The 57,671-nt window shown below is 45.1% G+C and carries 51 protein-coding genes and 2 pseudogenes (1 of these 53 running past the window's edge); 37 read left to right on the top strand and 16 right to left on the bottom strand.

Annotated features, from left to right (window positions below; all coding sequences use genetic code 11):
* From nrfC to OU793_RS15590, 14 genes are all read left to right on the top strand, one after another.
* Window positions 1-365: the 3' portion of a cytochrome c nitrite reductase Fe-S protein gene (gene nrfC, locus OU793_RS15655; RefSeq protein WP_029864348.1), read on the top strand. The gene continues 322 nt to the left of window position 1, outside the view; 365 of the gene's 687 nt are visible here — the last part of the coding sequence; its start codon lies beyond the left edge, outside the window; it ends in the stop codon at window positions 363-365.
* Window positions 362-1,333 carry a cytochrome c nitrite reductase subunit NrfD gene (gene nrfD, locus OU793_RS15650; RefSeq protein WP_017448430.1) on the top strand — a complete coding sequence of 324 codons (972 nt, stop codon included), beginning with the start codon at window positions 362-364 and terminating at the stop codon, window positions 1,331-1,333. The genes nrfC and nrfD overlap by 4 nt, the downstream gene beginning before the upstream one ends.
* Window positions 1,334-1,342: 9 nt before the next feature.
* Window positions 1,343-3,250, top strand: a complete 1,908-nt coding sequence (locus OU793_RS15645; protein WP_140104092.1) for a heme lyase CcmF/NrfE family subunit — start codon at window positions 1,343-1,345, stop codon at window positions 3,248-3,250.
* Entirely contained in the window at window positions 3,228-3,761 is a 534-nt protein-coding gene (locus OU793_RS15640) for a DsbE family thiol:disulfide interchange protein (protein WP_140104093.1), read from the top strand. Before OU793_RS15645 ends, OU793_RS15640 begins: the two co-directional genes overlap by 23 nt.
* Window positions 3,748-4,158, top strand: coding sequence for a heme lyase NrfEFG subunit NrfF (nrfF, locus tag OU793_RS15635; protein ID WP_005494740.1), 411 nt, complete (start codon window positions 3,748-3,750; stop codon window positions 4,156-4,158). The genes OU793_RS15640 and nrfF overlap by 14 nt, the downstream gene beginning before the upstream one ends.
* 148 nt (window positions 4,159-4,306) lie before the next feature.
* Entirely contained in the window at window positions 4,307-4,483 is a 177-nt protein-coding gene (locus OU793_RS15630; RefSeq protein ID WP_005483239.1) for a hypothetical protein, read from the top strand.
* A 221-nt stretch (window positions 4,484-4,704) separates the two neighbouring features.
* Complete coding sequence (gene ribA, locus OU793_RS15625; protein ID WP_236578032.1) at window positions 4,705-5,361, top strand: GTP cyclohydrolase II; 657 nt, start codon at window positions 4,705-4,707, stop codon at window positions 5,359-5,361.
* A 176-nt stretch (window positions 5,362-5,537) separates the two neighbouring features.
* Window positions 5,538-6,800 (top strand): imelysin family protein, encoded by a 1,263-nt coding sequence (locus OU793_RS15620; protein ID WP_193237425.1) that lies wholly within the window; start codon window positions 5,538-5,540, stop codon window positions 6,798-6,800.
* A gap of 84 nt (window positions 6,801-6,884) precedes the next feature.
* Window positions 6,885-8,267, top strand: coding sequence for a di-heme oxidoredictase family protein (locus OU793_RS15615; protein WP_180793940.1), 1,383 nt, complete (start codon window positions 6,885-6,887; stop codon window positions 8,265-8,267).
* 10 nt (window positions 8,268-8,277) lie between these two features.
* Window positions 8,278-9,315 (top strand): imelysin family protein, encoded by a 1,038-nt coding sequence (locus tag OU793_RS15610; RefSeq protein ID WP_140103997.1) that lies wholly within the window; start codon window positions 8,278-8,280, stop codon window positions 9,313-9,315.
* Complete coding sequence (locus tag OU793_RS15605) at window positions 9,296-10,378, top strand: DUF1513 domain-containing protein (protein WP_031820295.1); 1,083 nt, start codon at window positions 9,296-9,298, stop codon at window positions 10,376-10,378. Before OU793_RS15610 ends, OU793_RS15605 begins: the two co-directional genes overlap by 20 nt.
* Before the next feature lie 152 nt (window positions 10,379-10,530).
* On the top strand, window positions 10,531-12,072 hold the full coding sequence (locus OU793_RS15600; RefSeq protein ID WP_024702487.1) for a murein L,D-transpeptidase: 1,542 nt from the start codon (window positions 10,531-10,533) through the stop codon (window positions 12,070-12,072).
* Window positions 12,073-12,254: 182 nt separating this feature from the next.
* Complete coding sequence (locus OU793_RS15595; protein ID WP_005457820.1) at window positions 12,255-12,803, top strand: DUF882 domain-containing protein; 549 nt, start codon at window positions 12,255-12,257, stop codon at window positions 12,801-12,803.
* Window positions 12,804-12,899: 96 nt separating this feature from the next.
* Window positions 12,900-13,556, top strand: coding sequence for an MBL fold metallo-hydrolase (locus tag OU793_RS15590; protein WP_020840953.1), 657 nt, complete (start codon window positions 12,900-12,902; stop codon window positions 13,554-13,556).
* Window positions 13,557-13,576: 20 nt separating this feature from the next.
* Here OU793_RS15590 and OU793_RS15585 read toward each other — a convergent pair whose 3' ends face one another.
* Window positions 13,577-14,242, bottom strand: coding sequence for a DUF2982 domain-containing protein (locus OU793_RS15585; protein ID WP_005457834.1), 666 nt, complete (start codon window positions 14,240-14,242; stop codon window positions 13,577-13,579).
* Window positions 14,243-14,512: 270 nt separating this feature from the next.
* Between OU793_RS15585 and OU793_RS15580 the strand changes: the two genes are divergently transcribed.
* The 6 genes from OU793_RS15580 to OU793_RS15555 all read left to right on the top strand — a co-directional run bounded on the left by OU793_RS15580 (window position 14,513) and on the right by OU793_RS15555 (window position 20,601).
* Window positions 14,513-14,902: a hypothetical protein gene (locus OU793_RS15580; RefSeq protein ID WP_005490722.1), complete on the top strand. Its 390-nt coding sequence runs from the start codon at window positions 14,513-14,515 to the stop codon at window positions 14,900-14,902.
* A gap of 487 nt (window positions 14,903-15,389) precedes the next feature.
* A complete protein-coding gene (locus tag OU793_RS15575; RefSeq protein ID WP_005483136.1) occupies window positions 15,390-16,478 on the top strand; it encodes a TRAP transporter substrate-binding protein in 1,089 nt (362 codons plus the stop codon).
* 183 nt (window positions 16,479-16,661) lie between these two features.
* Window positions 16,662-17,201 (top strand): TRAP transporter small permease subunit, encoded by a 540-nt coding sequence (locus OU793_RS15570; protein WP_020838784.1) that lies wholly within the window; start codon window positions 16,662-16,664, stop codon window positions 17,199-17,201.
* A gap of 12 nt (window positions 17,202-17,213) precedes the next feature.
* On the top strand, window positions 17,214-18,500 hold the full coding sequence (locus OU793_RS15565) for a TRAP transporter large permease subunit (RefSeq protein ID WP_005483284.1): 1,287 nt from the start codon (window positions 17,214-17,216) through the stop codon (window positions 18,498-18,500).
* Between the two features lie 114 nt (window positions 18,501-18,614).
* Window positions 18,615-19,979, top strand: coding sequence for a cache domain-containing protein (locus OU793_RS15560; RefSeq protein ID WP_025555770.1), 1,365 nt, complete (start codon window positions 18,615-18,617; stop codon window positions 19,977-19,979).
* Complete coding sequence (locus OU793_RS15555; RefSeq protein WP_005458063.1) at window positions 19,963-20,601, top strand: response regulator transcription factor; 639 nt, start codon at window positions 19,963-19,965, stop codon at window positions 20,599-20,601. Before OU793_RS15560 ends, OU793_RS15555 begins: the two co-directional genes overlap by 17 nt.
* A 37-nt stretch (window positions 20,602-20,638) precedes the next feature.
* On the opposite strand, the gene cosR is transcribed toward OU793_RS15555, so the two are convergent.
* Entirely contained in the window at window positions 20,639-21,115 is a 477-nt protein-coding gene (gene cosR / locus OU793_RS15550) for a MarR family transcriptional regulator CosR (RefSeq protein WP_005494763.1), read from the bottom strand.
* A 394-nt stretch (window positions 21,116-21,509) separates the two neighbouring features.
* Here cosR and OU793_RS15545 point away from each other — a divergent pair, with 394 nt between their 5' ends.
* The gene (locus OU793_RS15545) at window positions 21,510-23,081 is read left to right on the top strand and encodes a BCCT family transporter (protein WP_005458059.1); all 1,572 of its coding nucleotides are present in this window, start codon (window positions 21,510-21,512) and stop codon (window positions 23,079-23,081) included.
* 226 nt (window positions 23,082-23,307) lie between these two features.
* A complete protein-coding gene (locus OU793_RS15540; protein WP_159404067.1) occupies window positions 23,308-25,179 on the top strand; it encodes a methyl-accepting chemotaxis protein in 1,872 nt (623 codons plus the stop codon).
* A 101-nt stretch (window positions 25,180-25,280) separates the two neighbouring features.
* Here OU793_RS15540 and OU793_RS15535 read toward each other — a convergent pair whose 3' ends face one another.
* Together OU793_RS15535 and OU793_RS15530 are read right to left on the bottom strand one after the other, a co-directional pair.
* Window positions 25,281-26,000, bottom strand: a complete 720-nt coding sequence (locus tag OU793_RS15535) for a 3'-5' exonuclease (RefSeq protein ID WP_021822203.1) — start codon at window positions 25,998-26,000, stop codon at window positions 25,281-25,283.
* Between the two features lie 8 nt (window positions 26,001-26,008).
* Window positions 26,009-27,898, bottom strand: coding sequence for a putative nucleotidyltransferase substrate binding domain-containing protein (locus OU793_RS15530; protein ID WP_017448443.1), 1,890 nt, complete (start codon window positions 27,896-27,898; stop codon window positions 26,009-26,011).
* Between the two features lie 194 nt (window positions 27,899-28,092).
* Here OU793_RS15530 and OU793_RS15525 point away from each other — a divergent pair, with 194 nt between their 5' ends.
* Window positions 28,093-28,734, top strand: coding sequence for an outer membrane beta-barrel protein (locus tag OU793_RS15525; protein ID WP_053812651.1), 642 nt, complete (start codon window positions 28,093-28,095; stop codon window positions 28,732-28,734).
* Window positions 28,735-28,833: 99 nt separating this feature from the next.
* On the opposite strand, the gene OU793_RS15520 is transcribed toward OU793_RS15525, so the two are convergent.
* From OU793_RS15520 to OU793_RS15510, 3 genes are all read right to left on the bottom strand, one after another.
* Complete coding sequence (locus tag OU793_RS15520) at window positions 28,834-30,024, bottom strand: amino acid aminotransferase (RefSeq protein ID WP_140103646.1); 1,191 nt, start codon at window positions 30,022-30,024, stop codon at window positions 28,834-28,836.
* Window positions 30,025-30,397: 373 nt separating this feature from the next.
* Entirely contained in the window at window positions 30,398-30,697 is a 300-nt protein-coding gene (locus tag OU793_RS15515; protein ID WP_005458048.1) for a hypothetical protein, read from the bottom strand.
* A gap of 198 nt (window positions 30,698-30,895) precedes the next feature.
* The gene (locus OU793_RS15510; protein WP_005483298.1) at window positions 30,896-31,126 is read right to left on the bottom strand and encodes a hypothetical protein; all 231 of its coding nucleotides are present in this window, start codon (window positions 31,124-31,126) and stop codon (window positions 30,896-30,898) included.
* Window positions 31,127-31,304: 178 nt separating this feature from the next.
* Between OU793_RS15510 and OU793_RS15505 the strand changes: the two are divergent.
* Both OU793_RS15505 and OU793_RS15500 read left to right on the top strand, forming a co-directional pair.
* Window positions 31,305-32,757: pseudogene (locus OU793_RS15505) on the top strand (PLP-dependent aminotransferase family protein).
* A 99-nt stretch (window positions 32,758-32,856) separates the two neighbouring features.
* The gene (locus OU793_RS15500) at window positions 32,857-33,081 is read left to right on the top strand and encodes a hypothetical protein (RefSeq protein ID WP_005485465.1); all 225 of its coding nucleotides are present in this window, start codon (window positions 32,857-32,859) and stop codon (window positions 33,079-33,081) included.
* A 91-nt stretch (window positions 33,082-33,172) separates the two neighbouring features.
* On the opposite strand, the gene asnS is transcribed toward OU793_RS15500, so the two are convergent.
* Both asnS and OU793_RS15490 read right to left on the bottom strand, forming a co-directional pair.
* Window positions 33,173-34,573, bottom strand: a complete 1,401-nt coding sequence (gene asnS, locus OU793_RS15495; protein WP_140103648.1) for an asparagine--tRNA ligase — start codon at window positions 34,571-34,573, stop codon at window positions 33,173-33,175.
* A gap of 188 nt (window positions 34,574-34,761) precedes the next feature.
* Window positions 34,762-36,387: a methyl-accepting chemotaxis protein gene (locus tag OU793_RS15490; protein ID WP_140103649.1), complete on the bottom strand. Its 1,626-nt coding sequence runs from the start codon at window positions 36,385-36,387 to the stop codon at window positions 34,762-34,764.
* A 294-nt stretch (window positions 36,388-36,681) separates the two neighbouring features.
* Between OU793_RS15490 and queD the strand changes: the two genes are divergently transcribed.
* Window positions 36,682-37,044, top strand: coding sequence for a 6-carboxytetrahydropterin synthase QueD (gene queD, locus OU793_RS15485; protein ID WP_140103650.1), 363 nt, complete (start codon window positions 36,682-36,684; stop codon window positions 37,042-37,044).
* Window positions 37,045-37,126: 82 nt separating this feature from the next.
* On the opposite strand, the gene OU793_RS15480 is transcribed toward queD, so the two are convergent.
* The 5 genes from OU793_RS15480 to OU793_RS15460 all read right to left on the bottom strand — a co-directional run bounded on the left by OU793_RS15480 (window position 37,127) and on the right by OU793_RS15460 (window position 43,463).
* Window positions 37,127-37,594: an N-acetyltransferase gene (locus OU793_RS15480; RefSeq protein WP_021448879.1), complete on the bottom strand. Its 468-nt coding sequence runs from the start codon at window positions 37,592-37,594 to the stop codon at window positions 37,127-37,129.
* Between the two features lie 182 nt (window positions 37,595-37,776).
* Entirely contained in the window at window positions 37,777-39,492 is a 1,716-nt protein-coding gene (locus tag OU793_RS15475) for an EAL domain-containing protein (protein WP_025570664.1), read from the bottom strand.
* A 303-nt stretch (window positions 39,493-39,795) separates the two neighbouring features.
* A complete protein-coding gene (locus OU793_RS15470) occupies window positions 39,796-41,157 on the bottom strand; it encodes an L-serine ammonia-lyase (RefSeq protein ID WP_021823429.1) in 1,362 nt (453 codons plus the stop codon).
* 98 nt (window positions 41,158-41,255) lie between these two features.
* The gene (locus tag OU793_RS15465) at window positions 41,256-42,509 is read right to left on the bottom strand and encodes a serine transporter (RefSeq protein ID WP_005458812.1); all 1,254 of its coding nucleotides are present in this window, start codon (window positions 42,507-42,509) and stop codon (window positions 41,256-41,258) included.
* A gap of 354 nt (window positions 42,510-42,863) precedes the next feature.
* Window positions 42,864-43,463, bottom strand: coding sequence for a CoA pyrophosphatase (locus tag OU793_RS15460; RefSeq protein ID WP_005458814.1), 600 nt, complete (start codon window positions 43,461-43,463; stop codon window positions 42,864-42,866).
* A gap of 284 nt (window positions 43,464-43,747) precedes the next feature.
* Between OU793_RS15460 and OU793_RS15455 the strand changes: the two genes are divergently transcribed.
* Both OU793_RS15455 and OU793_RS15450 read left to right on the top strand, forming a co-directional pair.
* On the top strand, window positions 43,748-44,287 hold the full coding sequence (locus tag OU793_RS15455) for a heme NO-binding domain-containing protein (protein ID WP_140103651.1): 540 nt from the start codon (window positions 43,748-43,750) through the stop codon (window positions 44,285-44,287).
* A gap of 7 nt (window positions 44,288-44,294) precedes the next feature.
* Window positions 44,295-45,995 carry an ATP-binding protein gene (locus OU793_RS15450; protein ID WP_140103652.1) on the top strand — a complete coding sequence of 567 codons (1,701 nt, stop codon included), beginning with the start codon at window positions 44,295-44,297 and terminating at the stop codon, window positions 45,993-45,995.
* Window positions 45,996-46,151: 156 nt separating this feature from the next.
* Here the strand turns inward: OU793_RS15450 and pabB are convergent, their stop codons facing one another.
* Window positions 46,152-47,516 carry an aminodeoxychorismate synthase component I gene (gene pabB / locus OU793_RS15445; RefSeq protein ID WP_025629965.1) on the bottom strand — a complete coding sequence of 455 codons (1,365 nt, stop codon included), beginning with the start codon at window positions 47,514-47,516 and terminating at the stop codon, window positions 46,152-46,154.
* Between the two features lie 271 nt (window positions 47,517-47,787).
* Between pabB and OU793_RS15440 the strand changes: the two genes are divergently transcribed.
* The 8 genes and pseudogenes from OU793_RS15440 (at window position 47,788) to OU793_RS15405 (ending at window position 55,630) form a co-directional block, all read left to right on the top strand.
* Complete coding sequence (locus OU793_RS15440) at window positions 47,788-49,305, top strand: fumarate hydratase (RefSeq protein WP_005376905.1); 1,518 nt, start codon at window positions 47,788-47,790, stop codon at window positions 49,303-49,305.
* Between the two features lie 173 nt (window positions 49,306-49,478).
* Window positions 49,479-49,663: pseudogene (locus tag OU793_RS15435) on the top strand (hypothetical protein).
* Between the two features lie 211 nt (window positions 49,664-49,874).
* Window positions 49,875-51,251 (top strand): YcjX family protein, encoded by a 1,377-nt coding sequence (locus tag OU793_RS15430; protein WP_274647799.1) that lies wholly within the window; start codon window positions 49,875-49,877, stop codon window positions 51,249-51,251.
* Window positions 51,248-52,288 (top strand): YcjF family protein, encoded by a 1,041-nt coding sequence (locus tag OU793_RS15425; RefSeq protein ID WP_024702476.1) that lies wholly within the window; start codon window positions 51,248-51,250, stop codon window positions 52,286-52,288. The genes OU793_RS15430 and OU793_RS15425 overlap by 4 nt, the downstream gene beginning before the upstream one ends.
* 100 nt (window positions 52,289-52,388) lie before the next feature.
* Window positions 52,389-53,933, top strand: a complete 1,545-nt coding sequence (tyrR, locus tag OU793_RS15420; RefSeq protein ID WP_025572249.1) for a transcriptional regulator TyrR — start codon at window positions 52,389-52,391, stop codon at window positions 53,931-53,933.
* Between the two features lie 36 nt (window positions 53,934-53,969).
* Entirely contained in the window at window positions 53,970-54,554 is a 585-nt protein-coding gene (gene rimJ / locus OU793_RS15415) for a ribosomal protein S5-alanine N-acetyltransferase (protein ID WP_005458831.1), read from the top strand.
* 1 nt (window position 54,555) lies between these two features.
* Complete coding sequence (locus OU793_RS15410; RefSeq protein WP_020838800.1) at window positions 54,556-55,143, top strand: HD domain-containing protein; 588 nt, start codon at window positions 54,556-54,558, stop codon at window positions 55,141-55,143.
* Between the two features lie 13 nt (window positions 55,144-55,156).
* Complete coding sequence (locus OU793_RS15405; protein WP_005458833.1) at window positions 55,157-55,630, top strand: DUF2947 domain-containing protein; 474 nt, start codon at window positions 55,157-55,159, stop codon at window positions 55,628-55,630.
* A gap of 50 nt (window positions 55,631-55,680) precedes the next feature.
* Here OU793_RS15405 and OU793_RS15400 read toward each other — a convergent pair whose 3' ends face one another.
* The gene (locus OU793_RS15400; RefSeq protein ID WP_021453811.1) at window positions 55,681-56,643 is read right to left on the bottom strand and encodes an integron integrase; all 963 of its coding nucleotides are present in this window, start codon (window positions 56,641-56,643) and stop codon (window positions 55,681-55,683) included.
* A 237-nt stretch (window positions 56,644-56,880) separates the two neighbouring features.
* Between OU793_RS15400 and OU793_RS15395 the strand changes: the two genes are divergently transcribed.
* Complete coding sequence (locus tag OU793_RS15395) at window positions 56,881-57,114, top strand: hypothetical protein (protein WP_005377029.1); 234 nt, start codon at window positions 56,881-56,883, stop codon at window positions 57,112-57,114.
* The last annotated feature ends 557 nt before the right edge of the window (window positions 57,115-57,671 follow it).

Here is a 57,671-nt window from a genome sequence, read left to right as displayed (position 1 = left end):
TTTGCCCTACGGGTGCTGCGTACAAGGATGAAGCTACGGGGATAGTTGATGTGCACAAAGAGCGATGCGTCGGCTGTGGCTATTGTTTGGCGGCTTGTCCTTATCAAGTGCGCTTTTTCAACCCTGTTGACCATTCTGCAGACAAATGTAATTTCTGCCGTGATACCAACCTAGCACAAGGTAAGCAGCCAGCTTGCGTGGAATCTTGCCCAACAAAAGCACTCATCTTTGGTGATCTGAATGACCCAACTAGCGAGGTAAGCAAAGTCATTGATAACCATCTTGTGTATCGCGATAAGTCACATTTAGGAACGCAACCTAAGCTGTTTAAAATTCCGCATAACAAAGGGGAGGTGTCATCATGAACGGTTTTGAAAGTGCTTTCCACTTTGATTCATTAGTGTGGGATTGGATCATCGCGATTTACCTATTCTTAGCTGGGATGTCTGCTGGTGCAGTGATGATTTCTATCTACCTTAAACGCAAAGTCATTGAGGGTGATCCGGCGAACAATGGCATTATGAAAGCGATGGCTTGGCTCGCGCCATTTGGCATCATTTCCGGTTTGGTGATTTTGATTTTCCATTTAACTAAGCCACTCCAGTTTTGGAAAATCATGATTTACTACAACCCGACGTCGGTGATGTCGATGGGCGTTGTCTTGTTTCAAGTCTACATGGTTGTGTTGTTTGTTTGGATTGGCGTGATCTTTCGCCATCAAATCATCAGCTTTTGTGAAGGCAAATTACCGAGCGGATTACTCGACTTTGTGGATGGCTTTTTGATCAAGGCTGGAAAGGTGAGTAATGCCATCGAGTTGTTCTTGGGTTTCTTGGCGATAGTACTGGCGGCATATACTGGTTTCCTACTATCGGCACTTAAAACCTACCCGATGCTCAACAATCCGGTGTTGCCGATTTTGTTCCTATTCTCAAGCCTTTCTTCGGGCGCAGCGGCATGTTTGATGTTCGGAATCTTAGTGTTTAAAGAGCCGACATCCAGTCCTAGTGTTTCATGGGTGCATGGCTTTGAACGTCCGGTTGTATTATTCGAGTTGTTCGTTTTAGTCACGTTCTTTACTGGCCTGATTTTCAGCGGGGGACAAAACGAAGTCGCAGCTTGGAATGCAATATCCAACGGCTTTTGGGCGCAGTGGTTCTGGGTTGGTGTTGTGTTGATTGGTATGTTGATGCCGCTAACATTGAACTGGTTAATGCCTTCTGAAGTTCGCCATAAAGGTAGTTACGTCTTTGTCGTGACGACATTGAGTTTGGTCGGCGTGCTGATGCTGCGTACATTCATACTCTATGCTGGTCAAATGACCGTTGTCTAAGGAGGAACAATGGAGGCTGAACTAGGGTTCTTCTTACTGATTTTCGTCGCAATGGGGGCGAGTTGTTCCGCTGTACTGCATTGGTATCGCCGTGCAGCGGCTAAGCCCATTATGTTAGAACACCAACTTGCGACCTCACATCTCATCAGTTTGGCCTCTGTAGTTTGTCTATTACTGCTGATTGTCTGTTTTATCCAAGACAATTTTGCTCTTGAATATGTGGTCACTCATTCCAACAGCCAGTTGCCAACCGCTTACAAGGTTGCAGCGGCATGGGGTGGGCACCAAGGCTCCATGCTGTTTTGGGTCGTGACGCTCAGTTTATGGGCATCATACATTGCTCTTAGTTCTCCGATTAACCAATGCTACACCGCAGATTGCCTTGGCATTATGAATGTCCTGATTGCCGTTTTTGCTTGGTTCATGTTAACAACGTCTAACCCTTTTGAGTTCGCAAAAACATTCGCAATAGAAGGACGTGATTTGAATCCAATGCTGCAGGACATTGGATTGATCATTCATCCGCCACTTTTATATTTAGGTTACGTTGGCTATTCCGCCATTTTGGCGTTTGCACTTGCGGCGTTATTAAGCAAACGGCCTGTCAATGAATGGTACCGTTGTACGCGAAAGGCCGCATATTTTGCCTGGGGAACCCTGACTGTTGGTATCCTCGTCGGCTCTTGGTGGGCATACAATGAACTTGGCTGGGGAGGTTGGTGGTTTTGGGACCCAGTAGAAAATGCCTCTCTATTGCCGTGGTTAACCGGCACTGCACTCTTGCACAGCGGGGTATTAGCAAAGAAAAATCAGGGAGCGTTGTGGAGCACATACGCGTTGGCGTTTGCAACCTTTAGTTTAAGCATTCTCGGGACATTTATCGTACGTTCTGGCGTATTAACATCGGTGCATGCTTTTGCTGTGGATCCTACCAAAGGTTTAGCCCTGCTTACTGTGCTTAGTGCGTTAGTATTGATGACGTTTGGCGTACTGATTGTGCGTGGAGATGCCATCAAACCATTTAGATTACGTTCCTTGATTAGTCGTTCTTATATGGTGTATGTGGCCATTGGACTTTTGGTCATATCCACGGCGATCGTCTTTTTAGGTACGTTCTACCCGATGATTTATCAATTGCTTGGGTTGGGAAACATCTCTGTTGGTGCGCCGTATTTTAATAGCTTAATATTTCCTCTTAGTATTTTCGCTTTGTTGGCGTTAGCCATGACGCCAATTTTGCGGTGGACAAAAGGAGTGCGCGCGAACTGGAAAGGGCAATTCGTCTTTGCAAGTACAATCGCATTAGGTCTCGTAGCCGTCTTTATCTTATCGGTTGATACCGTACGTATTGGGACAATTACAAGTGTATTTTTAGCGGCTTGGGTTATTGCTACGCACACTATGCTATGGCTTAATGCCGAAAACAAAGGGCCACTAATCATGATGGTATTAGCACACGTCGGTTTTGCTGTGGCCGTTGTAGGAGCTGTCTTCAACAGTGAATACTCGTATCAATACAACTTGCGAGTAGAGCCTGGCGTTTCACATCAAAGAGCAAACATTGGTATCGATTATCAAGGTATGGATTGGATAATAGGACCAAATTACACCGCAGAACAAGCAAGGATCATTTTGCGCCTTGATGATCAGACCCGCTATGTATTACAACCTGAAAAACGCCATTATCCCGTGCGAGTAATGAACATGACTGAGCCCGCGATTCTGAGTTTATGGCACGGAGACTATTATTTGACGTTAGGGGATAAAGTTGGCACAAACGCTTATGCGATAAAAGTTCAGTACCGGGCGGGGATTTGGTGGATATGGTCAGGCGGTTTGATAGCGGTGTTTGGCGCACTGACGACTGTGTATCGCAAAAGAAAGAGGGCCGTGAATGTCACCGAAAACTATGCCTAAACTATTCGGGTTATTTATTGTTGTTGCCGTCTTTTCAGTCGTGGTCGTTGCGGCGTTATCTGACCGTCCCAACGTTGAGCAAGCAAAGGAAAGCACGCTAATGGTTCCAAATTTCAGCGCTGTATCGGTTATCTCTGGAAAAGAGGTCACTCAGGTGTTGTTTCAAGACAATGGCTATAAGTTGCTGAATGTGTGGGCGTCATGGTGTGGGATCTGTAAGAAAGAACATGAAACACTTTTGCAGATAGCGGATGCGGGAGTGCCGATCATTGGTTTGAATTATCGAGATAATAACTCTGCCGCTCAAAACTACTTGAGCTCTAAAAACAATCCTTATCAAGAAGTGATTAGTGACCCAAATGGCGAATTAGCGGTTGAGCTGGGAGTGATAGGTACACCAGAAACTTATCTTATTGATCAAAATGGCAAGGTTTTGATCAAATATCGGGGAGCAATCACGATCGACAAATGGAACTCAATATTTTCTAGGTATTTTAATGGCGCTATTTAAATATATATTTATTACCGTTTTTGCACTTGCATTATATTCTCCTGTGAGCAATGGGAGTGAAATTAAGCAGAACGTTGATCTTTTTGAATTTCAATCTGTAGAAGTGCAACAACGAGCAACCTCGCTCGCTAAGACATTGCGCTGCCCACAATGCCAAAACCAGAACTTGATTGAGTCCAATGCGCCAGCGGCTAAAGATCTTCGGTTAAAGGTCTATACCATGGTCAATGAAGGTAGCTCCGATCAGCAGGTAAAAGATTATTTGGTTGAACGATATGGAAATATTGTTCTGTATCAACCTCCATTTAATTATTCAACTGCGCTATTGTGGATCTTTCCTATTATATTTTTGATCTTTTTTGCTCTATTTTCGATCCGACTAATCAAGCGAAATTAATGTGACCATTATTCCAGTATGGAAAATAAATTGTGCATATAACAAGCAGAGTGTTATCATTTTTTGGAATTTATGAAGCCTCCAGTATAAAGCTGACGATAAAATTTGAGCTGGAGAAGTAATAAAAGAACAACAGTAGGTGTACGCAGTGGATTCAGTTATATTGCAGTTAAAGAAGGACTTTTATTCGCAGATTCGTGCGTTTCAAACACCGAAGCTGCCACAAGTGACTTCAACTCTCGCCGTCTTAACAGACGAAGAAATTCAAGAACTCGAAGCGGTATGGATAGAATTAGCGGTTTGGAAACGTAGCCAAACTCATTAAGATTCCTTTTCATGCTCTAACCTTTACCAACCCCAGGCAAAAATTTGTCTGGGGTTTTTTATTGTAGTTTTATAAAATTGTTATACTATAACAATTCATCAGCGCAGCAAGATAAGTGATCGTCTTTGTTCGCGGAAGGGGATAAGATCAACCCAATTGTGATCTCAACATTGAAAAATGCGGTATCAATCCCCATAGTTGAAGAGCAATAAGTGAATCCCATGAATGCAATAACAAAAACGCATCAAGCGCATCAAGCAATAAATCGAGTGAGTATAGATATGGCGGAAGTACGTGCCAGAGTAGATTTTAAAGTCGGGGCTAAAAGTAATATCGATGCTGAGATCCTGTCTTTCCGTGGCCTTAAGACAGATAAAGAGCATGTGGCAGTTATTTTTAAACAAGTGGATCAAACGCAAGACACGCCGCTAGTGCGTATGCATTCCGAGTGTCTGACTGGCGATGTTTTCCACTCATCTCGCTGTGACTGCGGTGAGCAGTTAGAAGAAACGATCCAACGTATGGGCGAATCTGGCGGCGTGATCCTTTACCTTCGCCAAGAGGGCCGTGGTATCGGTTTGTACAACAAGATTGATGCGTATCGTCTGCAAAGTCAGGGGATGAACACTTACGAAGCAAACAACCATTTAGGCTTTGATGATGATTTAAGAGACTTCACCGAAGCGGCACAAATGTTAGAAGCGTTAGGTATCAAGAAAATTCGTCTTGTGACCAATAACCCTAAGAAAATCCGTGAATTAGCGGAATACGGAATTGAGATTGTCGAAGTTGTCAATACTTCGGCGCACATTAAAGATGGTAATGAAAACTATCTTAGAGCGAAAGTTTCTCACGGCAAACATAACCTAAAGGTTTAATCCTAAAGAGAAAACTGTCAATTATGAATGTTAAAAGCCTCACAGTGATGAGGCTTTTTTTGTATCTGTAGTTGCAAATAAATTGTAAATTTGTATTATCTCGTGACTAAAAGTGCAAATAAGAATAATTAGCACTACGAATATAACAAATGAATTGCTCAACAAGGATGCTTCAGATGAATGCAAAAACAGTATTAGTCCAATCTATTGCTGCTTCACTCCTCATTGCCAGTGGTACTACCGTTGCTGCTCAAGTAACAAAACAACAAGTTGTTGAACATTATGCAGATGTGGCTCACGCCGTATTTGCTGACTCACTGACGACGGCAAAAACGTTGGAAGTGAAAATCGATGAATTTTTAAAAGCACCATCTGAGGCAAAGCTTGAAGACGTTAAGCAAGCTTGGCTAGAGTCCCGCGTGCCATACCAACAGTCTGAAGTTTTCCGTTTTGGCAACGCAGTAGTCGACGATTGGGAAGGTCAACTTAATGCCTGGCCACTTGACGAAGGTCTTATCGATTATGTAGCTGCTGACTACCAATATGAGCTTGGTAACGAAGGTGCAGCGGCAAATATCATTGCCAACACAAGCCTAACTATCGGCCCGTCTAAGCTTGACGTGGCAAAAATTACTCCAGAATTACTTGCTAGCTTGAACGAAGTGGGTGGCTCAGAAGCAAACGTAGCCACGGGCTATCACGCGATTGAATTCCTTCTATGGGGACAAGATCTGAACGGCACAAATGCAGGTGCAGGTCAGCGTGCGTACACGGACTTTGTTGTTGGTTCTGGTTGTACAAATGGTCACTGCGATCGTCGCGGTGAGTACTTAAAAGCCGCGGTCGATCTACTGGTTCAAGATCTTGAATGGATGGAAAAACAGTGGTCTGCTGATGAAAAAGGCAACTACCGTCAAGAGCTACTAAAAGGTTCTGCAGAGAATGGTCTACGTAAAATGCTGTTTGGTATGGGCTCTTTGTCTTTGGGTGAGTTAGCTGGTGAGCGTATGAAAGTTGCGCTAGAAGCGAACTCTACGGAAGACGAGCACGATTGCTTCTCGGATAACACGCACAACTCGCATTACTACAACGAGCAAGGTATCTACAACGTTTATACGGGTACATACAGCCGCCAAGATGGCACGGTTCTTACTGGTCCAAGTATCGCAAACCTAGTTGCTCAGGAAGATAAGAAAGCCGCTGAAGAAATCCAGAAGCAATTTGACGTAACACGCAGTCAAGTTGGCGAGTTGGTGACTTCTGCTGAAAAACACAATCAGCATTTCGACCAACTTATTGCCGCGGGTAATGCTCAAGGCAATGCTCTGGTTAACGACACCATCATGGCGTTGGTTGCACAAACAGGTGCTATTGAGCGCGCAGCGGGTATTGTCGGCATCGATAGCCTAAGCCCAGACACCGCAGACCACGAGTTTTAAGAACACATAATAATAAACAAGGGCTCATCGTGAGCCCTTTTGCCGTTAGAGCTCGTTGTTATCCATTCATATAAGAGCAGTGATATGAAGCCATACCTACTTTCCGCCTTTGCCGCGATCCTTTCGACTTCTGCCATGGCTTACGATGTTAAGTCTGGTGGCAACACCAGTGTCAAAAAAGACGGTGCTAATGCCTATTCATTACCCGCGACGAACTTGCCAATGAGTAAGCGACTTGATTTTAGTGTGGGTAATAGTTTTTTCCGTAACCCATGGGTGCAAGCGCCAGCGACTACAGATGCTAGAGACGGTCTTGGCCCGCTTTTCAACACCAATGGTTGTCAGAATTGCCACATAAAAGATGGTCGTGGGCATCCTCCTGAAAAAGACGACATTCATGCTGTGTCTATGTTGGTGCGTTTGAGTATCCCGGCGATGACGCCAAAGCAGAAGAAAGCTTACATCATGGATGGCGGTATTCCGGAGCCTACGTATGGTGGGCAACTGCAAGATTTTGCTCTGCAAGACCAAACGCCGGAGGGCAAAATTGCTATTACTTATACGGACGTTCCCGTTGAGTTTAAAGATGGCAAAAAAGTGACGTTGAGAAAGCCTACGCTGAAAATTACCGATTTAGGTTATGGGGACATGCACCCTGATACGCAGTTTTCCGCTCGTGTCGCGCCACCTATGATTGGTTTAGGTTTGCTAGAAAGTATTCCTGATGAAACGTTGCTTAAGTGGGCAGACGAAAATGACCGTGATAACGATGGCATCTCAGGCAAGGTGAATAAAGTTTGGGACATCGAAAAAGGCGACTTTTCGCTTGGCCGTTTTGGATGGAAAGCAGGACAACCAACATTGATGCAGCAAAATGCGGCCGCGTTTAATGGTGATGTTGGTCTAACAAGTCACTTGTTCCCGAATGAAAATTGCACGGCGAAGCAACCCCTTTGTGAGGAGTTGCCAAATGGCGGCAAGCCAGAAGTAAGCCAAAACATACTCGACTTCGTAGAGTTTTACAGCCAACACTTAGCCGTGCCGATTCGTCGAAATGTGAATGATCCTGTTGTCCAGCTTGGCCAAAAGATCTTTGCTGCTTCGGGGTGCGAAAGCTGTCATAAAACCAGTGTAAAAACGACAAAACGAGCAGACCGGACTGCGCTTTCAGAGCAACTTATCCACCCGTATACCGATCTGCTGTTGCATGACATGGGAGAGGGCCTTGCTGATCATCGACCTGAATATCTTGCCAATGGCCGTGAATGGCGTACGCCACCACTTTGGGGGATTGGTTACACAGAAGAAGTGAACGGTCACACGTATTTCTTACATGATGGTCGAGCACGTAACTTGATGGAAGCGGTGCTTTGGCATGGTGGTGAAGCGGAACAAGCGAAACAAAACGTGTTATCGCTGAACCAAAAAGAACGTGACGCATTGATCGCGTTTCTGAACTCTCTGTAAGGATGCAACCATGAAGAAAACAACATTAGTGAGCGCTGTTGTTGCGACGCTAAGCTTAGTTGGTTGCCAATCGACAACGAGCTCGTCGGATGCAAAACCTGAGCAAACTAGCCATATTTCTCAAGCTGTTTACGAAGTGGAGTTTCATGCCGCACAGTCATTTTTAAGCCAAGCTTCGCAGTTAGAGCAGAGCTTTGCTGATTTTTGTTCGGCGCCGAAAAATGACGTGGAATCAGTACAACAACAATGGCACAGCACCATGTTGGCTTGGATGGCGCTTCAAGGACAGGAACGTGGCCCCGCGACCGCGCTGGAGCAAAGCTGGAACGTACAATTCTGGCCCGATAAAAAAAATACCACCGGGCGTAAAATGTCGGCGCTGACTAAAGCCGATAAAGTTTGGACAGTGGAAGAGATCTCGACACAAAGCGTGACTGTGCAAGGTCTGGGGGCGTTGGAATGGTTACTTTATGATGATGCATCCACGCTTAACACCAATAGCAATGTGTGTGAATCAGGTGTTGCGATTGCCGAAAACTTGCACGATAAAGCACAGATCATCGCTAACTCTTGGGCTGAAAACCCGTGGAAGTCTTTGCAAAAGACAGAGTGGGAATCGGAGTACATTTCGCTGCTTTCTAACCAGCTAGAATACAGCATGAAAAAGCTCAGCCGTCCGCTAGCCAAGATAGGGCATCCTCGTCCTTACTTCTCGGAGTCTTGGCGCTCAGAAACCTCGCTCTCTAACTTAAAAGCTAACCTAGAAAGCTTGCATCAGTTGTATTTTGCGAACGGTAAAGGTTTAGATGCGCTGTTAAGGGCGCAAGGTAAAACGCAATTGGCGGATCGCGTCGCGTATCAGTTTGACATGGCTTTAGAGACTTGGCCTGAAGATAAAAGCCTGTTCTCTGCACTACAAAGTGTGGACGGATATCGTTTGGTTCTCGCGCAATACAACAAGCTAGAACAACTTAAATACCTCATCCATGAAGAGGTGGCTATCGAGCTTGGTGTCGTTATAGGGTTTAATGCAACCGATGGTGACTGATCAAACCCGCCGAACGCTTCTAAAAGCGGCATTGTTAGGAGCGGCAACTCCCGTGTTGCCGTTTGGTTGTGCGGCGACAACAAAGCGAGAGCCCGCATTGATTGGTTGTTCCATTGTCGGGCGAGATAAGTTTGCTGCCGTGGTGGCTGATGAACATGGAATGCCTATTTCGACGTTACCTATCCCTGAACGTGGACATGGCGTGGCGACCAATCAGCATGGCCACGCGGTTGTTTTTGGTCGACGTCCTGGCACTTTCTTTATGGTGTTCGACTATCGAACAGAACAAATGCTCAAGTTGGAACTGGCAAAACCGGAGCGCCATTTTTACGGCCACGGCGTTTATTCTCACGATGGTCTTTATCTCTTCGCTACGGAAGGCGAAAGAGGCACTAGCCGAGGTATCATCGGTGTTTACGATGTTAAAAACCAATACCGAAAAATCGCTGAGTTATCGGGATTCGGCATTGGGCCTCATGAAGTGATCATGATGCCCGATGGCACGTTAGCGATTGGTGTGGGTGGGGTGCATACTAATGGTCGTGAGCCTTTGAATTTGGACAGCATGACGCCAAGCTTGAGCTACCTTTCGCAAAACGGCGAGTTGCTTGATCAAGTTGCGTTGCCGGATCATAAGCTGAGCATTCGTCATCTTGCGCATGATGGTTCAGAAACGGTGTTGTGCGGCCAGCAATATCGCGGAGAACCTGACGAATATCCTGCTTTGCTCGCCATGCATACGCGTGGAGGAGAGATGCAAACACTGCAAGCAGAACCTGAAGAATGGGCACGCTTTAATCACTATATAGCCAGTATTGCTGCAACCAATGATTGGATTTTAGCAACATCACCTCCGGGCAGTTGTTATGGCATTTGGTCTAAAGAAACGGGCAAGCTGGTGGAGCTGAATGCACTGCCAGATGCGTCTGGTGTGGTGATTTACGGCGATGAGTTTCGCGTCAGTTCTGGAGCGGGAAAAGTCGTTGAACAGAAACCTTCGCAATTCAAAAACGCATACTCAAGCGGCGTTCAATGGGACAATCATTGGTCACGAATTATTTAAAAAGTTCAATAAATAATCTCTTATTGAGAGATTTGTTGTCGATTTCGTCACCAGATTCTTAATTTTAAACCTGCAAGCTGTGAGATATTTGCCATACTTTTTTTATGGCAAGTAGCGCAAGGATCGTTTCAGTGTTTGCTAGGGTTTTAATAATGACGGCACTTATGGTGCCGTTTTGCAGCTTTTCTACCGTGGTTTCTCTCGATGCTTCTGCCCAAACGGAGCAAGAAGGGGCCGTAGAGCAGTTGTCTGTCGAAAAAATGATCCATTATCCAACGGTGATTGATCAACTTTATCAAAGTACGAATTACCGTTTGAATTGGGAAAATGAGAGCGATGTTGAACAGTTCATTTTTCAGATGAAGCTGGTTGCGCTTGCTGACGTTTCTAAAGAGTTTGACAACCAACTGCATCGTATTAACCAAGTAAGATGGAAAGGAGACAACCTTGACTTCGATTTGGTGATGACCGATTCCCTCCTTATGTACCTCAGCTATCTTGAGCAGGTTCCTCAAGAAGGCGTTAACTGGTTGTTTGCAAATAAAGCCCATGTGAGCTTTCCTGCGCCTAGTGTGGATACGCTATCGGTACTGAGCAATGAGATCACGGTAGGGAAGCTGGATCAGTTTTTAGCCAGCTTGCGCTCGCCTTTGCAAATGGATGCCTCATTTAATACGGTATTTGCTTCGCTTTCTGAATTCTCGCAATATCAATATCCTTTCTATGAGCAAAAAGGTCTGTTGCGCGTCGGTGATCCGATAGAAAACAAATCAACCCTTGTTGAACGCATGGCGATCGTCGGAGTGGATGTCAGTTACATCGATTCAGAAATACCGCAATACGATGAAAATTTGGAGCTGGCGGTGAAAGAGTTCCAGCGTATTCATGGCTTGAACCAAGATGGCGTAATTGGTCCGAACACCATTCGTTGGATCAACTTCTCTCCTCAACAACGTTTGCACTTGCTGGCATTGAATGCTGAGCGTTCTCGTATTTGGGCGAAAGAACGAGACAATGTCGTGTTTGTGAACGTGCCGGGTTATGAAGTTACGTACTGGCATGATGGTCAGCCACTGTTTGAATCAAAAGTTGTGGTTGGTCGAGCTTCAAGAAAAACCCCAATCATGACTGGAACGCTAGATTCGGTGATTTTAAATCCTACTTGGAATGTGCCTTGGAAAATCATGGTGAAAGACATTATTCCAAAAGTGAAACGCAATCCGATGTATTTAATGGAACATAACATTCAAATCATCCGTTCTTGGACCTCGCGCGAAATCATCGATCCAACCACGATCAACTGGGCAACAGTTAATCCAAGAACCTTCCCGTACCGCATGCGTCAGGCTTCTGGTTCGCACAATGCGTTGGGTTTGTACAAGTTCAACATGCCGAACCCACAAGCCATATATCTACACGACACTCCAAGTAAAAACTTGTTCCAACAAGATAGAAGGGCGTTTAGCTCGGGTTGTGTTCGAGTAGAAAACGCCGATCAACTTGCAGAGCTTCTGTTCAAAACTCAAGGTTTGGAAGAGCGTTTAGAGAAAAAGCGGGAAAGCGCTCGTTCATCAACGACTTCGGTGCCACTAGGGGAGCGTATTCCGGTACACATCATCTACCAAACAGCTTGGTTGGAAGAAGGTACGCTGTATTACCGAGATGACATCTACAAATACGACCATCAAGGCTAAGCCTGCCATGGCTCGTAAATTTAAGAAAATTTACAATTCTAAAAAATCGTTTTCTGTTCAATAAGTAAACAAAAAATTCAGCGCGACTTCGATATTCCGGACCAATTTATGCATTTGACGAGATAAATTGGTTTCGGTATCGTCCGCTTTCTTTGTTTAGTAATTGAGCAGTGTTTTTGTTTATGGTAAGTCGTAATTTTTCTCGCCGTGATTTCCTTAAAATGACCGCTGGTGGTGTCGTACTGGCGTCTGCAATGCCTACACTTTCATGGGCTTCACTTCCGGATGAACCACGCGTGTTAGCCATGAATAACTTGAATACGGGTGAGCTTCTCGAGACGTGCTACTTCGATGGCAATCGCTACGTCGGCAAAGAATTGCAGCGTTTGAATGAGTTCTGCCGTGATCATCGCCGTAATGAAGTGCATCCAATGGATAAACGTCTGTTCGATCAAATCAGCCAAATTCAAAAGCTCATCGGTACTGAATCCGAAGTTATCGTGATTTCTGGCTACCGTTCTCCTGTGACCAATGCGTCCCTGCGCAGCGGTTCTACTGGTGTTGCTAAGAAGAGTCTACACATGGAAGGGAAGGCGATTGATTTTCGTCTCGATGGTGTAAAGCTGTCTACGGTGCGTGATGCGGCAATCAGTTTGAAGGCTGGTGGTGTTGGATACTATCCGGGCAGCAACTTTGTCCACATTGATACGGGTGCAGTACGCAGTTGGTAAGCCTATTTTAGGGCTGGCGTAAGTCTTGAAGTCGCCTAGGGTTAGTGTCATAGTTGCGGCAGTTTTAACGCAAATTTATTCGGTAATAGGTTATCTATGGCTCTGAAATACCAAGTTGTCCCAGTGACTTCTTTTTCTCAAAACTGTTCTATCGTGTGGTGTGACGAAACGATGAAAGGCATCGTTGTTGACCCAGGCGGTGACGAAAAACAGCTTGCAATGCTCATCAAAGAGCTGGGTGTTGATGTGGTGAAATTGGTATTGACCCATGGTCACTTAGATCACGTTGGCGGTACTGAGCCATTATCAGCGCTGTTAGGCGGAACTGAAATCGTTGGTCCGCACAAAGCGGATAACTTCTGGCTACAAGGTTTGGAAGGGCAAAGCAAAATGTTCGGTTTCCCTCTAACTGAGGCATTTGAGCCGAATCAATGGTTGAATGATGGTGACGTTGTCACTTTTGGTAATCAAAAGCTGGATGTTATCCATACCCCTGGCCATACGCCAGGTCACGTAGTGCTTTATAGTGAAGAAGCGCGTTTAGCGTTTGTTGGTGATGTCCTGTTTAACGGTAGCATTGGTCGTACTGACTTCCCTCAAGGTGACTTCAATACGTTGATTAGTTCAATTAAAGAGAAACTTTGGCCTCTAGGTAACGATGTTACATTTGTACCGGGTCATGGTCCTCAATCTACCTTCGGTCACGAGCGCAAAACCAACCCGTTTGTTGCTGACGAGATGCCACTATACTAGCGCCTTATCTGTACTCGTTATTATTCTGGCTCGGCGGCCGCTAAGTATCGCCGAGTCAGCCCTACAAATTCGTCGGCTTCCCTGTCTAAATCACTGGCAGAAATAAACACATCATAGCCGTAAAATTCTCTCTGATACTTCATTCTATTCGCCAGCATGGCTTGCAAACCGTCGTATTGTTTTCCCGCTTTGCTAGTGTACGGTTGTGGGTCGAGCACCATATCTTCAAATTTCTCTTCACAATGGTTCTGCCTTGCGCCCAAATACAACAAAGCGCGTTGGCTAAGTAAAATCTCCGTCGCGATACGCGGGCAAATTGCATCAAGGTAAGGGGAATAGTGCTTCAAGCGGATGCCTATCCACGGGAGCGGTTGATGCCAACCGTCTTGTTGATAACTGCATATACCAATGGACTCAATATTTCGCCAACGGACAACCCAACCGCCTTTAAACAGGTGTTGTTGAAAGTGCGAGGCGGTCAGTGTGAAAGTGACTTGGCTTTTCTTAATCATCAAGACGGCGAAACCGACGATGATTGCCATCAAAATGACGGAAAGCATTGCTTGTTTCCAACCCGGAGAAATCACGACAAGAAATAGTGTAATGAGCGCTACCAGCAACAAAATCAATCTGTTGATTGGCGAATCAGACTTGAAGTGTGAATTTGTTAGATGCAGCGTTTCCATGCTCATACCTCAATGAATACTCTAAATAAAATCGAGATTTCTTGATATGCAGCTTGATGCTTTTAATCAAAACGAAACCTCTGTTTTTATACCCAGTATTCAATAAATCCGTTCACAAATGATCTGTTTAAATAGTAGACGTTCTAAGCTTTGAGCGCATTTTTCGTAGCGTTTCGCCGCTAAAACCTACAAATCGATTGTAAATTTTGGTATAAAACGCGCTTCAAATTTTCATCCCTGCTGAGATGCAGTGAACTGGAGAAATATTCAATGAGACTTGCTCATAAGCGTAAAGTGCAGATGAAACTGCAAAAACGCATTAAAGCGACAGTAGCAAACCTAGCTGCAGCACCAAAAACAGCAAAGCCTGTTGCGGAAAAAGCAGCAGTAAAACCTGTTGTGGAGAAAGCAGTAGCTGAGAAGAAAGTAGCTGCAGCGAAAACTGTTGATGTTGCACTTACTCCTAAGCAACAACAAGTACTAGACATCGTTGTAGCGAATGCTGAAGGTATCAACCCTAAAGGCATCGGTTTAGCAGCGGGTCAAGAAGACGCTAAAGCAGCATCATGGGCTACTGGCGCACTGAAGAAGCTTCTTGAAGAAAACCTAGTTCAAAAAGAGCAGTTGGCAGGTAACAAAGTTATCTACAAAGCAGTTTAATTACCGCTATTGTTCTGTTTTTATACAATGCCTCGGTGATCGCCGAGGTATTTTTTTGCCCTAATTTCTTAACTTTCCCTTCTAAACAAGCGTGTATTTTAGCGATACAAAAATGGCGTTTGTCACATTTTTTTAAATACTGTGTAAATTTTTTGGCAAGTTAATACGTAAGTAGCTTTCCAAATAATGCCTTTCATGCCTGATTCATAACTTAATGATTTAAGGCGTTATAACATTACCACCATCTAATCTCCTACGTATAAATACGTAATACTAAGGGCTAATCAGGTTATTGATACTAAGATAACTTGCGTGTTCACGCCCATTTCGAATTAGACAACATTGTTACATCTTTATACCCAAGTTACTTCAAGCGTCGCTACTCGGCTCGTGTTTTGACATGAGAATGGTGCTGGTCAGCTTGCCGTACTTCAAATCCGTATGAAATGGATGACAACAATAACCTTGGTGACAAAGGACGTGAACGATGAGTCTTATCCAAAAATCTTTGAAACGAGTGCTCAAAATGACTGCCGTAGTGGCAGCGATGACATTCGTGGCAACTTCTGCAAGTGCTGCTGAAAAAGTATATCGCCTAAAGCTGGCTGAAACGTGGGGGCCTAACTTCCCAATCTTTGGCGACACGACGAAAAATATGGCGAAAATGGCAGAGGAAATGTCAAATGGTCGTCTACAAATTCGTATCGACTCTGCGAACAAACACAAAGCACCATTTGGCGTATTTGACATGGTGAAATCCGGCCAATACGACATGGGACACTCTGCGTCTTATTACTGGAAAGGCAAAGTGCCAAACACGCTTTACTTCACTTCTATGCCTTTCGGAATGTTGCCGACAGAACAATACGCATGGTTCTACTACGGTGGCGGGATGGAGTTGATGGAGAAGGTTTACTCTCCGCACAATTTGATGTCTTTCCCTGGTGGTAACACCGATGTTCAGATGGGTGGCTGGTTCCAAAAAGAAATTAAGTCGGTCGATGACCTGCAAGGGTTGAAGATGCGTATTCCGGGTTTTGCGGGTGAAATCTTGGCAGAATTAGGCGCGAAGCCAACCAACATTGCACCGGGTGAGCTTTATACCTCACTTGAGCGTCGCACTATCGATGCGTTGGAGTGGGTAGGTCCGTCTTTGGATTTACGTATGGGCTTTCACAAAATTGCGCCTTACTACTACACAGGTTGGCATGAGCCTGCGACTGAGCTTCAGTTCCTCGTCAATAAGCGAACTTGGGAGCGTCTACCGGATGATCTGAAAGCAATTCTCCAAGTCGCGATGAAAACCGCTGCGTACGACATGTACACGCAATCGAAGCATGAAAGCGGCAAAAACTGGGCATCTATTCAGTCTGAGTACCCAAATGTGGAAGTAAAAGATTTCCCACCTGAGGTGATGGATGCGCTGCGTGCTGCCAATGACAAGCTGCTTAAACAGCATGCTGAAGAAGATGCGTTGGCAAAAGAGATTCAAGAATCTCAAGCGAACTACATTAAGCAAGTTCGTCCATGGTCGAACATCTCGCACCGAGCGTACTTGAATAGCCAAGCGCAATAAAAACTCGGTCTGGCCAAATCGTATGATTTGGCCGACGAGGAAGCCCAAGAAAAATTTCAAATAAAAATCATAAAAACGCTCCGTAGATACTGCGGAGCCAACCCACACGTTCCATGGAGTTCGGAATGAGAAGACGCTCCGTAGATACTGCGGAGCCAACCCACACGTTCCATGGAGTTCGGAATGAGAAGCCTTATCTATATTGAGCGAATCTTCAATCGCTTTGGTGATTTTCTGGGGTGGTTATCCAGCATCCTCTTCATTTTGTTGTTGTTGAACGTGGTGTATGACGTTGTGATGCGTTACGTGTTTAACGACGTGTCTATCGCGTTTCAAGAAATGGAGTGGCACTTATTCTCTGCTGTCTTTTTGCTTGGCGTGCCTTATGCCATCAAATCCGGCGGTCACGTCCGAGTCGACATTTTTTATGAGCGACTGTCATATAAAGCGCAATCCATCATCGACATCATCGGCACCCTGTTTTTCCTCTTTCCTTTTTGTTTGCTTGTCGCATGGTTTGGTATTGATTTCGCGAAAGAGAGTTATGCCTTGGGCGAGACGTCTGGTGACCCAGGTGGTTTGCCGTATCGATGGATAATCAAAGGCATGATCCCGGTTTCTTTCTTATTTATGGCGGTGAGTGGCGTTGGTTTGCTGCTGCACTCAGTCAATAAAATCGTTAACCCTCATCTTATCTATGCCGGTAGCAACGGTAAGTCGTAAAAGGAAGTCATTATGATCGGTATAGTGATGTTTTTTGTGGCGCTCTTTGCGCTACTGCTCGGGTTTCCCGTCGCGTTTACATTCGGCGGTATTGCTCTTATTTTTGGTGTTTGGGCAGAGGGCATGGACATGTTTGCCTTCATGCCATATCGAATTCAATCCATCATGGAAAACACGGTGCTGATGGCTGTACCGCTGTTTGTTTTCATGGGGCTCGTGCTGCAAAAAACGAAGCTAGCAGAGCAGCTGCTGGAATCGATGGGGCGTCTGTTTGGTGGCGTCCGTGGCGGCATCGCAATTTCGACGGTGCTGGTGGGCGCGCTACTTGCGGCATCGACTGGCGTAGTGGGGGCATCTGTGGTTGCCATGGGGTTGATCTCGCTGCCTGTGATGCTCAAATACAACTATGACAAAGGCCTCGCGTGCGGAACCATTTGTGCTTCAGGTACGTTGGGGCAAATTATTCCTCCTTCCATCGTACTCATTTTGCTCGGCGATGTGCTTGGCGTGCCAGTGGGAGATTTGTTCCAAGCGGCCGTGTGGCCGGGTATCGCGCTAGTGGGTGCATACGTTGTTTACATCCTTATTTACGCCAAGCTTAACCCTGAAGCAGCGCAGCCGATTGAACGTGATGAGTCACTCAGCCGCAGGGAAGAAGTGATCAAGGCGCTGAAAGCTGTATTACCACCATTGGCGTTGATCATTGTTGTGTTGGGCTCGATCTTTGCCGGTGTTGCAACGCCAACGGAATCGGCAGCACTGGGCGGGGCTGGGGCGATTGTTCTCGCCGTACTGTACAAGCAATTTAGTTGGTCAATGGTCTACGATGCGTCGAAAGAGACAGTTAAAGTGACCGCGATGGTGTTCGCGATTTTGCTGGGTGCGACGGCGTTCTCGATGGCGTTTACGTATACAGGCGGTGACTATCTGGTCGAAGAATGGATGTTGCAGATCCCGGGTGAGAAGTGGGGCTTCTTGATCATTACGATGATTGTGATTTTGATTCTGGGCTTCTTTATCGATTTCGTTGAAATCTGTTTCATCATCGTTCCTATTATCGCACCGGTTGCTGAGCTGCTCGGCATCAACATGACGTGGTTTGCTATTCTCATCGCGATGAACTTACAAACCTCCTTCTTAACACCGCCATTTGGCTTCAGCTTGTTCTATTTGAAAGGGGTTGCGCCTGCAGGCGTGACTACACGGGATATTTATCGTGGCGTGATGCCATTCATTGCGATTCAAATTCTCGTCCTTGCCTCCTTACTGTTTTTCCCAAGTTTCTACGGCATGGGGTAATGAGTAAGGAATAAAAGAGATTTTGTGAGCTGAGAGTCTTCACCTTTTGAGACAAGTTGTTAAGCTGCTCTTGGGGCATATTGACCCGTTGGGCAGCGTTTCATGGAGGGAAGGATGCCTCTCAAAGCCAAGTTAATTTTGCTGACACTGATTCCGGTGGTTTTAGTGTCGGCAAGCATCAGTTGGATTTCCATTTATCAGGCCAAAACATTGGGTCAACGAGAGGTAGAGATCTTCCATCAAAACCTCATTCAATCCAAAGAAGCGGCGCTCAAAGATACCGTTGATGTCGCATTTGATGCCATTTCCCACATTTACAACGATTCGACGATTGAAGAACGTGTCGCTAAAGCTCGAGTGAAGGCCATTCTCAATCGCCTAACTTACGGCTCTGACGGGTACTTCTTTGCTTACGATAAACACGGCACTAACCTCGTACATCCCGTTCTTCCTGAATTGGTTGGGGAGAACTTACTTCACCTAGAAGACGAAAATGGCGACAGGCTTATAGAAGCGTTGCTTTACCAAGCGCAATCCGGAGGCGGCTTTCACCAATACTTGTGGCAGAAACCCTCGACTGGCGACATTGTACCCAAGCTCAGTTACGCCGCATGGTTGGATAAATGGGAGTGGATGATTGGCACTGGTCTTTACATTGAAGATGTTAGCCAAGAAGTCGCGAACATGCGTGCTGCGGTGAACAAAAACATCGAGACCACGTTTTTTTCCGTGGTGGTGATTTTGGTGGTCACCGTGGCGGTGATCATTGTGCTGACGTTAGCCATCAATTTACATGAGCATCGACTTGCAGATAAAAACCTCAAAGAACTTGCTCACAAAACGGTGATGTTTCAAGAAGATGAGAAGAAACATTTAGCGCGCGAGTTGCACGATGGGATCAATCAGCTTCTGGTATCGAGTAAATGTCATTTGGATTTAATGAGCCATCGATTGCAAGATGAAAAGCTCAAGTCACATCTCGACAAATCACAACGTTCTTTGGTGACGGCAATTAATGAAGTGCGGCACATTTCCCATCAACTTCGCCCAAGCGCATTGGATGATATCGGTTTGGAAGCTGCGTTGACGACATTGCTGCAAGATTTCCATTCACACTCTGGAATTGATATCGACAGCCATTTTGACACTCAACAGCACAAGCTGACCTCCGAAGTCGCAACAACACTGTACCGAGTTGCGCAAGAGTCGCTAAATAACATTGAAAAGCATGCAAAAGCGAAAAAAGTGACGGTTATTTTGCAAAAAATGGGCAATATGCTGCAATTACTCATTAGAGACGATGGCGCAGGGTTTGTCGTCAACCAAGCTGTGCATCGCCAAGGGATTGGTTTGCGCAACATGCAAGAACGTGTGGAGTTTATTGGTGGCGAGTTCGAACTCATGAGTGAGCTTGGTTTAGGCACGGAAATTACCGTGCTTTTGAATTTGGATGAATTAGTTTATGGACAAACCGATTAGTGTGGTGATCGTCGATGATCACCAAGTGGTGTTAGATGGATTTATCGCGCGTTTAGAGCTGGAGCCGGACATTGATGTGATTGGCACGGCAAGCAACGGCTTGGAAGCGATTGAGGTCGTTAAGCATTTGCGACCGGATGTTGTGCTTATGGACATCAGCATGCCAATCATGAATGGCATCGAAGCAACAGGTGTGATTAAGGAGGAATTACCAGAGAGTAAAATTCTCATGCTTACGATGCATGATAACCGCGAATACATCATGAAAGTGATGCAGGCAGGGGCGGTGGGGTACATGCTCAAGGAAATTTCAGCCGAGAAAATGGTGCAAGCCATCAAAACCGTGAACCAAGGTTCAACCTATTTTTGCGAGTCCGTAACTCAGACGCTCTTTACGCAAGAAATCAAACCCGCCCATCACAAACCCAATCCGCTTAGTCGACGAGAAGAGGCGGTCTTGAGGTTGGTGGCACAAGGCAATAGCAGTAAGAAAATCGCGACGTTACTCAATATCAGCTATCGAACAGTAGAAACGCATCGTCACAATATCAAACACAAATTAGATCTGCATTCGACAGCGGAATTAGCCAAATACGCATTTGAAACGGGGCTGACGGAATAAAAAAGTGCCCGTTTAATACGAGCACTTAAAGAGGTGATTATTCTGGTTTGGTGATGCTGCCGATTTCTAGAAGAGGCGCTACATCGATGTCTTCTGCGTTCATCATGGTGGAGATGCGCTGGACAGAAGAAAGCAGCAATGTTTGTTCCCACTCTTCCAATTTTTGGAATCGATTGATGAAGTGTTCTTGCAGCGGAGTTGGCGCCTGTCTCAGAGCTTCTTCGCCCTTCTCGGTAAGTACCGCATGTACCTTACGTTTATCTTCAACGCTACGACGACGCTCAACGAGTTGATTGCGTTCTAATCTGTCCAAAATCGTGGTCGCAGTTGCTTGACTCATATTGGTGTGGTTAGACAACTGCTTGATAGTCACGTTATCTAACTCATTGATAGCACGCATCAAAATCAATTGCGGAGCGGTCAATCCCGACTCTTTGCTCAGCTTTTTAGAATGTAAATCAATAGCGCGGATGATCTGACGAATCGAGACCAATACTTCTTCGTACTTTTCCAATTTTTTCATCCAGTCTGTAGGGAACATGTAACGACGCGACACTAACTCAAATGCGCTGTTATTTAAAGGGCTGCAGTCAAAATTTAGGTCGACATTTTTCAACTATTTATTTGTCTTTGGTGATTTCTTTTTATTCGCTCGTGCAACTGAAACAGAAAGACCTAAAATTATTATAGCAATAATTGTTTGTGGTCTAATTAATGGTGTGGAGATTTGCGCTTTTGTAATGCAAATTACCGACTGAAAAGTAAGTTATTGGATTTTTTAACAGCAAAAGATAGACAAAAACGCCTCAAATGATAGGATCTTCCGCTTTCACGGAATGTAAAACGTATCGTGTTCGAACGATTTTTTGTTTGGTGCGGAAAAAATAATACAAAAATAGAGAGGAACGATGACAAAGGGTATAGATAAGTACAGTATTGACAGTACCGACTATACGGTAGGTCAAGACAACGTTCAAAAGTGGGGCTTTGATGTTCATAACCCAGTTTTTGGTATTAGTGCAGGCTTTATTGCACTGTTTCTTGTCGCAGCATTAGTTCTAGATGCTCATACCGCGAAGACGGCATTGGATGGGCTTAAGTGGAAGATCATTGGTTCATTCGACTGGCTGTTTATTATCGCTGGTAACATTTTCGTTATTTTCTGCTTAGCGTTGATTGTGTCGCCGCTCGGGAAAATACGCTTAGGCGGTAAAGATGCCGTCGCTGATTATTCATTCATGTCTTGGCTCGCGATGTTGTTCGCAGCCGGTATGGGTATTGGTTTGATGTTCTGGAGTGTGGCAGAACCAGTGGCTTACTTCACTGGTTGGTACGAAACGCCACTTGGCGTAGAAGCAAACTCACCAGAAGCCGCACGTTTGGCGCTAGGCGCGACGATGTTCCATTGGGGTCTTCACCCTTGGGCAATTTACGGCGTTGTGGCACTTTCACTTGCATTTTTCACCTACAACAAAGGGTTGCCTCTATCAATGCGTTCGATCTTTTACCCATTATTGGGCGATCGCGCTTGGGGCTGGGCTGGCCATATCGTTGATATTCTTGCAGTACTTGCCACGCTATTTGGTCTAGCGACATCACTTGGTTTGGGCGCTCAGCAGGCAGCAAGTGGTATTCACCATGTATTTGGTGTTGAACCTGGTTTAGGTTTGCAAATTGTCGTTATCACTGTGGTTACTCTGCTCGCAGTGGTTTCTGTTGTTCGCGGTATCGACGGCGGCGTAAAAGTGATCAGTAACATCAACATGGTTGTAGCGTTTTTGCTGCTTATCCTTGTTGGTTTGATTGGCTGGGCGGCGAGTTTAGGCTCGATCCCAACAACGTTAATGGCGTACGTAGAAAACATCATTCCATTGAGTAACCCGTTTGGTCGTACCGACGAAGCTTGGTTCCAAGGCTGGACGGTATTCTACTGGGCTTGGTGGATCTCTTGGTCACCATTCGTTGGTATGTTCATCGCTCGCGTTTCACGCGGCCGTACAGTACGTGAGTTCATCACAGCGGTACTGATTGTTCCGACAGTAGTCACCGTGGTTTGGATGTCGGTATTTGGTGGTCTGGCGATTGATCAAGTCGTCAACAAAGTAGGCGAGTTAGGCGCAAACGGTCTGACCGACGTATCACTGGCGATGTTCCAAATGTTTGATGTGCTGCCATTTGGCAACATATTGTCGATCATTGCTGTGGTTCTGGTATTGGTATTCTTTATCACCTCTTCAGACTCTGGCTCGCTAGTTATCGACAGCATTACGGCGGGTGGTAAAGTCGATGCGCCTGTATTGCAACGTGTTTTCTGGGCATTTATGGAAGGTGCGATTGCGGTTGCATTGCTTTGGATTGGTGGCTCAGAAGCGGTACAAGCGTTACAAGCGGGCGCCATTTCTACAGCACTGCCATTTACCTTTATATTGCTAGCAATGTGTGTAAGTTTATTGATGGGGATGAAGACAGAGCGTCAATAATCCATTAATTTTATAAATTTGCTTAAATAACAAGTAATTAAGAAGCCAGCACCCTGCTGGCTTTTTTTGTGCGGTTTTTCTGACGCTAGACAAAAAAATGACACGTAAAAGTCCATATTTTACAAAGAGTTAATGCGCTATTTTGTTTTTTAAAAATTAGTGAATAGTCGTGAAAAAGTGTGTAATATTCACCCACCTTAACTGTTCTCCCAACTCAATTATAATTATGAAAATATCATTAAAACAAAAGCTAATAGGCGCAAGCCTTTCTGCTGTTGTTGTGATGGCAACAGCACTTACTTGGTTGTCGGCTGGTCAATTATTTGATCAGACTCGTTCAGGTGTCTATTCACGAGCACAAAGTCTAAGTACCACAGCGTCAGAAGGTATTTCGGACTGGGTTAATATCCGTAAGGATATTGCAAGCGCATTCAACGACTACTCGACAGAGCAAGACGTTGTTCCTTTCCTACAGCAAGCACGCAAAGCTGGTGGCTTTGACGACATCTTCTTGGGTACACCAAACGGAGATATGTACCGTTCTCACCCAGAGCGCAACCGTGCTGACTACGATCCGCGTACTCGTCCTTGGTATAAAGATGCCAATGCAGCAGGTAAGCAGATCATCACAGAAGCATACCAAGACGCTATCACTAACGCATTGCTAGTGACCATTGCTGAACCAGTAATGAAAAACGGCAAGTTTATCGGTGTAGTGGGTGCTGACGTACTTATTGATCAGCTGATCGATGACGTAATCAATCTTGATGCGGGTGAAAATGCGCACGCAATGTTGATTGATATGAACGAAGGTACGTTCCTTGCTCACCCAGATAAAAGCCTAACGCTTAAGCCTATCACCAGCTTTCTAAAAGACTTTTCAGAAGAGGCTATTGAGCGTGCGGCAGCAGAAGGCAAGATTGAAAGCACGATGCTGAAAGGTCAAGAGAAGCTTTACTACTTCAAGAAAGTACCTGGCACGCATTGGATGTTCGCGATTGAAATGGATCGCGCAACAGAAGAAGCAGGCCATGCAGTACTGCTTCGTGACCTGCTGATCACCGCTGTGATGATCACCATCGTTGTGATTCTTGCGGTATCTTGGTTGGTTGGCTTCTTGTTCCGTGACCTAGGCCGCGTGTCTGATGCATTGGAAGAAATTGCATCTGGTGAGGGCGACCTTACTCAACGCCTAGAACCTCGCAGTGACGATGAAGTGGGCAAACTGGCTGAGAACTTCAACCGCTTTGTGGGTAACATGCACACGATGGTTACCAAGCTAAGCCAAGTTTCTGCCTCACTTTCTGAGCAAGCACGTACAACGGCACAGCAAGCGGAAGAACGTAGCCAGCGTATTTCTTACCAGCAAGACGAAATCAACATGGTTGCGACTGCGGTTAATGAAATGGCAGCAGCAACGCAAGAGATTGCGGGTAACGCAGACAGCACAGCGCATAGCTCTGAAGAAGCGGTGCAAGCATGTGCTCACGGGTCTAGCCAAGTGAATCAAACGCAAGGCTCTATCCAGAATCTGGCGCAAGAAGTTCAAGTCGCGACAAATGTTATCCAAGAACTTGAAGCGCACGGTAATAGCATCAACACGATTCTATCGACGATTCAAGACATTGCAGAGCAAACTAACTTGTTGGCACTGAACGCGGCGATCGAAGCGGCGCGTGCAGGCGATCAAGGTCGTGGTTTTGCGGTTGTTGCTGACGAAGTTCGCGTATTGAGCCAACGTACTCACGCATCGACGAAAGAAATCCAAGAAACGATCGAAATGCTTCAAGGTACAACCAAGAAAGCGGTTGATATCATGGGAGATGGTCGTCGTTTGGCTGATACCAGTGTGGATGACGCGAATTCTGCAGCAGCGAGCCTGACGCAAATCCACAGTGCGGTAGAGCGCATCAGCGACATGGCAACGCAAATTGCGTCTGCGGCGGAAGAGCAAGCATCTGTAACAACAGAAATCACTCGTAACACAGAAGGCATCCGCGACGTATCGAACGAGCTTTCTGTAGAAGCTCACTCAGCAGCGCACCTATCTGAGCTGTCTCACGAGCTTGAGCAAGAGATCAAACGTTTTAAACTGTAATTCTCAGTTTGACTAAAAAACAAAAGGAGCCGATAGGCTCCTTTTTAATGCATGTTTTTCGGTGAATGATTGTTGGTAAATAGCTACAACAAAAAATCTATCTACAACCAAAAATCACTGATGGGTTGGTCATCATTGTAGTGATGCGCCATTTGCGCCTGAAGCAACTCGGCAGTAGCAATCGCATCAGTTAACGCGTGATGCGGAGAGTAGTCTGGTAACCCATAGCGGCGTCGAGACTGCGCCAAACGTAGAGACTCTGGTCTCTTTCCTTTCAGGCGATTCCAAATGCCGCCAGCGCTTCTCTTTTGGATGTTCTCTTCGATTTGTAGCGTGTCTAACACGGGAAATTCAATCCCTTCCCCTATGCGCGCTTTCAGCGCTTGATCCAAGAATTCTCTCTCGATTCGACGGTAATGCACAACGATGATTTTGCCGCTTAAGCAAGGCAGCAACTCACCCAAAATATCGCTCAGATCTGGCGCATCAATCAATTCGCTGTGAGTGATACCGTGGATGATAACGGAATCTTCATCCAACTTTTTCTGAGGCCTTACTTTCCAATGTCGAGCATCGCGCAGAAAAATACGTCTCAGATTGAAAGGTACTAAACCGATAGTAATAATGTCGTGTTTTTCGGGATTGAGCCCTGTCGTTTCGAAATCCAACGCGACAAATTCAACCTCTGAAATGGGGGTATTGGGCGCTGGTAATTCGCTGCCGTAAAAGGCGACAAGATTCTCATCATTGACGAGCTCCAACTTTTGCTGAAACTTGGTTGGCCATTGAATCGCAGGCTTTTGAAATAGCTTTTTGATCATGCCAAACCTCACTTAAAGCTCTTATTTGCTTGATAGCGGAACTTAAGGAAGTTCTGCCCATTGCTGAGAATTTGGAAGGCATCTTTCAAATTACGGCGTTCAAAATCGGAAAGATTTTCTGGCTCAATGTTGTTATCTGGCTCAATTCCGAGCTCAACATCGGTTGCTTGATGTCGAATTCGTACCATAGAGATGAATTCTAACGCGTCTTTTAAGTCCTGTGCTCGACCTTTTGGCAAGATGCCTGCATCAATAATGTCGTCGAGACGTTCAAACGAGTTTTGTGCACGAGAGCCAACCGCCAAGGCATGCACACGAATCAGATCAACCAGCGGCGCGGTGCCACGACGTTTTAGGTTGATCGAGTTTTTGTGCTGGCCGTCTTTTTCCATCACAAAATCTTTGAAGAAGCCTAATGGCGGTGTGCGGTTTAGCGCATTTCGAGCCAAACATGCTAAGAAGCGATTATTTTTACGCGCTCGACGCACAATGAAGCTAGTGAGCTGTTCGGCCCATTTTAAGCGGCCATACACGCCATCTAAATCGAAAAATATTGATGCATTCAGTAACGCTTTCGGGTTGGGATCGTCAATCCAGTCAGCGAAACATTCTTCCCATTCGGAGCGAGTCATTCGCCACATCGGGTTTGTGGCCATGATGTCACCGGTACAATATTTGTAACCACAAGCGTCAAGGCCGTCACTGACAAACTTAGCGAGATCTTCAAAGTACTTGCCATGTTTCTCTTCTTGATAGGATTCGTCCAGAATAATGGCGTTGTCTTGGTCGGTAACCAGCAACTGTTCGTCGCGTCCCATTGAACCTAATGCGAGGAAACAATAGGGAATCGGAGGCGCACCAAGTTCTTCTTCGGCCAACTCCAACAAACGCTGTTTGAAACTTCGGCCAATTACTGACATCGCGCTGCCAACCATGTGTGAATTGGCGTCTTCGTTAACCAGACGTACGAAGCTGCTTTTGACTTCTTCTGCGACTGTCGCTAAATCTTCGATGCTTTGCTGCTGAAAAATGCTGCTTACAAGAAGCAGTGAGTTTTGCGATTCATAACGAACAATATCGGTAGTTTCGATGATGCCTATCGGCAGTTGATTTTTGACCACCGGCAGATGATGCACATTGTAGCGTAACATCGTTAGCATGGCTTCGTAGATGTAAGCATTATGGTCGAGAGAAATCACTTCCGTCGTCATGACCGTTGAAACATCATCTTGAGGAGACAAGCCTTCTGCAAGCACTCGAGTACATAAATCTCGGTCAGTAATGATGCCTAAAACGGGCGATTGCGGATCATCTTCGTCACGGACAAAATCGGGGTCGACAATCAAGAGTGATGAAATGTTGTCCTGAGCCATTAACTGCGCTGCTTGTTGGATTGTTTGGCCGCGGTTTATGGTCGGGGCATCGCCAGTAAGTAGGGTCTTGACTTTAGAGGTGGTTAAGTCGTTTGCGTCTTTGTTTTCTGAAATGGTTTGGCGCAAGCGGGCGCTGTTTTCTACTTCAACAAAATCGGCGAAAGAGTCGAAGTTGTCGTAGATCTCTTGAAACACCTCGACCGGAATGCAGTAGAGTAGGGTGTCTTCAATAGCTTTTACCGGGAAACGAACTTTGTTGTTGGTAAGCAGCCCCATTTGACCGAATAAGTCGCCTTCATCGAGACGGTTATAAAGCTCACCTTTGCGGCGATAAACTTCCACCACGCCACTTCTTACCACGAAGAGATCTTGAATATGATCACCAAAGTGAATGATTGGGGTATCTTGTCGGTAGTAAGAGATTTCAACGCTTTCTGTCACTTTGGTCAGAGTTTCTTCTGGAAGTTCGTTGAAAGGGGGGTACTTGGCGAGAAAGTTATATATCTCGAGAAGTTCTGCATCCATTCGGGTGCCTTTTGTTTCGCAAATAATAAAGTAATCTTAACGCAGTTTTAAGACAGAATCTTATTGGATCACGCTTTTTCGTACTGAGTCATAAGATTCGGACATCTCCCGCGACAAGGTTTTGTTAATTCGGCTAATATGGAAATTGCCAATTGTAGTTAAGTTTTTAGGTGACTCTCATGAAAGGAAGTAAGATGGTGAGACAGTTATTGCTTGTACCTCTTGTAGTTTTGCCCGCAATCAGTATCGCTTCGGAAGCGGAACAAGCTGCAAAATTTGGGTATGAGCACATTTATTTGGATGTGGGGTCGGGTACGACCAATAAAGATTGGCTAGACAACTCGAATGCGACCACGCTGGGATTGGGTGGCAATTATCTCATCACCGATAATTGGTTGCTTAATGTTGATTACTCAGCGCAGTTTTTCCATCCTGACGATCTAACACTACGTGTGGATCGATTGTTGTTTGGTGGTGGTTATCGTTATGGGATTAACGACCAACTGGACGTTTATGGTACTTATGGGCTTGGTGCGCTGAAAGCGAAAGCGACGGATGAAAAAACGGATAGCACCATTTCCTCTGACACCGAGTTTCTTCAAGCGATGACCATTGGTGCAAACTATCTTTTGAATGAACAATGGATGGTGTCAGCACAGATTCAGGCCAACCGAAGTGATGTGGTTGACGAGAACAAGTACAGAATCGGCTTCAATTACCAATGGCATGATGTGATTGGCACGGGCTTGTATTACCAATACCGTGATACAGATTACAGTGGTGAAAGTTCGGATTACATCAACGAAGTCGGCTTAAGTTTGAAGTTCGTATTTTAATCCCATTTAGTAACATCAACCGTAATCAACAGATTTAAGAACAATAAAAAAGGTCAGCATACGCTGACCTTTTCGTTTATTTTTTCTGTTTTCGACAGATTATAGAACCGCTGCGATACCTTTACATAGCGGGCCCATGTTTGATTTTGTCATACCAGCTACGCTGATACGGCCAGAACCAACGATGTAAATTGCGAACTCATCTTTCAGACGGTTAACTTGCTCTTTAGATAGACCAGAGAACGAGAACATGCCGTTTTGACGTTCGATAAAGCTGAAATCTGCATCCACACCTTCTTCTTTTAGAGTTGCTACGAACAGCTCGCGCATCTCTTGAATACGGTCACGCATTTCTTGTACTTCCGCTTCCCATTCAGCACGTAGTTCTTCGTTGTTTAGAATATGAGTAACAACAGCACTACCGTGAGCTGGTGGGTTAGAGTAGATAGAGCGGATGATCGCTTTTACTTGAGAGAATGCTGTTGTTGCCACTTCTTCAGATTCAGCGACAAGCGTGAATGCGCCTACACGTTCATTGTATAGGCCGAAGTTTTTCGAGAACGAGCTCGCAACGAGAATTTCTTTGTTGTATTTCGCGAAAGTACGTAGGCCAGCTGCGTCTTCTTCTACACCCTTGGCAAAGCCTTGGTATGCAAAGTCGAACAGAGGAAGCAGTTTCTTCTCAGCAATCAGCTTCGCTAGTGTTTCCCATTCTTCAGCAGTTGGATCGATGCCGGTTGGGTTGTGGCAGCAGCCGTGTAGAAGAACGATGTCACCTTCAGATGCAGCTTGAAGATCGTTTAGCATTGCATCGAAGTCTTTGTCTTTAGTTTCTGCGTTGTAGTAAGTGTATTGAGCCGTTTCTAGACCTGCAGCGGTAAACACGCCGTTGTGGTTTGCCCAAGTTGGGTTGCTGATCCAGATTTTTACGTTACCAAGTTGGCGTTTGATGAATTCACCCGCCACGCGTAATGCACCTGTACCACCAGGCGCTTGAGCTGTTTTCGCGCGTTTTTCCGCTACGATTTCAGCGTCTGCACCGAAAAGTAGTTTTTGTACCGCCAGACCGTACTCAGTAGTCCCTTCGATGGTTAGGTATGATTTGGTTTTTTCCGTTTCAATCAGTGCTGCTTCGGCTTTCTTTACGGTAGCAAGAACAGGTGTTTCGCCTTGTTCGTTTTTGTAAATACCAACGCCAAGGTTAATCTTTTCAGCGCGAGGATCTTTTTTAAATTCTTCAGTAAGGCCAAGGATAGGGTCGGCCGGAGCGGCAACTACTTTTTCAAACATAATCTTCATCCATGTTAATCGAAGGGGTCTGCTCGTATTTATACCTTTCAGCAATATTCGTTACAACACTTACTGATAAGAAAACGTAAAAAAATTTCGATTTGAAACAGGATGCTAACATAACCGATGCTTTTGCTATGAAAACCTTGGTTAAATCCGGATGTAAAGGGGAGTTTTGTAGCAATTCGGTGCTAATTTATTCAATCGAACAATTCATGAATCTGATGGCTACTGAGGAGCGATTTTAGGCGGTTTAAAACGTGAATCCAGCGAGGTAAGCAGAGCCTGTTGTGGAGGAAAAAGTAGGGAAGGGTAAGAAACGCCCCAACGGTGAGGGGCGCTTGCATATTCAATTTACATCGAACATTGAGGTCTATTTCTTTAGCTCAATTTCTGACTCTACCGCATTGGTTTCGATGTCAGGATTTGAAGACAACTTATCTGTCGCCCAATCGTTCATGTGTTTTAGGATTGCTTTAAGCGCATGCTTTTGTGTTGGGGTGTCACCAGCTTGAACATCTAGTTTTTCTTTTGGGTGTGACCCTGTCGCATCTTCGGCAACGTGCAGCCAATCTGGATGCCAGTAGTAAGGCTGTCCTGATGGCACACTCCACGTATGTACGCCATTGGTCTCGCCTTTATATTTGATGTCATTCTCGTTGTATTTCGTCATTATAATCGTCTCTCATAGTCTATGAGTTGAGGTGTGCATCACCATTAGCCTCTAAATGTAACAGATGGCATGAAAATTAATGTGATAGCAATCTATTTATCCTGTCGATAGATTGCTCACGATGATGCACAGTTCTCATTCAGACATGTTTTGTTCCAAAAGGCTCTCAACCTTGCATAACAGAAGGTTCGCTTCTGGCTATTCACCATTAATGTGCTTAACAATCGCCTCTTTTGCGTGCTCTTCTGTCGGTGTTTCGCCTTCTGGAACGACTAGATCCGCTGTTTTGTGCACACCTAGCGCGTCTTCTGCAATATGTAACCAGTCAGGGTGCCAGTAGTAAGGCGTTGTGCTGGCTGGGTGATCCCAACTGTGTACGCCTTTATGAGCACCTCGGTATGAGAGGTCATCCATAGTAAATACTTTCATCATTTTCTCCCGAAATAAAAGTCATACCTTTGAAAGTATGGAACATAAATTCTCACTTCGTATCGCGAATTGATATCACTAAGATTGATTAATTACGTTTCGAGATTGATAGTCGCGTTATCAGAATACGGGCGCGAAGTATGCTAAGGTTCGCTCGGTCGTGATAAATGAGGGAAACATGAACCGATACCGCCAACTGGCTGAACTGTTCAAAACGCAGATTCAGCAAAACACATGGAGAGCAGGAGAAAAGCTGCCGTCAGTGCGTGTTACCAGCCGAAATCATTCCGTCAGCGCCGGAACGGTGTTACAAGCTTATCAGTTGCTCGAAGCGCAAGGCTGGGTCGCGGCAAAACCTCAGTCTGGCTACTTTGTTACCGCAGAGCTGGATCGTTTGGAACCGAGCCCTCCTGCGACCTCTGTTTATTGTTCTAACATCAATGATGAGCTTTACGACTACCTCAAAAATCAAGCGTCACCGGATGCGATGAAGTTCGGATCTGCCTTTCCAGATCCTGCGTTGTTTCCATTGGATGCGTTGAATCGCAATCTGGCCAGCTCTGGTAGGAAGATGGGGCCAGAGACGCTATTGGATAACTTACCGCCGGGCTCTGAATCACTGCGTCGTTTGATTGCTCAACGTTACATTCAACAAGGTATGGTGTTAACCCATGATGACATTGTCATTACTTCAGGGGCGTTAAGACATTCAACAAGGTATGGTGTTAACCCATGATGACATTGTCATTACTTCAGGGGCGTTAGAAGCGTTGAATTTGAGCCTTCAGGCCGTGACACAACCGGGAGATACTATCGTGGTTGAATCGCCAACATTTTACGGAGCGCTTCAAGCGATAGAACGTTTGGGCTTAAAGGCGATAGAAATCTCAGTAGACCCGCGCACCGGGCACTCATTGCAACAAATTGAAGCGGCTTTTACTGACCATGATGTTCGCGCGTGTTGGTTGATGACGAACTTTCACAACCCAACCGGAATGTCATTAAACGATGAGCAGAAGCAGCGCATCGTCGAGCTTGCTGATAAACACGATGTGTATTTGATTGAAGACGATGTGTATTCAGAGCTCTATTTTTCTAACAAGAAACCAAGTTCGCTGAGAACTTTTGATACACAAGATCGTGTGTTGCATTGCGGGTCATTTTCAAAAAGTCTTTGCCCGGGTTATCGGCTGGGGTGGGTGGTCAACAAGCGCTTTAATGAGCATCTGCAAAAACTGCAACTTATCTCGACTTTGTCAGGTAGTGCACCTATCCAACAAGGTATTGCGCATTATTTGCAAAATGACAGCTATGATAATCACCTTAGAAAACTTCGAAAGAATCTTGAGCAGCGACAATCCGCGTTCATTGAACTGCTCGATAAGTACTTTCCTAAATCGATTTATTACACAAAGCCAGAAGGCGGCTATTTTTTATGGGTTGAACTGCCGGAATCAAAATGCGGAAAAGCGATTTATCAGAAGTTATTGGAAGACAACATCACCGTTGCATTCGGTAAGTTGTTTTCTGTCGGCACAGATTATGAGAACTACCTAAGGCTTAATACATCGTTACCCTGCAACGATGAACTAGAAGAAGCCGTGAAGACGATCGGAGAATTACTTCACTAGCCAACTGTTTACCTATTTTTTGCTCAAACTGTATCAGTGAACGAATCCGAAGCTGTGTTTCAATTACTAGCAGACAACCATTTTAGGTTAGGAGCAATAATGAAAAAGCAGTTGGTAAAGCATGAACTTAGGCTAATGGGTGTTGCTATCTTTAGCGCATTTTTGTTGGTGTTTGCGCACCTGATATTGGCGAAGTCTTTTTCTCATATGGTTTGGACGGAATACACCGCTGCCGTGATTCCATTCGTCATGTTTGGTTTGTGTGTTGTTGGAGTGAAATACGCCGCGCGAGCAGATAAGGATGAAGACGAAAGCAACAGCTAAATTGCACACGCAGATTGCGAGAAAATTATTCGTACAAAATAAAAGACCTCCACTTGGGAGGTCTTTCTAATTCTGAGTCACTAAAAAGTGATTAGAAGTTCGCAGAGCGAGGTGTACGTGGGAATGGGATCACATCACGAACGTTGCCCATGCCTGTTACGTAAGAGACTAGACGCTCAAAGCCTAGACCAAAGCCAGCGTGTGGCACTGTGCCGTAACGACGTAGGTCACGGTACCAGCTCATGTGTTCAGGGTCGATGCCCATTTCACGCATACGTGCATCTAGAACGTCTAGACGCTCTTCACGCTGAGAACCACCGATGATTTCACCGATGCCAGGTGCGAGAACGTCCATCGCGGCTACAGTCTTGCCATCGTCGTTCATACGCATGTAGAACGCTTTGATGTCTTTCGGGTAGTTCTTCACGATTACTGGCGCTTTAAAGTGCTCTTCAGCTAGGAAACGCTCGTGCTCAGAAGACATATCGATACCCCATTCAACTGGGAATTCGAACTCGCGACCAGAATCCAGAAGGATTTGGATCGCGTCAGTGTAGTCAACTTGTGCAAAGTCAGAAGAAACGAATTGCTCTAGACGAGCGATCGCTTGCTTGTCGATACGCTGAGCGAAGAACTCAAGGTCATCGCGACGCTCTTCAAGTACTGCTTTGAACACGTACTTAAGCATGTCTTCAGCCAGTTTCGCTACATCGTCTAGTTCTGCGAACGCAACTTCAGGCTCAACCATCCAGAATTCTGCTAGGTGGCGGCTTGTGTTTGAGTTTTCAGCACGGAAAGTAGGACCGAAAGTGTAAACCTTGCTTAGTGCACAAGCGTAAGCTTCCGCGTTTAGCTGACCAGATACGGTTAGGAACGTTTCTTTACCGAAGAAGTCTTCGTTGTAGTCCACTTTGCCTGCGTCTGTGCGAGGTAGGTTTTCCATGTCTAGCGTAGAAACGCGGAACATTTCACCAGCACCTTCTGCATCAGAAGCCGTGATTAGTGGCGCAGATACCCAAAAGTAGCCTTGCTCGTGGTAGAAACGGTGAATTGCTTGAGATAGACAGTTACGTACACGTGCTACCGCACCGATTACGTTAGTGCGCGGACGTAGGTGCGCAACTTCACGTAGGTACTCAATAGAGTGACGAGTTTTTGCCATTGGGTAAGTTTCAGCATCTTCAACCCAACCTACAACTTTAACGTCAGTTGCAGCCAGTTCGAAGTCCTGACCTTGCGCAGGAGACTCAACAATCTTACCAGTTACTTCAACAGAGCAGCCAGTCGTTAGCTTAAGCACTTCATTGTCGTAATTATTAAGATTATTAGGGACCACGGCCTGAATCGGGTCGAAACAAGAGCCGTCATATATGGCAAGGAAAGAGATTCCAGCTTTGGAATCACGACGTGAACGGATCCAGCCGCGAACAGTTACTTCACTGTCTACTGCTAGCTTACCGCTTAGTACGTCTGATACAGGCGCGTAAGTCATGTTTTAAATATTCTCCATTGAGGTAAAAATTCAACTCAACGCTTATCAAAGTGCTTGTCTCAAAACATTTTTGTTTAAAAAACAAGCGAAGCATTGAGTTGGATAGAATTTTACAGATTCAATGGGACATATTACCCGTCAATTCGTCAGCTTCAACCTTTATATTCAATTTGGACGCGAGAAATTTCCTATTTATTCGCCCTTTGTTGCTCAGAAAGGGTGAATTGGTTAAGTAATTGCTCTAAACGGTCAGAAAGTTCTTCCAAATCGACACTGATATCCCGTGTATGAGAGGCAGATTGAGACGTGTCGTTCGCGTGCAAAGTAATCACGTCGATTTTCGATTGAATGTGCTTGCTGACATCCGAGGTGGTTTGAGTTTGCAGTTGGATGTTTTCTGCGTGTTTCAGCACTTGATGCATCTCGTCTACGACATTGTGCATGGTTTCAGACAGCGCTTCGACATCCAGTGAACGTTGATGAGCAAATTGACAAACATGATCGACTGACGACAGAGACTCTTCGCTGCCTTGCTGAAATTGGGAAATGATGCTTTCAATGTTGCTGGTGGCTTCGGCGGTACGTGAGGCCAGATTTCTCACTTCATCGGCAACGACTGCAAAGCCACGACCTTGCTCTCCGGCGCGCGCTGCTTCGATTGCTGCGTTTAGAGCGAGTAGGTTAGTTTGTTCGGCGATGCCTTTAATTACACCTAGAATTGAGGAAACTTCTTCGGTTCTCTGATTTAGAGAAGTAATCTTCTCACGCACTTGTTCAATGTCGCTGACTAAGCTCTTGATGTCTTCGCTGACATTGTGCGCTTGGCTGGCGCTGTTTGTGGCTACGTCAACGGTGTGGTTTACCAACGTCGTTGCGTTGATTGTTGCTTCTTCAACCACGACTTGCTGCTGCAACATATCAATAATGTTGTTTTGCACTTCATTGGTTTCTAATTGCTGATTGTTTGCTGCCTCATCAGTGGATTGAGCAACGTCGGTGAGACGACCTGCAGACCCTGCTAACGAGTGTGAGGTGTCTTGCACGCGCTCAAGACTTTCCGAAACGGTATCCATAAAGGAATTAATAGACTGGGAAAGTTGGCCAACTTCGTCATTTTGTTTATGGACAAGTCTCTGGGAGAGATTTTTGCTGGCACTAACGTTCGACATAAAGTGCGAGGTTTTTTGAATTGGTCGCACGATGATCTTACGAATCAATCCCATGGTGATGAGAAAACCAACCAACGCAATGGCAGACATGATGCCCATCGCGTACATCGCTTGTTTATTGATCATCGAACTCACGTGGTTCATGTTGTATTCCAAGCGAATCGCGCCCAATACTTCACCTTCTGGCGCGACATGGCAAGAAACACAATTGGTGCCGCGATAGTTTTGGCTCGATTTCATTGGCAGTGCCACAACAATGCCTTTGCCCCAGTCTGCAGTAATTGGTTCTATCACTAGCTCGCCCGCTAGTGCACGCTGATCAATCTCATCAATAGGTTGCTGATTGGATTGCCCTGCACCGTACAGTTTTGTAACGGCATCGGCACGTAGCACTCGAACTTGCTCAATACCTTCTTGAGCGAGTGCTTTTTGTCGCAGCGTTTCCTTTTGAGACATGGTGCCAGTGAGCATCATCATGTTCAGACTATCGAAGTAGTTGCTGGCTTTGTCGTGCAGTTGTTCACTAAGAACATCATTTATCAGCGTTTTTTGTTGATAGTGTTGGTACGCCGTCGACGCGGCGAGAACACAGCTAAAAACGACAATTAACGCAAGCAGGAGCTTAAAGGTAATAGTTGAGCGCATATTCTTATAAGTGTAATTGGAACGAACTGCACAATATTAGTCTTCTCGCATAGGTTGCGCGATGAGCGAAATGAATGATTGTGACCCTACACATGTTGGGGATATGTAATTGTGATGTGAGTGCTGTGTAATCAAATGTTTGGCGCATGACAAAAATGCGACGCTTTGGTGTGCGTGATGGCAAAGAGGTCAGGAATAAGCAGCAGTTTTTGCTACGCTTGTATGGGGTAACGCTTGTCTCTTGGCAGCGAATTCCTTAGTATTGCCTGTCTTTTTTAAAGCCTGAGAATCAAGATGAAAACAGAATTGTACAAAGAGTTTATGTTCGAAGCGGCACACCATTTGCCACACGTACCAGAAGGTCACAAGTGTGGTCGTTTGCACGGACACTCTTTCCTTGTTCGTCTTTATGTAGAAGGTGAAGTTGATCCACATACAGGTTGGGTTGTGGATTTTGCAGAGATAAAATCTGCATTTAAACCAATTTACAATCGCTTAGACCACTACTACCTAAACGACATCGAAGGTCTAGAAAACCCGACCAGCGAAGTGTTAGCAAAATGGATTTGGCAACAACTAAAACCAAACCTACCGTTACTAAGCAAAGTAGAGATCAAAGAAACTTGTACAGCAGGTTGTATCTACAAGGGTGAATAACCTTCGTAGTAATCCCATGTTCAATAACAAAGGCAAGCCTATCGCTTGCCTTTGTTTTATCTAGCGTTTGGTTATTGAGCGTTTAACCAAGCGGGTGACGCATCAACCATTCTTTTTCTTGCTCGCCATAAATGGCTTTTTCTGTATTCGTAAAGCCACAAGCCGAGAAAAAGTCGAGTGCACCTTGATGGCTATTTGGTACTGTCACGCAAAGCGAGGTGCTCTCTGGGTCGATGGTATATGCGTACACAAACAGTTTTTTCAGCGCCTCTGCACCAATACCTTGGCGTTGAAAGCGGCGATCAATCATCAAATAATTAAGGCCCAACTCATGCCGCATTGCAAAAGGAGCATGCTGAGCAAACCCTTTATCGATGATCAGATAGCCGACGGTTAGGTAGTCCGAATAAATAGTAAAAAATACTTCTGACTTGTTTCGCTTTTGGTAAGCCTGTTCAAACGGCTTGGCAAATCCTATTTGCTCTTCCTGCACGTCCAATTGCATCAAACTCGAAAAATCTTTCAGTTTGGTTGGTTTAATAGCAATCATGGTTTCAATCACGAGTGGGTGGTGGATGGTCTCACCACCTAACAAAAATGTACGAACGTCTTTAACTTTCATCCAGTTATAGACGCTAGTGATACCCAAATCACTTCGCACACTTTGCGCGAATACATTATGAAGTCATTTGGGTATCAGCTAGTTTAAGTAACTCGCGGCATTAAGAAAAGCTAGAAATGCAGAGGATAGAAGTAACCTTGATGAATGTAGGCTCCTAACGTTGTGAGTAAGTGAGCACTATCTGCGGTTTCGACGCCTTCGACGATGACTGTGCAGCGGTAAGTGTTTCCCATCGCAATCAACTGACGCAGCATTTCCACTTTCTTATCGTCCGACTTCAAACCAATCACAAACTCCCGATCTATTTTCAAATAATCTGGATTGATTTTGCTGATAAGCGACACGTTGTTGTTGCCGGTACCAAAGTCATCAATGCTGATTTTGCAGTTCAGTAATTTTAGTTTCGCGACGTTGTCGTAGATCTCGGAGGTGTAGTACATGGACGCGTTCTCCGTGATTTCGATGGTCAGTAAGCGGCAGTCTCTGCTCGCGAGTTCTTGATAAAGAGTCGAGAAGTTTCTACCTCGTAGAAGAGAAGGGCACACATTGATGCTGATGGGCACCAACAAAGTCGGCTGTTTGGCGTAAATTGCTCGGATCACCAAGATCGTGTGGATCAAAAGCAGTCCATTGCTGATGAGTGTTTCGATGAATCTTTGGGTATTCTTCACTTTGAATCGAGAAAGGGCTTCGTAGTGAATATTCTGCTGCGTTGAGGTGTTGTAGATCGGTTCGAGCTTGATATGAAATTCTCGAATAGCAAACAGATACGTGATGAACGCTTGTAGCGACCGATGCCTTAGTATCACCAGAAAGAACAGGCTCAACAAAATGATGCTCTTAAAAGGTCCTGAGATGTAATACACCTCTTTATAGCCTGTATCTTTAATTTGATAGTGAAAGTAGCGCCCGTTGGTGTTACCAATTTCGAACGACGTACCTGTGTTGGTGTAAAGCTTCATCCCTGAAAGGAAAAAGCGCGAGATGTGGCTCTCAACGTTATTCTGTAAGTTGATGTTTTTCACACGAACTAAAATGGTGGCGTTGTTGATGTCGAAGGATTGAGTCGTGTAATTGCTGTTATCGCTCCACTCGTTGAACGCTTTTTGGCTGACGGGAACCACCGCCTCTGGCGTGACCAAGCAGCGGATATTAAAGCGATCCAACATCATGCTGGATTCAACGAGCTTTACGTTATCAAACAACCCTTTTAGTTGGTCTTCATCAGCATAGCAACTCACCTGAGACAGGCTGTCGGCAATGTCCAATGCGCTATCTAAATAGTTGTGTTTCACAATGCTGTTGATGGCGTAATAGCAGACCGAGAAAAAGATAGCTGTAGTAACCAGCAGCACCCAAGCGATGTCGGTGTATATCCTTTTATTCCGCAAGCAAATACGAAGGGCTTTTCTGACGCTGTTTTTCGTGTGTTGGTTGATTCTCTTTTGTTGATAGATGCCGCTTTGGTGAGTATGTAGCATGGTAAAAGGGATGAAATATCCCGTCCTGTGAATGTTTTCTATGATGTTTCTCGTGGGAGAAACGTGATCTTCCGTGAGCTTGCGAAACTTCTTTCTCAAAGCTGCCACCGCGTTTTTAAATCCATTTTCTGGCAAAGCCATCTTGTAGTGTTGAGTGATTTTTCTCTCAATAACGCGCTGACTGATCGGCGCATTTAAGCTGCCGTAAGTAGCAATAGTTGAAAGAATGGCATACTCATTTGAACTAACAGGGATGGCGTGGTGGAGTGTGTTGTTGATCTCTAAAGAAATGTCGTTTTCGGACAAGCAAACGCAGATTTGGTTTCCAAGTTCAAACCTAATCATGTGTTGATAAGCTCCAATTTAAATTTTGGCTACGTTATCAATAATGAGAAGTGAAGGGTGTGATTTTGTACGGGGATATCCTAAACATTTGGATATAGTAACAGTTTTAGTTTTTTTTATGAGCTACAGCGAGAGTAGGCCCTGACTGGTTTTTAGCCGGAACAAACAAAAATATCGGCAGGAATAAGGCAATGACGGGTGATGCTTCAAATGCGTCTGCATGCGCATACCTTATCGTATTTTGGATAAAAAAAGCCCGAGTATTCACTCGGGCTTATCGATATCTTTTTTATAACGAGACGATTAGCAAATCACTTTGATTGCTAGACCGCCTTGAGAAGTTTCGCGGTATTTCGCGTTCATGTCCTTACCAGTCTCTAGCATTGTTTCGATAACTTTATCTAGAGATACAGTAGGAGCAGAAGAACGACGCAGAGCCATACGAGTTGAGTTGATCGCTTTTACAGCTGCGATACCGTTACGCTCGATACATGGAACTTGAACCTGACCTGCAACTGGGTCACAAGTTAGACCTAGGTTGTGCTCCATCGCGATTTCTGCAGCCATACATACTTGCTCTGGGCTACCACCCATAAGCTCCGCAAGGCCAGCCGCCGCCATAGAACATGCCACGCCAACTTCACCCTGACAGCCAACCTCTGCACCAGAGATTGACGCGTTGCGCTTGTAAAGACCACCGATTGCGCCAGAAGCGGCAAAGTAACGGATGTAATCTTTTTCAGTTACAGTTTGGATGAACTTGTCGTAGTAAGCCAATACTGCTGGGATGATGCCACAAGCGCCGTTAGTCGGTGCGGTAACAACACGGCCACCGGCTGCGTTCTCTTCGTTTACTGCGAAAGCGAACATGTTTACCCAGTCAACAACAGACATTGGGTCGTTCGTTGTTTTCTCAGAAGTAAGCAGTTGCTGACGAAGTGCTGCAGCACGACGAGGTACACGTAGTGGACCAGGCAGAATGCCTTCTTCGTTCATACCGCGATCCATACATTCGCGCATCGTGCGCCAGATGTTCGCGAAGTAAGTACGAGTTTCTTCGTCTGAGTGAAGTGCTTGTTCGTTCTTCATCACTAGCGCGCTGATAGAAAGACCGCTTTCTTTACACTGGTTAACCAGCTCTTCAGCTGTTGTGAACTCGTAAGGAACCTTGATTGGGTTCTCAGCTTCTTTACCGAAGTTCTCTTCATCAACGATGAAGCCACCACCGATAGAGTAGTAAGTCTTTGAGTACGCTTTTTCGTCATCAATCCAAGCGTGGATTTGCATGCCGTTTTCGTGTAGCTCAAGGTTCGTTTTGTGGAAGTTCATTCCACCTTCACGTGGGAACGATACTGTATGACAGTGCATGCCAACAGGAAGGCGCTCAGTTTCTTCTACGCGAGCGATGAAGCCCGGAATAGAATCGATATCAACTTTCTCAGGGGAGTTGCCCGCAAGACCCATGATGATAGCAATATCTGTGTGGTGACCTTTCCCTGTCAGTGATAGTGATCCATAAACGTCAACGGTGATTTTAGTGATGTCGCGCAGTTTTCCCATTGCACGAAGATCATCAATAAACTCTTTACCCGCTTTCATTGGGCCTACAGTGTGTGAGCTTGAAGGACCAACACCGATTTTATAGATATCAAAAACACTAATCATATCGATTACCTCAGAAGAAAGCCTCCCAAGGGGAGTTGGGAGGCTTAATTTTATCGTTATATTTTTGGATTAATCATTCTGTTAAAAAACAGGGATGATTAAAGAGCGCCGTAGATTACAGAAGTAATTGCTGCAAGACCACAGATTGCTGTGAAAATTTGCACAGGTGCTGAAGTTTTGTACTTCGCCATTGCTGGAACTTTTTGCATCGCGAATACAGGCATCAAGAATAGGATTGCCGCAATCATTGGCGCGCCCATTGTTTCGATCATGCCTAGGATGCTTGGGTTAACGATAGCCACAATCCAAGTAGTGATAACGATGAACAGTAGAGAACCTTTTTCGATCTTGCTTACTGGAGATTGTGAGCGAGATTTGATTAGACCTACTAGACCTTCGTGTGCACCTAGGAAGTGACCGAAGTAGCTAGAAGTGATCGCCGCGAATGCAACCAATGGACCCATGTAAGAGATCAGTGGAGATTCGTGGATGTTCGCTAGGTAAGAAAGTACAGAGATGTTTTGTTCTTTCGCAGATGCTAGTTGCTCTGGAGATAGAGAAAGTACTACAGAGAATACGAAGAACATAACAAAGCCCATTAGCATCATCGCTGCACCGCCAGTGATCATGTCTGTTTTCTTGTAAGCTTCGTCGCCGTATTGCATGCGTTGCTCTTTAGAGAACTGAGAAATGATTGGGCTGTGGTTGAATGAGAATACGATGATAGGAATTGCTAACCAAACGATAGTTGGCATTGCAGCCCAGTCTGGAGCCACTTCAATCATAGACGTGTTCCACTCAGGGATTAGGTAGAAAGACAACGCCAATAGGATGAACACTAGAGGGTAAACCATTGCTGAAGTTGCTTTCAGCATCAGTTCTTTACCGAATACTACGCCTGCTGTCATTGCTGCGATAAGCGCACCAGAAAGTAGCCAGCGAGGAATCGATTCCATGCCCATTTGGTTAACTAGGAAAGAGTCAACCGTGTTTGTGATACCAACACCGTAGATAAGTACGATTGGGTAAATAGCGAAGAAGTATGCGAACGTAATAAGGTTTGCGCCAGTTTTACCGAAGTGTTCTTCTACTGTGTCAGTGATGTCTGCTTCTGGGTTCTTAGCTGAAAGAACGAAGCGAGCTAGAGATTTGTGTGCGAACCAAGTCATTGGTGCCGCGATTAGAGCTAGGATTACTAATGGCCAAAAACCACCCGCACCAGCTTTAATAGGAAGGAAAAGTACACCTGCACCTACTGCTGTGCCGAACAGAGACAGACACCAGGTGAAGTCTTTGTAAGTAAACTTACTAGACGATTGTGCGGTAGAAACCGCAGAAGTAGTTGTATTCATTTTTGAGTTACTCATTTTGGGAACAGGAAATAAGTCGCGAGCAATTTTGCAAGATTTTACACTAGGAAAATTAGATCTAAATCATGTATTGCTCGTGCTTATTGAATGATATGTCAAAAACCTGCTTTTTATCACGAAAATGATGTGCTACTCGTGATTATTGCTAATGAGTAAAATTAGAAAAACTTATCAATAGGGCGATTTGTATAAATTTATTTCACCGCAAGCGTTTGCGGTGAAAATGGCAAATTAATCTAATGTGAATGAATGTTTATGAAGTAACGTTTTATTAATATTGATGCACATAATGATCGCATTGGTCGTATGATCATTATCGAATGAAAGAGGAGAGATTTAGCCGGAAATGATGTGCTTTTGCATCGACTCAATGATCTGCGCCGTCATGCCCCAGATGAAATGTTGACGATATGGGATAGCAAATACACGATGACTGCTTCTTTTTAACTCAAACTTACTGCTGTAGAGCTTATTTGGGTTCAAAATATGGTTGGCTGGTACCTCAAAAACCGACTCGACCTCATTTGGGTCAATATGCGTTTTGTAATCTGGAGAAATAAAGGCCAAAAATGGTGTCACATTAAATTGACTAATCGTTGGCAGTTTTGGCAACTGACCGAACACATGAATGTGTTTATCTTCTATACCGACCTCTTCATTAGTCTCACGAAGCGCCGTATTCACCAGATGGATATCTTCGGGTTCAAACTTACCGCCAGGAAAGCTGATTTGCCCTGGATGATGCCGAAGATGTTCGGCTCGCTTGGTCAAAATCACTTGTAGGCCTTCAGGTCTATCCACAAAACCAATCAGAACCGCGGCGTCTCGAAGCGGTTTACCTTTCATAAAATTCAGGCGGGCAAGAGACTCCTTGTGATACCCCGTCGGAAGATGAAATTGAAAGTTCTGCAGCAATTTTGTTTTGTCGATAACCAAACCGAACCCCTAATTTTCGTGTCTACTCATTATTATACACCCAAGATAATAACCCTAAACTCCGGAAGCGAGCGTGCTTGAGTGAGAAAATGAGTGGTGAGTGCACTCCGCCTCATTGTTAATAAAACAGTAAGCTCAAATGTTAAAGGAAAATCGCTTCACATCTAGGCAACCTTTTGCTTTGTGCTTTGTGTCTCACTCTGCCGAAGCATATTGATTTGAAACTTATAGGGTTATACACCATTCTTATTTTTAAGGCGTTGCAATGAGGTTGGTGTTTGCCAATGAAAGGGATAATCTTTACCGAGTTCATGGAGTTAGTGGAAAGCAAATTTGGACTTGAAGTGCTTGACCAAGTGCTCGAACTTTCCGATGACGAAGGGGTATATACCTCTGTCGGCAGTTATGATCACCGAGACTTAGTCAAACTGATCGTCAATCTCAGCAAAGTTTCTGATATTCCCCCAGAGCAGTTACAAGAAGTGTTTGGTGAAAGCGTATTTTTGAACCTGCTACGCTCCATTCCCAGTCATGCAAGCTTGCAGCAGCGCGACAATACCTTTCAATTTGTTCGACATGTAGAAAGCTTTATTCATGTAGAAGTTAAAAAACTTTACCCAGACGCCAATCCGCCTAAGTTCGATTTTATCAGTGAAACGCAGTCAGAACTGGTGTTCGACTACCACAGTGCAAGGTGTATGGCGCATGTTTGTTTAGGGTTGCTCAAAGGCTGTGCTGCGCACTTTGGACAGGTCATTCATATTACGCATCAAAACCAAACCGAAGACGGAAGCCAAGTTCGATTTTGGCTGGAGGCACAATAAGAAGAGTATGACGGGTAACTCCTCATTAGAAAGGAAACTCAAACGAGAAATCGCCTCAAGAAAGGCGGCAGAACTGCTTTTAGAGCAAAAAAGTTATGAGCTCTACGAATCGACGCAAAAATTGAGTGTCGCGTTAAAGAAGCTAGAACTTCGCTCGGAAAGCGATCTGCGCAAGTTTGAGTTTGAAGAAAAAATTGATGCCACGCTTATTCGGTTTGGACGGACATTCCTTTCCAGTACTTTCGACGAGACAATGATTGCTAGTTTTCTTGAGCAACTGACGTCCAATTCTGTTATTACCGCTTCGTATTTATACCTTGATCCTGTCCAACTCACTTCTTTGCGTCGTCATCATTTCGGGCATTTGGATCTAAAAAGTGACAAACCTATCGCTCGAACACCCAATTGGCAGAATGAGGCGCTACATTTGCCCATCATCATTGATGAGCGAGTCGTTGGCGAACTGATATTTTCTGTGTCGCTGGAACAAATTGAGCAAGCTTTTATCTCCAAACAAATGGAACTGGTTTCTGATTTGGTTCACGGCGTGATCAGTCGTCACCTCAGCCTTGAACGTGAAGTCGAGATAAGAAAGCGAGCGGAAGAGTCAGAAAAAGCGACGAAAGAGTTTGTCGCAATGATTAATCACGAGTTAAGAACGCCACTTAATGGCGTACTCGGCAGCGCAGAGCTGTTAAGCAAAACTCAGTTGGGAGAAGATCAGCGGCAATATCTCGGTAATTTGATTCAGTCGGGCGATTTACTTCGCGTCATCATCAACGACTTGCTCGATTTCAGCAAGATGAATGCTGGCATGATGGAAATTATCGACAAGGTTTTTGCGTGGGGTGATCTCGAAAAAGCCATTACGGGCGTATTTGCGGCGAAAGCGGCAGAGAAGCGCATTCATTTTTCTATCGACAAGAAGTTAGGCATTCCGGAGTTTCTGATTGGCGATTTAGAACGAATCACCCAAATCTTAGTCAATCTGATTGGGAACGCGATCAAATTTACCCATTTGGGCGGCGTGGTCTTGCGAGTCGAGTGGGTAAACGGCACTGCGTTTTTTGAGGTGGAAGATACCGGGATTGGGATACCGTTAGCGGCGCAAAGTTCGTTGTTTGACCCTTTTGTACAAGTTGACCGCTCGGCAAAACGCAGTTTTGAAGGCTCAGGTTTGGGCTTAGCGATTTGTAAGAACCTCGTGGATTTAATGCAAGGTGAGATCAGTTTCGAAAGTGAAGAGCGCAAAGGTACAACCTTTAAAGTCTCCATCCCATTAAAAGAGGGGCAAGCTCAAGGTGCTGCATCGGGTGAGTTGGCTGTTGTCGAACGAAGCGACTTAGCTGGGCGCTCGATATTGGTAGTGGATGATATCCGAATGAACCAAGTCATTGTGACGCAGATGCTGAAAAAGCTCGACATTACTCCTGATTTAAAAGCCAATGGTTTGGAAGCGCTAGAAGCGGTTAAAAACAAAGATTACGAATTGATATTTATGGATTGTCGAATGCCGGAAATGGATGGCTACGAAGCAACGGCTCACTTGCGACAAAAAGGCTTCGACCGTCCAATCATCGCGTTAACAGCAGGCACAACGATTGAAGAACGTCAAAAGTGCATTGATTCAGGCATGGACGATATCCTCACTAAGCCGTACACCGCAACCGATATTGAACAGATTATGTGTAAGTGGCTCGAGCAGTAGACGCTGCCTCTTAAAAAACGGATGCTTATTGGCTAACGGCTAACGGCTAACCGCTAAAGGGCATACAAACAACGCTCACAAAAACGCCTCCGTACTGGAGGCGTTTTGACTTGTTTTCGTCAGCAGGATTCAAGAGACGTTGTCATCTGTCGAAACCTACGATTGCAGCGCTGGCAAAATCTTTGAAAGCTTATCCAACGTTTCTTGATATTCAGAGGCACAATCGCTATCTGCAACGACGCCGCCGCCAGCCCAAGCGTACAGTTTGTGATTTTCCGCTACGAGAGTGCGGATGGTGATGCTGGTATCCATGCGACCATGGCGAGAAATGTAGCCAATACTGCCGCAATACGCGCTGCGTCGATGCGGCTCCAACTCTTCAATGATCTGCATTGCGCGAACTTTAGGTGCGCCGGTAATTGAACCGCCCGGGAAGCACGCTCGTAGCAAATCTGCAGGAGAATATTGCTCGTCCAAATTCGCTCGAATGGTGCTCACCAAATGATGCACTGCGGGGAAGCTTTCAATATCAAACAGCTTTGGCACGTGAACGCTACCCGGTGATGCAACTCGACCAATGTCATTACGCAGCAAATCGACAATCATCAGGTTTTCTGCCTGATCTTTTTCCGCTGTCTGCAAGTCATGGGCATTAGCGTTATCTTGCTTTGGATCTTCGCTGCGTGGGCGAGTACCTTTGATTGGTTTCGTTTCAATGACGCGATCTTTGAGTTCTAAAAATCGCTCTGGAGAGATACTCAAAATCGAAGACTCAGGCATACGGATAAACGCTGAGAATGGCGCTTGGTTGGCGGACTCCAATTTCAGATACGCTTGCCACTCGCTGCCTTGATATGGTGCGTTAAAGCGTTGCGCCAAATTGATCTGATAGCAGTCACCGCTCAACAAGTATTCTTGCACCTTGTCAAAGCGAGTAGCGTAGCTCTCTTTCGTCATGTTTGACTGCCAATCGCCAGACAGAGCGAAGTCTACGCTTTGCTCCGCTTCTTGCTTGTCTAACCATTGCCAAGCTTGCTCGATGTTCTGACCGACTAAGCATGCTTTTTTAAGTTTGTGGTCAACAACGACGGCCCATTCATACAGACCTACCGCCATATCAGGCGTGTTGAGATCCTTTTCGGCCTGTTCTGGCATTGTTTCTACGCGTCGACCTAAATCGTAACTGAAGTAACCGAGCGCTCCGCCGACAAAAGGCAAATCCAATTCTTTATTTAACTCAACGTGAGGAAGCCACTGTTCTTGCAACTGATGAAGCAGCGTGAATGGGTCATCTTGAGTTGAATAGGCATTCGATGGCGTTTCAACTTGTGTGCTGTTTGCAGTGGTTTCTAAGGTTGCAATTGGGTTGGCAACCAACACATCAAAGCGACTATCGATATGCGTTTCTGATGCAGAGCGCAGCAACATCGCCCAAGGCTGGTGTTGAATGCGAGAAAATAGGTGAAGAGCAAACTCTGGTGCGTATTCCAGCGCTTTAAAATCAATGAATTGATTGTCCATGTTGTTCATTTGTGTAATTTGTGACAAAGAGATCGTTCACTGCATGGCATGTCATGGGCAGCAAGAGTATCATATTCCTCTGTATAGCCAAACTCCCACTATTCATAGGGTTTTGAGATGGTTTACAAGTAGGCGACTTCAGCGTTTCGTGTGTCGATATCAGCCGTTCGACAATTGTTTATAAAAAAACGAAGCTCAAAAGAGCAATAAGCTCAACAAACACGATTGAAGCCAAGCCAATAATGGAAGCATAACTATAACGAGGCATGTAATGACGGTAATACGCAAGCAGGATGTAATCAGCAGTGTCGCTGATGCGCTACAGTATATTTCTTACTACCACCCGCTAGACTTTGTTCAAGCTCTTGAAAAAGCCTATCACCGCGAAGAGAGTCAAGCCGCGAAAGACGCGATTGCTCAGATCCTAATTAACTCCCGAATGTCAGCAGAAGGTCACCGACCAATTTGTCAGGATACTGGCATCGTGACGTGTTTCGTCAACATCGGTATGGGCGTGCAATGGGACTCAACCGATATGACGGTTCAGCAGATGGTAGATGAAGGTGTCCGACAAGCGTATACGAACCCAGACAACCCGTTGCGTGCGTCAGTACTTATGGATCCTGCCGGTAAACGTATTAATACCAAAGACAACACGCCTGCTGTCGTACACATCAACATGGTACCGGGCGATAAAGTTGAAATTCAGATCGCAGCGAAGGGCGGCGGTAGTGAAAACAAAACTAAGATGGTGATGCTAAACCCATCTGACGATATTGCTGAGTGGGTAGAGAAAACGCTACCAACAATGGGCGCGGGCTGGTGTCCACCAGGCATGCTTGGCATTGGTATTGGCGGTACGGCTGAAAAAGCAGCGGTATTGGCAAAAGAATCTCTAATGGAACACATCGATATTCAAGAACTTATCGACCGTGGCCCACAAAACGCAGAAGAAGAGCTTCGTCTTGATATCTTCAACCGCGTGAACAAACTTGGTATCGGCGCGCAAGGCCTTGGCGGTTTGACGACGGTTGTCGACGTTAAGATCAAAACTGCGCCAACGCACGCGGCTTCTAAGCCTGTTTGTTTGATCCCGAACTGTGCGGCGACTCGTCACGTACACTTCACGCTTGATGGCAGCGGCCCAGCAGAGCTAACGCCACCTAAACTAGAAGATTGGCCAGACATCACTTGGGAAGCGGGCGAAAATACGCGTCGCGTAAACTTAGACACGATCACTAAAGAAGAAGTACAAGAGTGGAAGACAGGCGAAACTGTTCTTCTATCAGGTAAAATTCTGACTGGTCGTGATGCGGCGCATAAACGTATTCAAGGCATGCTAGATAACGGTGAAGGTCTACCTGAAGGCGTAGATCTAAACGGTAAGTTCATTTACTACGTAGGTCCTGTCGATGCAGTTGGTGATGAGGTCGTTGGTCCTGCTGGCCCAACAACATCAACTCGTATGGATAAATTCACCGATATGATGTTAGAAAAAACCGGCATCATGGGCATGATCGGTAAAGCTGAGCGTGGCCCTGCAACGGTTGAATCTATCAAGAATCACAAAGCGGTTTACCTAATGGCTGTTGGTGGCGCTGCGTACTTGGTGGCGAAAGCGATCAAGAAAGCTCGCGTTGTTGCATTTGAAGATTTAGGTATGGAAGCGATTTACGAATTTGAAGTTGAAGATATGCCAGTAACAGTGGCTGTAGACTCAAATGGCGTTAACGCGCACCAAATCGGTCCTGACACTTGGAAAGTAAAAATTCAAGAGATGGAAGCGTAAGGTAAACGGTAATCTTACATTGTCTCAGTAGAGAGAATGTGACAAGGTGCTGATTTACCTAGCAAACATTTGACAAAAGTGCAGCGAAAACTGCACTTTTTGTCTATATAATGTAGATATAAACCTTAGGGCATAGCAATCAAACGTTATGCGAACAATAATTAGGAGACGGCATGCCGCGTTTTATTCAGATTCTACAAATTATTCTTGCTGTAGTGGTTGGTGGCTTTGTTGGCTACGACTTGATTCTTCACGGTATCAGTAATTTGATGAGAAATACGTCACCATCACTTGTGTGCTTTGGTTTGTTCTTGAAATCGCACTCTTTGTTATCTACAAGCTGATTGAAGAAGATTAGAACATCAAGCCTCTAGTTAGAATATATAAGCCTCTGAAGTGATTCAGAGGCTTTTCCGTTTATAGGCAGCAATATTTTACACTTATCGAGGTCAGCACTAGATTGCAGATTTTGTTCATCTTTGATTAAGGTTGGTAAACTTAGACTCGTGATACTCAAGTTACTTCTATTGAAGCGTTGGGTATAAAAACTGGTGAGATAAATAAAAACTATGAAAAGAATAAAGCAAGAAGTGAACGACTTTATCAGCCGTGGTATGGATTCTAATGTAAGAATTGCGGTAACTGGGTTATCCCGAGCGGGTAAAACTGCCTTTATCACGTCTTTGGTTAATCAGTTGCTTCACACCGCCACTCACGACAATCTACCTTTATTGACCGCCGCGAGAGACAAACGCCTTATTGGTGCAAAGCGTGAACCTCAAACTAATATGATGGTGCCTCGCTTTGCTTACGACGAGGCGATGAGCCAGATTCATGCGAACCCACCACAATGGCCTGTGCCAACACGTGATGTGAGCGAAATTCGCCTAGCTTTAAAATACAAACCAAAGAAAACGACCAAGAAGCTGCTCAGTAAAACGGCGGTTCTCAATGTTGACATCATTGACTATCCGGGTGAATGGCTACTGGACTTGCCTTTGCTAGATATGGACTTTTCGAGTTGGTCTCAAACGCAGTTTGACGCGCTGAAAGGCAAACGCAAAGAGTTAGCTCAAGCATGGCTAGCTGAACTCGAACAGATCGAGCTCAATGCGGATGCAGATGAAAAACAGCTAGAGAAAGTGGCTCACGCCTACACGAATTATCTCCATGCTTGTAAAGATGCTGGGCTGCACTGGGTTCAGCCAGGACGATTTGTGTTACCAGGAGAGCTTGCTGGTGCACCGGTGTTGCAGTTCTTTCCTTGTCGATTTGAATCGGAAAGCAAAGCGCCAAAAGGCAGCAACTTAGCCATGTTAGAAGCGCGTTTTCATGAATATCAGCAGAAAGTAGTGAAAGCGTTTTATAAGCACCATTTTGCAACATTTGACCGCCAAATTGTGCTGGTGGATTGTTTACAGCCACTTAATGCTGGCGACGAGGCGTTTTATGATATGCGTCAGGCTCTTGAGCAGATCATGCACAGCTTTCGTTATGGTCGCAGTAGCTTTTTACGTCGTTTGTTCTCGCCAAAAATAGACAAAGTGCTATTTGCCGCCACCAAGGCCGATCACGTGACACCAGATCAGCATCCGCACCTTGTCTCTCTACTGCAACAAATGGTGCACCCAGCATGGCAAACCGCTGCTTATGAGAACATTGAAATGAGTTGTATGAGCATTGCTTCCATCCAAGCGACCACTTCTGGGTTTATTACCTCAGGCGACAAAACCATTTCTGCGTTACAAGGGACGACCTTAAACGGTGAGGCAATGACGATGTTCCCAGGAGAGGTGCCGAAGAAGCTACCCAATGCTGCCTATTGGCAAAACAGTGGTTTCGACTTTACTTCCTTCCGTCCTATGCCGTCAGCAAGTGATGAACCGATGAAACACATACGTCTAGATAAAGCACTGGATTATCTGCTAGGAGACAAATTGAAATGAGCGAATTGAAGCAGAAACAAATTTTCTCTGAAAAAGCACTAGAGAAAGAGCAGCAATCGGATTCACCAGAGTTAACGGCGCAAAAGACATTCAGTGAAAAAGAAACTTTTGTACCAGTGAAGATAGAAGAAGATCGAATTGAAACCGAACAAGAACTGCAACTTGAACATGTGATTCGCCCTAGGCCGGGCAGAAAATGGCTCGCAACCGGTGTGTTTGCTACTTTTGCCGGATTAGTCGGGTGGCAGGCTGTGGACTCAGTTGTCACTGCGGTGCAAACGGCTGACTGGCTAGCATTAGGTTGGGCGGGTTTCATTACTGCTGTGGCATCATTGGGCCTAGGTGCCATCGGTAAAGAACTCTGGAAGCTACGTAAATTAAGAAATCATTTCAGCATTCAAGAAGAAGCCGAACTGCTCGTTCACAGTGACAGTGTGGGTAAAGGCAAGGTGTTTTGCGAAAAGGTGGCGGAACAGAGTGGTGTATTAGCAGAAAACCCAGGCTTTGATCGCTGGCAGAACAGCATTAATCCAGCACACAGTGATGCGGAAATCCTTGATATGTACGATTCTATGGTCGTTAGTCAACAAGACAAGCTCGCTACAAAAGTGGTTTCTCAGCACGCGACTGAGTCTGCTGCGTTAGTTGCGGTAAGTCCACTTGCCGCCGCTGATATGTTGCTGGTGGCGTGGCGAAACTTCAAAATGATCGATAACTTATCCAAAGTGTATGGCGTTGAATTAGGTTATGCTTCGCGCATCAAGCTATTGAGAGCGGTATTCGTCAATATGGCAGCGGCAGGCGCAAGTGAGTTAGCCATTGACGCCGGTATGGATTTGATGTCGATGGATCTTGCTGGCAAAGTTTCTGCACGTGCAGGGCAGGGACTCGGCGTGGGGATTCTTACTGCGCGTTTAGGATTGAAAGCGATGGCCTTACTGCGTCCGCTTCCTTGGTATCCTGATCGCCAAGTCAAACTCGGGACTATCCGCAAGGCCGTGGTGGCGAAAGTTGCATCAATCACGATGAAACCATAACGAATATCACCTTTGACCGATAGGATTGCTTGACGCCAATACAAGCTTGATAGAAACTACTGTCAACTTTTCCTGACAGTTGTGAATTGGGATATTTTCAGTGCGTCTTGAAGTCTTATGTGAAGACAGACTCGGTCTTACCCGAGAACTGCTCGATATTTTAGCGTCTAAAAGTATCGACTTACGTGGTATTGAAATCGATATCAGTGGCATCATCTATTTAAATTGCCCAGATATTGATTTTGATACTTTTAGTGAGTTGATGGCTGAAATCCGCCGTATTCCGGGGGTTAAAGACGTACGTAAAATCCAATTTATGCCAATGGAGCGCCACAACACTGAGCTGCTTTCGTTGGTTGATAATTTGCCGGACCCGGTTTTTGCAATCGACCTCAAAGGTGCTGTCGATATGGCGAACATGTCTGCTTTGTCGCTACTCGGCCTGCATAAACAAGAAGTCATCGGCACTCAGATTGGTGCGTTATTACCAAGCGTCCGTTTCTCTCGTTGGTCTGAAGGCGTGAACGCTCGTACTCGTGAAAACCTAGTTATTGATGGGTTGGATTACATCTTAGAGCTCATGCCTGTCTATATCAGAGACGAAGCGCAAAATTCTACGCTTGCAAGCACTTTGATGACGATTCGAACAAGCCAGCACGGCACGCAAATCGAAGAAAGACTGCCGTTGCATAATCCATTGGGTTTTGAGCACTTTGTAGGAATATCAAACCGCCATAAAGCATTGATTAATCAGGCTAAGAAGCTTTCTGTTCTGGATCAACCGCTACTAATCGAAGGTGAAACAGGTACTGGCAAAGAAATGCTCGCAAAAGCCTGTCATAGTCGTTCAAGCCGTGCGAGTAAACCATTCCTTGTGTTGAGCTGTGCATCCATGCCAGATGACGTTGCAGAAACCGAGCTGTTTGGTCATGCGCCGGGTTCATTCAATCACGAACAAGGCCACAAAGGTATTTTTGAACAGGCAAATGGCGGTACGGTATTTCTTGATGAAATTGGTGAGATGAGTGCTCATCTGCAAATCAAACTTCTTCGTTTTCTACAAGATGGTAACTTCCGTCGTGTTGGTGCAGAAGATGAAATGCATGTAGACGTTCGCATTATTGCTTCGACAAAACATAACCTTGCTGAGCTTTCTGAAGCGGGTATGTTCCGTGAAGATTTGTATTATCGCCTCAATGTACTGACGCTAAGCATTCCTCCACTGCGCAAGCGCTCGAATGATGTGGCACCTTTGCTAGATTTGTTCGTGACAAAACACGCGCAGCAGCTGGGTATCGATAAGCCGGGGCTGGATGACGGTTTGGTTGATGCTCTGGCCAGCTACCAATGGCCGGGTAACATGCGTCAGCTAGATAATATGGTGTTGCGAGCGCTAACAGAAATGGATGGTCACCTACTGAAAGCCGAACATTTTAATTTGCCACAGCCGCAGTCAGTTGGCGGGGGCAGTGCAACGCTTAATATTGATGGTTCTTTGGACGAGATCATGCGTGATTATGAATCCCAGGTGTTGGAGCGTTTGTACCAGTCGTTCCCGTCAAGTCGTAAGTTAGCGAAGCGTTTGAACGTATCGCATACGTCTATTGCGAATAAGTTACGTGACTATGGGATTCGTAAGAATTAACGCGGGTAATCAAGAAAATGGAAGTTGTCGTTTGTAATGGAAGATCATAGTTCATCAATCGCCGTTCACAAGTTGGACGGCGACTTGCTTCTACGAACCGCTGAAATCGGTGATGCCGATATGATCGCGGCGTATTTTCAATCTAATCGCGATTATTTGAAGCCATTTGAACCAAAGCGAGAAGAGGCGTTTTTCTCTGTTAATGGTTGGCTCCAAAAACTGATTAAGTTGAATGAGCTCCATCGCATGGGGCTTGGCTACTATTGCTTGCTAATTCATGTTGATACAGGGCGTATGCTAGGAACGATTTCATTCAGCAGTATGAGTCGTTTTCCATTTTATAGCTGTAACGTTGGCTATTCCTTGGCGGAAGAGGCACAAGGTCACGGCTATATGCGTCGTGGGTTAAAAATGGCATGCGACTACATGTTTAACGTGCAAAAAATGCATCGTATCCAAGCCGGCTATATGCCTCATAACAAACGCAGTGAAGCTGTGCTAGAGTTTGTCGGGTTTAGCAAAGAAGGTTACGCAAAAGATTACCTTTTGATCAATGGTGAATGGCAAGATCATGTGCTGACATCATTAACTAACCCTCATTGGCAGCAAGAAGGGCGCTAATATGGATCGATTGGAAAAGCAGTTAGCATTACTCATTGAGCTTGATAAGCTCAAAAGCGTATTGCGTCGTACTCGGGTGAAAAGCGCCGAAGGTCGTCTTGAAAACAGCGGTGAGCACAGTTGGCACGTCGCATTGATGGCAGTATTAATGGAAGAGCACGCAAATGCGCCAGTCGATATCTGTCGAGTGATGAAAATGCTATTGATACATGACGTTGTTGAGATCGACGCAGGCGACACGTTTGTTTATGATACTGCCGCTTCAAAAGAGCAAGCAGAAAAAGAAATAAAAGCCGCTGAACGCTTATTTGGTATGCTACCTACAGATCAAGGGCAAGAATTATTAGCGCTTTGGCAAGAATTTGAAGCCGCGCAGAGTGATGATGCAAAATATGCAAAAGCGCTTGATCGTTTAATTCCCATGCTCTTGAACTACCATAACAATGGTCAAAGTTGGAAAGAGAATAGTGTAACGCGTGAACAGGCGCTTACCATTAATAAACGAATTGAATTTGGCTCTGTTACCTTGTGGGACAAAGCGAAAGAGTTGATTGAAGAAGCCACAGAGAAAGGTTGGCTGAAATCGTAATAAAGGAGACTGAATGTCTTATTTGCCTTTGGATGAATACCAAAGAAAATGGATTTTTACGCATCAGTCGATGCCCGTGCCAGAAGAAGATTTGGCATTTATCAAGCCGATGAGCCAAGCTCGTTCTGCGCAGTTTTGGAAAGAGAACATTAGCGCGCAAAGCCCTGATATGGATCGCCTAAGCTCACAAGATTGGCCGATGAGTGAATCAAATTGGTTAGAATCTGTAGATTGGATGGCTGCATGGGAATCGGATGAGCCTGAAATGCCACAAGAAGTTGATGCACATATCGATTGGCAAGATGATGTGACCGTGTATTTCTGTTACGAAAAGTACAATGTCATAGAAACAAAATGGTCGATTTTTAAAAAGCATTGGAAGAACTTTTTGTTCTATGATGATGGTCCTATTCTTATCGGTCGTCGCCGCTCCCAAGCATTGTGGTTTGACTCAAAAGGAATGGTCAAACTTGGTGAGCGTCACTAACTCATCACCCGCTCATGATACTAGCCACCAACCAGGTGGCTTTTGTTTTTTTAAAGACTTGATAAAGGGCTTAGGACTCCGCCTGCACCTCTCTCAATCACGTGGGTATATATTTGTGTGGTCTTTACATCGGTGTGGCCAAGCTGCTCTTGTACTGTTCTAATATCGGCACCAGATTCCAATAAATGCGTTGCAAAGCTATGTCTTAACGTGTGACAGGTAACCGTTTTTTCTATGCTTGCATCGAGCGCGGAGCGCTTTACCGCTCTTTGAATTGCGCTTTCATTTATATGATGTCTTCGCAGTTGCCCTGTCTCTTTGTCGACACTTAACTTGTTAGACGGAAACAAAAAGTGCCAATTGAAATCTAATTCTGCATTCGGATATTTACGGCGTAAACCTTCAGAGATGTAAACACCTGCGTATCCGGGCACATGCCGGTCCTTGAAGTAGTAGTTTCTTGCGAAGTTCATCTGCGATTTTAGCGGCTCATGGAGCTCTTTCGCCAATGTGACCGTACGGTTTTTTCCACCTTTCCCTTGCCAGACTCTCACTGCACCATAGTCATAATCTATGTCTTGGATTCTTAGTCTAAGGCATTCCATAATTCGAAGCCCAGAACCGTATAGGAGTTGGATGTGAAGCTTATATCTCGGATCGATATGTTGCACAAACCTGCGGACTTCATCGCGAGTCAAAACAACAGGGAGCTTCTTTTCCGTCAGTGATTTTTGGAACCTCATATCCAGTGAAAGCGGGGTTTTAAAAAAGTCTCGATATAAAAACGAAATAGCATTCAGCGCCAATGCTTGAGTTTTGACTGCAACTTTTTCATCGATAGCGAGGTGGCTGAGAAATCGAATAACGTCGTCTTCAGATAACTTCGATGGATGAGCAAGCTGGTGGAATACAATAAAGCGCTTTATCCAGAATAGGTAACTCTCGATAGTTTTGTTGGCATAATGGCGAGTAAGCATATGCTCTTTTACACTTATCAGAAACTGACTTTTCATAACATTATGAGACTGTTTATTTATACAGGTATTGTAATTTATCAATACTGGCCCAGTTATCATGCTTTTTGCCGTCTAATTGCGTGTTCAAACACACATATTCATACTACTTTTCTATTTGTTTCATGAAGATAAGTGCTAGGATTTGCTTTTCTTTTGTCAGGAAAGAAGGCGGTAGCGTGCGAAAAAGGCCGCTATTTGCGGTATAGAAAGCGTTAGTATTCAGGAGGAAAATTAGTGCTTCATCAGATAGACAAATATCAGTGTTCTGCTTGTAACATTAAATCCAAACATATTACCGTATTGATTAGGAACCCAAGTCCTTTTGCTGGTGTAAAACATCAAAAGCGTAAAGAGTTTATTGCTGGGTTAATCAAAGGTTGGGCAGTTGGTCCATTTTTAGCTTCTATGGATGAGTTTTCTCGGCATACGATCTGTGAAAACTGTGGGATCAAAACGATAGAGAACTGATAAGTAAGACTTCTTTCTAAGTTAGGTGTAACAGGTAGGGTCTGAATACTAACAAACTGTTCAAGAGTGATTCGCAACGCATGACATTTTCATCATGCGTTAGTTTAAGTGATTAAGGTGGTATGCTGCGGCATCGGTATTATGTTGCTCACACCTTAACAGGGCGTTATGTGCTAAGGTAAAGCAAGTTATAACGTTCTCACAGTGTTTATTTTAAAAGGATTTATTATGCACGCGATTTATTTACCTCTACTGATCTTTATTGTTTATGCAGTGGTCAACTCAATAATTGGATTCTTTTTAGGTGAAAGGAAGCTGAATAAAGGTGTAGCAGGGGCAATTTTTGGATTTATATTCGCATTTATCCCGCCATTAAATTTCATTTTCTTAGCCTTGTTGTACTTTAAAAAAACGCCGTTGAATGCACACAATTGATCTTTTTGTGAGCAACACAAGATTAGGCCCTTAACTGTTAATGTATTGAATACGCTGTACAAGCGCACTTAGTATCAAGTTTGAAGTGCGACACTTTTTACAGATGCGCATGAATATACTCC

It is taken from the genome of Vibrio sp. VP6, from assembly GCF_028823755.1.
Taxonomy (GTDB): Bacteria; Pseudomonadota; Gammaproteobacteria; order Enterobacterales; family Vibrionaceae; genus Vibrio; species Vibrio parahaemolyticus.
The sequence above is the reverse complement of the archived record's forward strand: the minus strand, read 5'-3'. Positions and strand labels throughout refer to the sequence as shown.

Excerpts from the sequence above, each read along its gene's own strand:
- nrfD (WP_017448430.1), top strand. The coding sequence starts at position 362 with ATGAACGGTTTTGAAAGTGCTTTCCACTTTGATTCATTAGTGTGGGAT.
- OU793_RS15645 (WP_140104092.1), top strand. The coding sequence starts at position 1,343 with ATGGAGGCTGAACTAGGGTTCTTCTTACTGATTTTCGTCGCAATGGGG.
- OU793_RS15640 (WP_140104093.1), top strand. The coding sequence starts at position 3,228 with ATGTCACCGAAAACTATGCCTAAACTATTCGGGTTATTTATTGTTGTT.
- nrfF (WP_005494740.1), top strand. The coding sequence starts at position 3,748 with ATGGCGCTATTTAAATATATATTTATTACCGTTTTTGCACTTGCATTA.
- ribA (WP_236578032.1), top strand. The coding sequence starts at position 4,705 with ATGAATGCAATAACAAAAACGCATCAAGCGCATCAAGCAATAAATCGA.
- OU793_RS15620 (WP_193237425.1), top strand. The coding sequence starts at position 5,538 with ATGAATGCAAAAACAGTATTAGTCCAATCTATTGCTGCTTCACTCCTC.
- OU793_RS15615 (WP_180793940.1), top strand. The coding sequence starts at position 6,885 with ATGAAGCCATACCTACTTTCCGCCTTTGCCGCGATCCTTTCGACTTCT.
- OU793_RS15610 (WP_140103997.1), top strand. The coding sequence starts at position 8,278 with ATGAAGAAAACAACATTAGTGAGCGCTGTTGTTGCGACGCTAAGCTTA.
- OU793_RS15605 (WP_031820295.1), top strand. The coding sequence starts at position 9,296 with ATGCAACCGATGGTGACTGATCAAACCCGCCGAACGCTTCTAAAAGCG.
- OU793_RS15600 (WP_024702487.1), top strand. The coding sequence starts at position 10,531 with ATGACGGCACTTATGGTGCCGTTTTGCAGCTTTTCTACCGTGGTTTCT.
- OU793_RS15595 (WP_005457820.1), top strand. The coding sequence starts at position 12,255 with ATGGTAAGTCGTAATTTTTCTCGCCGTGATTTCCTTAAAATGACCGCT.
- OU793_RS15590 (WP_020840953.1), top strand. The coding sequence starts at position 12,900 with ATGGCTCTGAAATACCAAGTTGTCCCAGTGACTTCTTTTTCTCAAAAC.
- OU793_RS15585 (WP_005457834.1), bottom strand. The coding sequence starts at position 14,242 with ATGGAAACGCTGCATCTAACAAATTCACACTTCAAGTCTGATTCGCCA.
- OU793_RS15580 (WP_005490722.1), top strand. The coding sequence starts at position 14,513 with ATGAGACTTGCTCATAAGCGTAAAGTGCAGATGAAACTGCAAAAACGC.
- OU793_RS15575 (WP_005483136.1), top strand. The coding sequence starts at position 15,390 with ATGAGTCTTATCCAAAAATCTTTGAAACGAGTGCTCAAAATGACTGCC.
- OU793_RS15570 (WP_020838784.1), top strand. The coding sequence starts at position 16,662 with ATGAGAAGCCTTATCTATATTGAGCGAATCTTCAATCGCTTTGGTGAT.
- OU793_RS15565 (WP_005483284.1), top strand. The coding sequence starts at position 17,214 with ATGATCGGTATAGTGATGTTTTTTGTGGCGCTCTTTGCGCTACTGCTC.
- OU793_RS15560 (WP_025555770.1), top strand. The coding sequence starts at position 18,615 with ATGCCTCTCAAAGCCAAGTTAATTTTGCTGACACTGATTCCGGTGGTT.
- OU793_RS15555 (WP_005458063.1), top strand. The coding sequence starts at position 19,963 with ATGGACAAACCGATTAGTGTGGTGATCGTCGATGATCACCAAGTGGTG.
- OU793_RS15545 (WP_005458059.1), top strand. The coding sequence starts at position 21,510 with ATGACAAAGGGTATAGATAAGTACAGTATTGACAGTACCGACTATACG.
- OU793_RS15540 (WP_159404067.1), top strand. The coding sequence starts at position 23,308 with ATGAAAATATCATTAAAACAAAAGCTAATAGGCGCAAGCCTTTCTGCT.
- OU793_RS15535 (WP_021822203.1), bottom strand. The coding sequence starts at position 26,000 with ATGATCAAAAAGCTATTTCAAAAGCCTGCGATTCAATGGCCAACCAAG.
- OU793_RS15530 (WP_017448443.1), bottom strand. The coding sequence starts at position 27,898 with ATGGATGCAGAACTTCTCGAGATATATAACTTTCTCGCCAAGTACCCC.
- OU793_RS15525 (WP_053812651.1), top strand. The coding sequence starts at position 28,093 with ATGGTGAGACAGTTATTGCTTGTACCTCTTGTAGTTTTGCCCGCAATC.
- OU793_RS15520 (WP_140103646.1), bottom strand. The coding sequence starts at position 30,024 with ATGTTTGAAAAAGTAGTTGCCGCTCCGGCCGACCCTATCCTTGGCCTT.
- OU793_RS15515 (WP_005458048.1), bottom strand. The coding sequence starts at position 30,697 with ATGACGAAATACAACGAGAATGACATCAAATATAAAGGCGAGACCAAT.
- OU793_RS15510 (WP_005483298.1), bottom strand. The coding sequence starts at position 31,126 with ATGAAAGTATTTACTATGGATGACCTCTCATACCGAGGTGCTCATAAA.
- OU793_RS15500 (WP_005485465.1), top strand. The coding sequence starts at position 32,857 with ATGAAAAAGCAGTTGGTAAAGCATGAACTTAGGCTAATGGGTGTTGCT.
- asnS (WP_140103648.1), bottom strand. The coding sequence starts at position 34,573 with ATGACTTACGCGCCTGTATCAGACGTACTAAGCGGTAAGCTAGCAGTA.
- OU793_RS15490 (WP_140103649.1), bottom strand. The coding sequence starts at position 36,387 with ATGCGCTCAACTATTACCTTTAAGCTCCTGCTTGCGTTAATTGTCGTT.
- queD (WP_140103650.1), top strand. The coding sequence starts at position 36,682 with ATGAAAACAGAATTGTACAAAGAGTTTATGTTCGAAGCGGCACACCAT.
- OU793_RS15480 (WP_021448879.1), bottom strand. The coding sequence starts at position 37,594 with ATGATTGCTATTAAACCAACCAAACTGAAAGATTTTTCGAGTTTGATG.
- OU793_RS15475 (WP_025570664.1), bottom strand. The coding sequence starts at position 39,492 with ATGATTAGGTTTGAACTTGGAAACCAAATCTGCGTTTGCTTGTCCGAA.
- OU793_RS15470 (WP_021823429.1), bottom strand. The coding sequence starts at position 41,157 with ATGATTAGTGTTTTTGATATCTATAAAATCGGTGTTGGTCCTTCAAGC.
- OU793_RS15465 (WP_005458812.1), bottom strand. The coding sequence starts at position 42,509 with ATGAATACAACTACTTCTGCGGTTTCTACCGCACAATCGTCTAGTAAG.
- OU793_RS15455 (WP_140103651.1), top strand. The coding sequence starts at position 43,748 with ATGAAAGGGATAATCTTTACCGAGTTCATGGAGTTAGTGGAAAGCAAA.
- OU793_RS15450 (WP_140103652.1), top strand. The coding sequence starts at position 44,295 with ATGACGGGTAACTCCTCATTAGAAAGGAAACTCAAACGAGAAATCGCC.
- pabB (WP_025629965.1), bottom strand. The coding sequence starts at position 47,516 with ATGGACAATCAATTCATTGATTTTAAAGCGCTGGAATACGCACCAGAG.
- OU793_RS15440 (WP_005376905.1), top strand. The coding sequence starts at position 47,788 with ATGACGGTAATACGCAAGCAGGATGTAATCAGCAGTGTCGCTGATGCG.
- OU793_RS15430 (WP_274647799.1), top strand. The coding sequence starts at position 49,875 with ATGAAAAGAATAAAGCAAGAAGTGAACGACTTTATCAGCCGTGGTATG.
- OU793_RS15425 (WP_024702476.1), top strand. The coding sequence starts at position 51,248 with ATGAGCGAATTGAAGCAGAAACAAATTTTCTCTGAAAAAGCACTAGAG.
- rimJ (WP_005458831.1), top strand. The coding sequence starts at position 53,970 with ATGGAAGATCATAGTTCATCAATCGCCGTTCACAAGTTGGACGGCGAC.
- OU793_RS15410 (WP_020838800.1), top strand. The coding sequence starts at position 54,556 with ATGGATCGATTGGAAAAGCAGTTAGCATTACTCATTGAGCTTGATAAG.
- OU793_RS15405 (WP_005458833.1), top strand. The coding sequence starts at position 55,157 with ATGTCTTATTTGCCTTTGGATGAATACCAAAGAAAATGGATTTTTACG.
- OU793_RS15400 (WP_021453811.1), bottom strand. The coding sequence starts at position 56,643 with ATGAAAAGTCAGTTTCTGATAAGTGTAAAAGAGCATATGCTTACTCGC.